Source organism: Ligilactobacillus cholophilus, assembly GCF_030389495.1.
GTDB classification, from domain to species: domain Bacteria; phylum Bacillota; class Bacilli; order Lactobacillales; family Lactobacillaceae; genus Ligilactobacillus; species Ligilactobacillus cholophilus.
The window spans coordinates 1,326,442-1,384,112 of sequence record NZ_CP127832.1 but is presented as its reverse complement, the minus strand read 5'-3'; the positions used below and the strand labels follow the sequence as shown (position 1 = coordinate 1,384,112).

At 32.3% G+C, this 57,671-nt stretch carries 54 protein-coding genes and 1 tRNA gene (2 of these 55 only partly in view); 34 read left to right on the top strand and 21 right to left on the bottom strand.

Features of this window, described 5'->3' with window-relative positions; genetic code table 11:
• Positions 1-65: the beginning of a 23S rRNA (pseudouridine(1915)-N(3))-methyltransferase RlmH gene (rlmH, locus tag QPK35_RS07155; protein ID WP_290033265.1), read on the bottom strand. It extends 415 nt beyond the left edge of the window; the window shows 65 of its 480 coding nt (coding positions 1-65); its start codon is at positions 63-65; the stop codon falls past the left edge of the window.
• Positions 66-459: 394 nt separating this feature from the next.
• On the opposite strand from rlmH, the gene QPK35_RS07150 reads away from it, so the two are divergent.
• The gene (locus QPK35_RS07150; RefSeq protein ID WP_290033264.1) at positions 460-648 is read left to right on the top strand and encodes a hypothetical protein; all 189 of its coding nucleotides are present in this window, start codon (positions 460-462) and stop codon (positions 646-648) included.
• 45 nt (positions 649-693) lie between these two features.
• Here the strand turns inward: QPK35_RS07150 and QPK35_RS07145 are convergent, their stop codons facing one another.
• The 7 genes from QPK35_RS07145 to yycF all read right to left on the bottom strand — a co-directional run bounded on the left by QPK35_RS07145 (position 694) and on the right by yycF (position 9,176).
• Positions 694-1,923 (bottom strand): MFS transporter, encoded by a 1,230-nt coding sequence (locus QPK35_RS07145; RefSeq protein WP_290033263.1) that lies wholly within the window; start codon positions 1,921-1,923, stop codon positions 694-696.
• 173 nt (positions 1,924-2,096) lie between these two features.
• Complete coding sequence (locus QPK35_RS07140) at positions 2,097-3,413, bottom strand: S1C family serine protease (protein WP_290033262.1); 1,317 nt, start codon at positions 3,411-3,413, stop codon at positions 2,097-2,099.
• 163 nt (positions 3,414-3,576) lie between these two features.
• Positions 3,577-4,365: an MBL fold metallo-hydrolase gene (locus tag QPK35_RS07135; protein WP_290034268.1), complete on the bottom strand. Its 789-nt coding sequence runs from the start codon at positions 4,363-4,365 to the stop codon at positions 3,577-3,579.
• Positions 4,366-4,403: 38 nt separating this feature from the next.
• Complete coding sequence (locus QPK35_RS07130) at positions 4,404-5,204, bottom strand: two-component system regulatory protein YycI (RefSeq protein WP_290033261.1); 801 nt, start codon at positions 5,202-5,204, stop codon at positions 4,404-4,406.
• Positions 5,205-5,216: 12 nt separating this feature from the next.
• Positions 5,217-6,551 carry a YycH family regulatory protein gene (locus QPK35_RS07125; protein WP_290033260.1) on the bottom strand — a complete coding sequence of 445 codons (1,335 nt, stop codon included), beginning with the start codon at positions 6,549-6,551 and terminating at the stop codon, positions 5,217-5,219.
• On the bottom strand, positions 6,541-8,436 hold the full coding sequence (gene walK, locus QPK35_RS07120) for a cell wall metabolism sensor histidine kinase WalK (RefSeq protein WP_290033259.1): 1,896 nt from the start codon (positions 8,434-8,436) through the stop codon (positions 6,541-6,543). The genes QPK35_RS07125 and walK overlap by 11 nt, the downstream gene beginning before the upstream one ends.
• Positions 8,437-8,456: 20 nt before the next feature.
• Entirely contained in the window at positions 8,457-9,176 is a 720-nt protein-coding gene (yycF, locus tag QPK35_RS07115) for a response regulator YycF (RefSeq protein ID WP_290033258.1), read from the bottom strand.
• A 713-nt stretch (positions 9,177-9,889) separates the two neighbouring features.
• Between yycF and QPK35_RS07110 the strand changes: the two genes are divergently transcribed.
• Positions 9,890-9,962, top strand: a tRNA-Lys gene (locus QPK35_RS07110).
• Between the two features lie 481 nt (positions 9,963-10,443).
• A complete protein-coding gene (locus QPK35_RS07105; protein WP_290033257.1) occupies positions 10,444-12,354 on the top strand; it encodes a M13 family metallopeptidase in 1,911 nt (636 codons plus the stop codon).
• A 39-nt stretch (positions 12,355-12,393) separates the two neighbouring features.
• On the opposite strand, the gene QPK35_RS07100 is transcribed toward QPK35_RS07105, so the two are convergent.
• The 4 genes from QPK35_RS07100 to QPK35_RS07085 form a co-directional block, all read right to left on the bottom strand.
• Entirely contained in the window at positions 12,394-12,864 is a 471-nt protein-coding gene (locus QPK35_RS07100; RefSeq protein WP_290033256.1) for a MarR family winged helix-turn-helix transcriptional regulator, read from the bottom strand.
• A gap of 221 nt (positions 12,865-13,085) precedes the next feature.
• The gene (mnmG, locus tag QPK35_RS07095) at positions 13,086-15,002 is read right to left on the bottom strand and encodes a tRNA uridine-5-carboxymethylaminomethyl(34) synthesis enzyme MnmG (protein ID WP_290033255.1); all 1,917 of its coding nucleotides are present in this window, start codon (positions 15,000-15,002) and stop codon (positions 13,086-13,088) included.
• A gap of 25 nt (positions 15,003-15,027) precedes the next feature.
• A complete protein-coding gene (mnmE, locus tag QPK35_RS07090; protein ID WP_290033254.1) occupies positions 15,028-16,419 on the bottom strand; it encodes a tRNA uridine-5-carboxymethylaminomethyl(34) synthesis GTPase MnmE in 1,392 nt (463 codons plus the stop codon).
• A gap of 386 nt (positions 16,420-16,805) precedes the next feature.
• On the bottom strand, positions 16,806-18,011 hold the full coding sequence (locus QPK35_RS07085; protein WP_290033253.1) for a coiled-coil domain-containing protein: 1,206 nt from the start codon (positions 18,009-18,011) through the stop codon (positions 16,806-16,808).
• A gap of 213 nt (positions 18,012-18,224) precedes the next feature.
• On the opposite strand from QPK35_RS07085, the gene QPK35_RS07080 reads away from it, so the two are divergent.
• Both QPK35_RS07080 and QPK35_RS07075 read left to right on the top strand, forming a co-directional pair.
• Positions 18,225-18,995, top strand: coding sequence for a CPBP family intramembrane glutamic endopeptidase (locus tag QPK35_RS07080; protein WP_290033252.1), 771 nt, complete (start codon positions 18,225-18,227; stop codon positions 18,993-18,995).
• A 64-nt stretch (positions 18,996-19,059) separates the two neighbouring features.
• Positions 19,060-19,326, top strand: a complete 267-nt coding sequence (locus QPK35_RS07075) for a hypothetical protein (RefSeq protein ID WP_290033251.1) — start codon at positions 19,060-19,062, stop codon at positions 19,324-19,326.
• A gap of 29 nt (positions 19,327-19,355) precedes the next feature.
• On the opposite strand, the gene QPK35_RS07070 is transcribed toward QPK35_RS07075, so the two are convergent.
• Positions 19,356-20,135 carry a hypothetical protein gene (locus QPK35_RS07070; RefSeq protein WP_290033250.1) on the bottom strand — a complete coding sequence of 260 codons (780 nt, stop codon included), beginning with the start codon at positions 20,133-20,135 and terminating at the stop codon, positions 19,356-19,358.
• Between the two features lie 123 nt (positions 20,136-20,258).
• Between QPK35_RS07070 and QPK35_RS07065 the strand changes: the two genes are divergently transcribed.
• Positions 20,259-20,642, top strand: a complete 384-nt coding sequence (locus QPK35_RS07065; RefSeq protein WP_290033249.1) for a DUF302 domain-containing protein — start codon at positions 20,259-20,261, stop codon at positions 20,640-20,642.
• 500 nt (positions 20,643-21,142) lie between these two features.
• Here QPK35_RS07065 and QPK35_RS07060 read toward each other — a convergent pair whose 3' ends face one another.
• From QPK35_RS07060 to rpmH, 5 genes are all read right to left on the bottom strand, one after another.
• Positions 21,143-23,512: a phosphoketolase family protein gene (locus QPK35_RS07060; protein ID WP_290033248.1), complete on the bottom strand. Its 2,370-nt coding sequence runs from the start codon at positions 23,510-23,512 to the stop codon at positions 21,143-21,145.
• A gap of 171 nt (positions 23,513-23,683) precedes the next feature.
• On the bottom strand, positions 23,684-24,871 hold the full coding sequence (locus tag QPK35_RS07055) for an acetate/propionate family kinase (protein WP_290033247.1): 1,188 nt from the start codon (positions 24,869-24,871) through the stop codon (positions 23,684-23,686).
• 305 nt (positions 24,872-25,176) lie between these two features.
• The gene (gene yidC / locus QPK35_RS07050; protein ID WP_290033246.1) at positions 25,177-26,022 is read right to left on the bottom strand and encodes a membrane protein insertase YidC; all 846 of its coding nucleotides are present in this window, start codon (positions 26,020-26,022) and stop codon (positions 25,177-25,179) included.
• A complete protein-coding gene (gene rnpA / locus QPK35_RS07045; protein ID WP_290033245.1) occupies positions 26,022-26,396 on the bottom strand; it encodes a ribonuclease P protein component in 375 nt (124 codons plus the stop codon). The genes yidC and rnpA overlap by 1 nt, the downstream gene beginning before the upstream one ends.
• 65 nt (positions 26,397-26,461) lie before the next feature.
• Entirely contained in the window at positions 26,462-26,596 is a 135-nt protein-coding gene (gene rpmH / locus QPK35_RS07040) for a 50S ribosomal protein L34 (protein WP_057827207.1), read from the bottom strand.
• A 540-nt stretch (positions 26,597-27,136) separates the two neighbouring features.
• On the opposite strand from rpmH, the gene dnaA reads away from it, so the two are divergent.
• The 12 genes from dnaA to rpsR (QPK35_RS06980) all read left to right on the top strand — a co-directional run bounded on the left by dnaA (position 27,137) and on the right by rpsR (QPK35_RS06980) (position 41,622).
• Positions 27,137-28,504, top strand: a complete 1,368-nt coding sequence (gene dnaA / locus QPK35_RS07035) for a chromosomal replication initiator protein DnaA (protein WP_290033244.1) — start codon at positions 27,137-27,139, stop codon at positions 28,502-28,504.
• A 164-nt stretch (positions 28,505-28,668) separates the two neighbouring features.
• Complete coding sequence (gene dnaN, locus QPK35_RS07030; RefSeq protein ID WP_290033243.1) at positions 28,669-29,808, top strand: DNA polymerase III subunit beta; 1,140 nt, start codon at positions 28,669-28,671, stop codon at positions 29,806-29,808.
• A gap of 159 nt (positions 29,809-29,967) precedes the next feature.
• The gene (locus tag QPK35_RS07025) at positions 29,968-31,335 is read left to right on the top strand and encodes a sugar porter family MFS transporter (RefSeq protein ID WP_290033242.1); all 1,368 of its coding nucleotides are present in this window, start codon (positions 29,968-29,970) and stop codon (positions 31,333-31,335) included.
• 227 nt (positions 31,336-31,562) lie between these two features.
• Positions 31,563-31,784: a S4 domain-containing protein YaaA gene (yaaA, locus tag QPK35_RS07020; RefSeq protein WP_290033241.1), complete on the top strand. Its 222-nt coding sequence runs from the start codon at positions 31,563-31,565 to the stop codon at positions 31,782-31,784.
• Complete coding sequence (recF, locus tag QPK35_RS07015; RefSeq protein ID WP_290033240.1) at positions 31,784-32,950, top strand: DNA replication/repair protein RecF; 1,167 nt, start codon at positions 31,784-31,786, stop codon at positions 32,948-32,950. The genes yaaA and recF overlap by 1 nt, the downstream gene beginning before the upstream one ends.
• A gap of 14 nt (positions 32,951-32,964) precedes the next feature.
• A complete protein-coding gene (gene gyrB / locus QPK35_RS07010) occupies positions 32,965-34,923 on the top strand; it encodes a DNA topoisomerase (ATP-hydrolyzing) subunit B (protein ID WP_290033239.1) in 1,959 nt (652 codons plus the stop codon).
• Positions 34,924-34,979: 56 nt separating this feature from the next.
• A complete protein-coding gene (gene gyrA / locus QPK35_RS07005) occupies positions 34,980-37,568 on the top strand; it encodes a DNA gyrase subunit A (RefSeq protein WP_290033238.1) in 2,589 nt (862 codons plus the stop codon).
• Positions 37,569-37,784: 216 nt separating this feature from the next.
• A complete protein-coding gene (gene rpsF / locus QPK35_RS07000) occupies positions 37,785-38,075 on the top strand; it encodes a 30S ribosomal protein S6 (RefSeq protein ID WP_290033237.1) in 291 nt (96 codons plus the stop codon).
• A gap of 23 nt (positions 38,076-38,098) precedes the next feature.
• On the top strand, positions 38,099-38,665 hold the full coding sequence (gene ssb, locus QPK35_RS06995) for a single-stranded DNA-binding protein (protein ID WP_290033236.1): 567 nt from the start codon (positions 38,099-38,101) through the stop codon (positions 38,663-38,665).
• 20 nt (positions 38,666-38,685) lie between these two features.
• The gene (gene rpsR / locus QPK35_RS06990; protein ID WP_003701427.1) at positions 38,686-38,922 is read left to right on the top strand and encodes a 30S ribosomal protein S18; all 237 of its coding nucleotides are present in this window, start codon (positions 38,686-38,688) and stop codon (positions 38,920-38,922) included.
• Between the two features lie 267 nt (positions 38,923-39,189).
• Positions 39,190-41,241 (top strand): copper-translocating P-type ATPase, encoded by a 2,052-nt coding sequence (locus QPK35_RS06985; protein ID WP_290034267.1) that lies wholly within the window; start codon positions 39,190-39,192, stop codon positions 41,239-41,241.
• Positions 41,242-41,385: 144 nt separating this feature from the next.
• Positions 41,386-41,622 (top strand): 30S ribosomal protein S18, encoded by a 237-nt coding sequence (rpsR, locus tag QPK35_RS06980; RefSeq protein WP_003701427.1) that lies wholly within the window; start codon positions 41,386-41,388, stop codon positions 41,620-41,622.
• A 50-nt stretch (positions 41,623-41,672) separates the two neighbouring features.
• Here the strand turns inward: rpsR (QPK35_RS06980) and QPK35_RS06975 are convergent, their stop codons facing one another.
• On the bottom strand, positions 41,673-42,185 hold the full coding sequence (locus QPK35_RS06975; RefSeq protein WP_290033233.1) for an AmiS/UreI family transporter: 513 nt from the start codon (positions 42,183-42,185) through the stop codon (positions 41,673-41,675).
• A complete protein-coding gene (locus QPK35_RS06970) occupies positions 42,186-43,424 on the bottom strand; it encodes an ammonium transporter (RefSeq protein WP_290033232.1) in 1,239 nt (412 codons plus the stop codon).
• 260 nt (positions 43,425-43,684) lie between these two features.
• On the opposite strand from QPK35_RS06970, the gene QPK35_RS06965 reads away from it, so the two are divergent.
• The 13 genes from QPK35_RS06965 to hdhA all read left to right on the top strand — a co-directional run bounded on the left by QPK35_RS06965 (position 43,685) and on the right by hdhA (position 53,939).
• Positions 43,685-43,987, top strand: coding sequence for an urease subunit gamma (locus QPK35_RS06965; protein ID WP_290034266.1), 303 nt, complete (start codon positions 43,685-43,687; stop codon positions 43,985-43,987).
• Between the two features lie 11 nt (positions 43,988-43,998).
• Positions 43,999-44,388, top strand: coding sequence for an urease subunit beta (ureB, locus tag QPK35_RS06960; RefSeq protein WP_290033231.1), 390 nt, complete (start codon positions 43,999-44,001; stop codon positions 44,386-44,388).
• A 19-nt stretch (positions 44,389-44,407) separates the two neighbouring features.
• Positions 44,408-46,129: an urease subunit alpha gene (ureC, locus tag QPK35_RS06955; protein WP_290033230.1), complete on the top strand. Its 1,722-nt coding sequence runs from the start codon at positions 44,408-44,410 to the stop codon at positions 46,127-46,129.
• A 108-nt stretch (positions 46,130-46,237) separates the two neighbouring features.
• Positions 46,238-46,696, top strand: a complete 459-nt coding sequence (locus QPK35_RS06950) for an urease accessory protein UreE (RefSeq protein ID WP_290033229.1) — start codon at positions 46,238-46,240, stop codon at positions 46,694-46,696.
• Positions 46,686-47,414 (top strand): urease accessory protein UreF, encoded by a 729-nt coding sequence (locus QPK35_RS06945; protein ID WP_290033228.1) that lies wholly within the window; start codon positions 46,686-46,688, stop codon positions 47,412-47,414. Before QPK35_RS06950 ends, QPK35_RS06945 begins: the two co-directional genes overlap by 11 nt.
• A gap of 17 nt (positions 47,415-47,431) precedes the next feature.
• Positions 47,432-48,049 (top strand): urease accessory protein UreG, encoded by a 618-nt coding sequence (gene ureG / locus QPK35_RS06940; protein WP_290033227.1) that lies wholly within the window; start codon positions 47,432-47,434, stop codon positions 48,047-48,049.
• 9 nt (positions 48,050-48,058) lie between these two features.
• Positions 48,059-48,898, top strand: coding sequence for an urease accessory protein UreD (locus QPK35_RS06935; protein ID WP_290033226.1), 840 nt, complete (start codon positions 48,059-48,061; stop codon positions 48,896-48,898).
• Between the two features lie 21 nt (positions 48,899-48,919).
• Complete coding sequence (gene cbiM / locus QPK35_RS06930; protein ID WP_290033225.1) at positions 48,920-49,957, top strand: cobalt transporter CbiM; 1,038 nt, start codon at positions 48,920-48,922, stop codon at positions 49,955-49,957.
• Positions 49,958-49,967: 10 nt separating this feature from the next.
• The gene (locus QPK35_RS06925; RefSeq protein ID WP_290033224.1) at positions 49,968-50,744 is read left to right on the top strand and encodes an energy-coupling factor transporter transmembrane component T family protein; all 777 of its coding nucleotides are present in this window, start codon (positions 49,968-49,970) and stop codon (positions 50,742-50,744) included.
• 21 nt (positions 50,745-50,765) lie between these two features.
• The gene (locus QPK35_RS06920) at positions 50,766-51,482 is read left to right on the top strand and encodes an energy-coupling factor ABC transporter ATP-binding protein (RefSeq protein ID WP_290033223.1); all 717 of its coding nucleotides are present in this window, start codon (positions 50,766-50,768) and stop codon (positions 51,480-51,482) included.
• A gap of 662 nt (positions 51,483-52,144) precedes the next feature.
• Positions 52,145-52,468, top strand: coding sequence for a heavy metal-binding domain-containing protein (locus QPK35_RS06915; RefSeq protein ID WP_435302708.1), 324 nt, complete (start codon positions 52,145-52,147; stop codon positions 52,466-52,468).
• Positions 52,461-53,108: an HD domain-containing protein gene (locus tag QPK35_RS06910; protein ID WP_290033222.1), complete on the top strand. Its 648-nt coding sequence runs from the start codon at positions 52,461-52,463 to the stop codon at positions 53,106-53,108. Before QPK35_RS06915 ends, QPK35_RS06910 begins: the two co-directional genes overlap by 8 nt.
• Before the next feature lie 21 nt (positions 53,109-53,129).
• On the top strand, positions 53,130-53,939 hold the full coding sequence (gene hdhA, locus QPK35_RS06905; protein ID WP_290033221.1) for a 7alpha-hydroxysteroid dehydrogenase: 810 nt from the start codon (positions 53,130-53,132) through the stop codon (positions 53,937-53,939).
• A 68-nt stretch (positions 53,940-54,007) separates the two neighbouring features.
• Here the strand turns inward: hdhA and QPK35_RS06900 are convergent, their stop codons facing one another.
• Positions 54,008-54,787 (bottom strand): response regulator transcription factor, encoded by a 780-nt coding sequence (locus QPK35_RS06900; RefSeq protein ID WP_290033220.1) that lies wholly within the window; start codon positions 54,785-54,787, stop codon positions 54,008-54,010.
• 205 nt (positions 54,788-54,992) lie between these two features.
• Between QPK35_RS06900 and QPK35_RS06895 the strand changes: the two genes are divergently transcribed.
• The 3 genes from QPK35_RS06895 to pstC form a co-directional block, all read left to right on the top strand.
• Complete coding sequence (locus QPK35_RS06895; protein ID WP_290033219.1) at positions 54,993-55,877, top strand: phosphate ABC transporter substrate-binding protein; 885 nt, start codon at positions 54,993-54,995, stop codon at positions 55,875-55,877.
• A 236-nt stretch (positions 55,878-56,113) separates the two neighbouring features.
• Positions 56,114-56,977: a phosphate ABC transporter substrate-binding protein gene (locus tag QPK35_RS06890; protein ID WP_290033218.1), complete on the top strand. Its 864-nt coding sequence runs from the start codon at positions 56,114-56,116 to the stop codon at positions 56,975-56,977.
• An 11-nt stretch (positions 56,978-56,988) separates the two neighbouring features.
• Positions 56,989-57,671 carry the 5' portion of a phosphate ABC transporter permease subunit PstC gene (pstC, locus tag QPK35_RS06885; RefSeq protein WP_290033217.1) on the top strand. The gene runs 223 nt beyond the window's last position, so the window shows 683 of its 906 coding nt (coding positions 1-683); its start codon is at positions 56,989-56,991; its stop codon lies off the right edge, out of view.

Genomic DNA, 57,671 nt, shown 5'->3' with positions numbered 1-57,671 from the left:
TCTGCAATCCCTTGTTTTAAATACTTTTCTTTAAGTTTTCCAACACAAACAATTTTTATATTCATTTTATTCACCTTTTCCACAAAGTTATACACATATCCACAGGGCATAAATCAATATATTGTCCGAACATAATTTCGATACTACATATATGTTTTCCGTTTTTTTATAATTCACAAGTAATTCGCTAATTAAAAAAAATATTTTTTCGTGAAACAAATACGCTTGTTTCTTTACTGCATATAGTTTCACGATATGTCTCTAAAAGTTATCCACACCTGTTCACAACTTTGTGGATAACTTTATCAATTGTCCTTGTGTTTTATTTTTAATCATTTTGGGGACAAGTTGGGGATAACTAATCTCTTTTAGATTATACTAACTTCTCATCGATTTCATCAAGTAACATTTTTATGGCTTTAGTGCGTTATAATAAGATCAATGAAAGAAGGAGTTACTATGGCAGAAATGCTTACTAAGACAATCGAAATTATCAAAATCCCATCCTTTAATCCAAAAGCATTAGGTTCTACACGTGATTATATCGTCCGTTGTACCAAATGTGGACATGAGCAATCTATCAATGCTGATTTTTGGGCAGACTATTTAAAACATCCATATTGTAAATACTGTGATAAAATACAGTAAAATAAAAAAGATGTCTATTAAGACATCTCTTTTTTATTTTATTAATTATTTATTTTTAATAACCTTTTGAGACATTTCTCTTAATCCAGGTAATAACAACATTACCATAAAACTTAATAGATACATTACTGAAAGAAATCCCATAACAATTCCCATTGAAAATTTAGTCATTAAAAATCCAATTACTAAAGTTGAAAAACTTCCTATTGCCTTACCCACATTCATAATAAAATTATTAGCCGTTGCAACAATTTCTGTTGGATAAAGGTAGTTCATAATTGCTCCATAACCACCATACATTCCGTTAGCAAAGAAACCAACAACAGCACCAAGAATAACAAGTTCTATCATATTTTTAGCCTGAATCAATGCATAAATAACAAGTGCTGCACCAATTAGAAAAATACCAAATGATTTTCGTGGCCCTAAACGATCTAAAATATTACCAAATACTAACATTCCTATACACATACCAATAATAGTTGAGATCATCCATAAAGAAGATCCTTGAACTGTAATTCCTAATTGTTTTTGTACAATCGTTGGTAACCAGTTCATTAAACCATAATAACCACCAGTTTGAACGATCAACATAAAAATTAATCCAAGTGTTTGCATTGCCATTTGACCATTTTCAAATAATCTTCCAAATGAAACTTTAGGCTTATCTTCTTTGGCTTGATTCTCTAAAAATGTATCGCTTTCTTTCAATCCACGACGAATAAAAAATGCTAAAATAACTGGAAATACACCAATTAAAAATAATACATGCCAACCAAATCGAGGCAAAATAATTGCTGATAAAATTGCGGCTAAGATTCCACCAAGTTGTCCGCCAATGCTTGCAATTGCTGTCATCCTACCATATTGCTTTTCAGAAAAGTGTTCTGCTATCAGTGCCATTCCGACACCATATTCTCCACCTTCACCTATACCAACAATAAATCTTAGAATATAAATCCAATATATATTATTAGCAAAATACATTAATGCTGTTGCACCAGCAAAGATAAAGATAGTATATGAAAAGATTTTTACACGTCCATATTTATCACTCAAAATACCAAATATTAAACCACCAAGCAGCATCCCTAAATTAGTAATGGTATTAATCAATCCTGCTTCAGTCGTTGAAATATTTAAACTTACAATGATTGAAGATAAAGCAAAAGACATGAAATTAAAATCCATGTTTTCAAAAGAAAAACCAGTCGCAGTAGAAGCAATTACACGTTTTTGCTGATTACTGAGACTGGTTTTAGTTGAATTGTTCATAACTATAATTCCTCCAAAATTAATGCTCACGGGCATCCTTTATTTTGACTTAAGTCTATAAACATTTTACATCAACATAAAATTAAAGCAAATTATAAGCGCTTTAAAATAATTTAAAAAACCACCTAAAAGTTAATAACTTAAAGGTGGTTAATTTCTATTTAATTTTAAGTTTAATTACCTTCATTTGAAGCTGATGTTGTATTAGAATCATTTGCTTCTAATGTTAGCTTAACATTGGCTTTCTTCAATTGCCCATCATGATAGTATTGAATCTCAACTGTATCGCCAACCTTATGATCATATAATGCTTCTTTTAAGCTAGCAATACCAGTAACTTTTTTACCGCCTAATTCAACGATAACATCGCCCTTTGTAATACCACTATTCTTCAATGGTGAATCACTATTTACTTTAGCAACAACGATTCCCTCAGTAACACTACTTGGTAGTTTCAATACATCTTTTTGTTGTTCTTCTGAAACATTTGCCAAATCAACAAGTGAAATGCCTAAAGCTGGACGAATAACTTTTCCATTTGTTACTAGTTGGTTAATAATTGAAACAACTTCATTACTTGGAATAGCAAAGCCCATTCCTTCAACTGAAGTAGAAGATCCTGAAGTCGATGAACCGGTATTAGACAATTTCATTGAATTAATTCCAATCACTTGTCCTGCTAAGTTAATTAATGGTCCACCTGAGTTACCAGGATTAATTGCTGCATCAGTTTGAATAACTGTTGCTTGCCCAGTTGTAACACCTTGACTGTTAGTTACATCAATTGTTCGTTTCTTAGCTGAAATAATTCCTTCTGTTAAAGAAGTTGCGTATTCTGATCCCATTGGTGATCCAATAGCTAATGCAGTTTGTCCTACTTGAATATCATTTGAATTACCAAATGACGCAACTTCAGTAACGTACTGTGCATTGATTTTTAAAACAGCTAAATCAGAAATAGAATCATGCCCAACAACAGTAGCTGAAAGTTTCTTACCATTATTCATTAAAACTTCTACTTTATCAGCACCTGAAATTACATGGTTATTCGTTACAATAAAAGCTGTATTTCCATCTTTCTTATAAATTACACCTGATCCTTCACTCTCAGAAGTTGCACTTTCTGAAGAATCACCGCCAGTAATGTTTCCAAATAAATCATCAATTGAATTACTATTTGTTGAATATGCTTCAACAGAAACAACTGCATCCTTAACCTTATCAAATGCTTTGGTTGCTTGATTTGTTTCTGTTACTTTAATATTACTTGTAACTGTTTTTCCTTTACGATTATCTTGTGTAACAGTATCGTTATTATAATGTTGGTAAATTGCGTATCCCCCTAAAATACCGCCACCACCTAAAACTCCACCAAGTAAAGCAATGATAAAAACTTTTACTAAACTCATTTTCTTTTCTTTTGGTGGTTGAGACTGCTTCTCAGTTTTATTTTGTGTGTAATCACCATTATATTGATTTTTGTTATCCAATTAACATGCTCCTCCTTTATAATTTTACTAACTACTTACTAAATTATTATAAATTATAGAGATAAAATATGAACTCTTTATGAAAAAAATTTATTCTAGATAAGAAAACATATTGTATATTTTTAATAAAAAACAGACTATTAAATAATAGTCTGCTTTATTATTATAATACAATTAATTCACTTGCATGATTAGGACTTGTATCCAACAAATGGAAATCATGTTCTACCGCAAAATCTTTATCTTTCATCATATTTTCAACTGTTAAGTGGGCCAATTCTTTAATATTATTTTCCTTACTCAAATGTCCTAAGAAAATCTGTTTTGTATGATTTCCTAAAACATCCATCATTACTCTTGCACCATCTTCATTAGATAAGTGACCAGTATCTGACATGATTCGTTGTTTTAATTGCCATGGATAAGGTCCCATGCGCAACATTTCAGTATCATGATTACATTCTAATAAGTAAGCTTCAGCATTTTTTATTACACCCTCAACTCGTTCTGAAACATATCCTGTATCAGTCACAATTGCAAATGAGTGTCCATTATGATGAAATTCATAAAATTGTGGATCTGCAGCATCATGTGAAACACTAAAACTCTCAATATCTAAGTCGCCTAATGATAAAACAGAATTTGCTTTAAAAATATGTTTTTGAGCAACATCAATCTTACCAATTTTAGAGCTCATAGCATTCCATGTGGCTTCATTAGCATAGATATCCATTCCATATCTTCGTGCTAATACGCCCACTCCTTTACTATGATCAGTATGCTCATGAGAAACAAATAAACTATCAACATCAGCTAATGTTTTCCCAATTGAATTCATTAATTCCTCAATTTTCTTACCTGACAATCCTGCGTCTATTAATACTTGATGATGTGGCGTTTCAATATAAGTCGCATTACCTGTACTTCCGCTTGCTAAAACGCTAACTTTCATCGTATCTTGCGTCAATTTAAATTTCCTTCCTAATCAAATTAATTATTTCCATCATCCATCACAGCTCCTGTAAAGGCATTAATCTTACGATAAATTGTACTTCCAGAAGCATTGTTTTTAATATAGAAAACCCATGTCGGAATATAAATTGTATTTCCGTTTACTGAAAGTAATTTAGAGTATGTTAAATTACTTGATTCAACTGTTGAATTACTTGGTAATTTATTATATTGATATAACCAAATTAAAGCACGCTTTTGGCTTATGATTTTACGTGATCCACGTAAAGTTTGAATATTTTCCAAATGTCCTTGGGTATATCCCTCAATATATCCATTTTTCACATGAAAACGAATTTGTCCAGAACTATCATATACTGGATCGCCATGAATATATTGCGCATAAACAATCACATTTTTAGTAGATAATTTTTTACAATATTTATAATCTTTTCCATCAATAATTTGACTTGGATCATTAACGATTGATTTCAATGATCGTTGTGGATTATCAGCATTCACTTTAATCATAGTAGCAAACGTTGAGTTAATTTGGTTATTATTGTAACTCCAATTTTGATAACGCAATGAGTTACCCTTTTCTTTCAAATGATTCCCATCTGAACTAGAAATATAATAACCATTATCTTTTTTATTAGAAACTTTTCCAACATTAATTTGATCATCACGCATACTTTTTAACACTGAAACAGTTGTATTCTCTGTTCCTTTGGAATTGGCATTAGGAATGGGACCTTGTCGAAAATATGAAGAAACAAGAAAAATATCAAGTATGATGAATGCAATAAAGAAAATCCATTCAATTCGTCTAAAATTCACTATGTTTCCTCCTTAATTTTCTTTTCCTAAATCTTTATAGTTAATCCAAATATCATTGTAATGAACGAAGTATGTTGGAATTAAATCTACTACCATTTGAGAATTATCATTTTGTTTCCATTCATAACCCACAACAATATCCTTAACTTTATTGATGTTATAATTATTATCCTTCAATGTTTGAATTACATCATTGGTTGATGGTAAATCAACTGTTTGAGCATTATTTGAAAGTGGAACTTGCAAATTATCTGTTGAAAATTGATACTGCATTGCTCCATTCTTTTGAATGCTAATTTCATAAGTTCCATTGTAATTATTGGAAATTATTGGATAACCATTTACATAACTTTGATATGTTACTTTTTTACTATTACTATCATATCCTTGATAACGAACATCATCCAAATTAGCACCTAATCGATTCAAATCATTGAAACTCTCTTTAAGAATATCATTAAATGAACTATCTGTACTATGTTTCTTTTGACGTGCATCACGAGAATAAGTAACCATCCCAGTTTTTCCATCGATCACCAATCGTTGCCCACTATTAGTAGTATATGTTGTGATTTCATCATGTTCTTTAGTTGAAATTGAATTTGAATTTGATGAACCTAATAAACGTGTCATAAATAAATTAGTGTTCTCTTTATTAATTAAATAACTATATTGTGAAACTTTAACCCCTTTAGTGTAATTCAAAATATAATTATTTTTACTAATTTCTTGGTATTGAACTAACGTTTGTTGCACGTTTTTATTGTCAACTACCTTATAAAGTGAATTTGGTAAATCATTTAACAACTCTACTTTATAAACTTTTAAATTACTATCATTAAATAAATAAATGGTTTTATGATCATCCAATGGAATGACAATATGTTTAAACGTTTTATTAGCATATTTTTTCAGTAATATATGCTGATCCATCATCTTTTCAAACAAGCCAATGGAAACTGGGCCTGAATATGACAACATTATGCTGTTATTCTTTAATAATTCTGAACGATATGCTGCAAAGTCCTCTTTAGTATCTCCAGTAATATCTTTTACATGAACTTTTTTAATACTATTTCGAATATCACCAACTAAATCTTCTTTATCACTTGTTAATTGCATTTGCTGTTTATCTTTGGTCAAAATCACTTTAGTTGGTAGATAAACATCTGACCATTTGTAATTATTATCTGACTTAGTAATATTATCCAAGTCATTTGTTGTCGTTGTTTGTGTTGTATTATGATGAAAAGTTACTGGATCAAGCCAAATAATTGCGGAAAAAACTAAACTAACTCCCACTGCAATTATTAATCCTATATGCAGCAAATATTTTTTAATCTTCACCCCATAGATCCTCCTCTTCATCGTATTCACGATATGGTAATGAAATATAGAAAGTTGAACCTTTACCTTCTACACTATCTGCCCAAATCTTACCATGGTGCATCTCAATAACTTCCTTAGAGATTGCCAAACCTAAACCTGTGCCACCTTGTGCTCGTGAACGTGCTTTATCAACACGGAAGAAACGATCAAAGACATGATTTAAGTCTTTCTTTGGAATTCCAAGACCTTGGTCTGAAATACTCAAAATTACGTGGTTATGCGTTTCTAGTAGTCGACATGTAATTACACCACCATTTGGTGAATACTTAATCGCATTATTCATTAAATTATCAATTACTTGAATAAATTTATCAGTATCAATTTCTACCCATAAATCCTTCTTTGTAAAATCACGTTTAATAGTATAATTTTTGGATTTGGTTGCATGAGTATCATTATTATCTTTTTCAAGCATCATTTCAAAACGATCCAAAATATAACTAAATAACTCATTTAGGTTAACCAATTCAAGATCTAATTTAACTCGGCCTGAATCCATTCGTGACAATTTCAATAAATCATTAATCATCCGAATCATCCGATCTGTTTCTTCTTGAGTGACCTTTAAAAATTCAGGGGCCACATTAGGATCCTTCCAAGCTCCATCATTTAAAGCTTCAATATAACTGCGCATACTTGTTAATGGCGTCCGCAATTCATGTGAAACATTTGAAACAAATTGCCGCAATTCACGGTCAATTTTTTCTTGTTCTGTTACGTCACGTAAAACACAAACAATTCCTGAAATAAAACCAGACTCACGTTGAATCAATGAGAAATAAGCATGTAAAATTTGATCATGGTCATCTTCTGACATATCAAGTGTAATTTCGTCTTGATTTTCAAGTAAATCATGCAAAGTATAGCGATCATGAATCTTTAAAACATCTAAAATTGATTTTCCAATTGTATCTTTTTCTTCGATGTCTAAATAATCACATGCAGCTTGATTAATAATATTAATCTTTCCACGACGATTAGTAGCAATAACTCCATCAGACATATGCGTTAATACTGAATCAAGTCGTCTTCGTTCTGATTCTGATTGTTCCTGTGCCTCTTCAACTCGAACTGATAAATTGTTAACCGCTTGGGCTAATTGACCAAGCTCATCTTTTCCATAAATATGAACTTGACCTGAATAATCTCCATTTGCAATTCTAGTTGTTTGTTTTTTCATTTCATCAATTGAACGTGTAATTGTACTTGATAAAATAATAGCTAAAAACAATCCAATCACAGTTGCAATCAATGCCGCTGTTGCAAAAATAACAGTAACATTATTGATTGAGGTATAAACACTTTCTAGACTAGCTCGAATATAAACCGCTCCGACAACGGTATTAGTATTTCCAGTTGCACTAAATAATGGTGTGATTGAAATATAATAACGTTTGTTATCATTTCGATCGTAAGTCATTTTAGAATAAGTACGACCATTATAAAGAACTTGCTTAATATCACTATCCGTTGTTCTTTGTCCCACTAAAGAACGATTATCTACGTCGTTATCACCACGAATAGTTCCCTTTGCATCGACAACCTCAACATCTGTAATATTACTATTATTAACGTCCTCTAAAATCGTTTTTATACGTTCATTTGCCCTTTGAGTATCACTAGACATCAAATTTTGTGCAAGAGAATTATCTACATAGGAAGATAGTTCTACCCTTTGTTTAAATGACTTTAAATTATCACTTTTCAATCGTTGAATAAAAACAGCCCCGACAATTTGAAACGCAATTAAAAGTAATAGCGCAAATACCAGGGCAATTTTAAAATGAATCGATTGAAAGAAGTGAAGTTTTTTTACATCTTTTGTTTGTTTTTGTTCACTCACTTTTATTCCAATCCTTTAAATTAAATTGTTTCTGAATTTCTTAAAAAGTAACCTACACCACGTCGAGTAACTAACCAAATTGGTCGACTTGGATCATCTTCAATTTTTTCACGTAATCTTCTAACAGTAACATCAACAGTTCTAACATCACCAAAATAGTCATATCCCCAAACTGTTTGTAATAAGTGTTCCCGTGTCATTACTTGACCCTTATGATTTGCTAAATAATACAATAATTCAAATTCACGGTGTGTAAGATCAATCTTTTCTCCATTTTTAGAAACAGAGTAAGAAGCAGGATGAATAACGATATTATCGCCAATTTCAATATCAGATTTCTTTCCATCATCTTCTTGTGCTTGAGCCTGTGCGATAGCTGTAGATTGACGACGCAGATTGGCCTTTACACGTGCAATTAATTCACGATTTGAAAATGGCTTTGTAACATAATCATCTGCACCCATTTCAAGCCCCAATACTTTATCAATTTCAGCATCTTTAGCTGTAACCATAATAATTGGCATGTTATGCGTCTTACGCACTTCACGTGCAACTTCGATTCCATCTACTTTTGGTAACATCAAATCTAATAATATTAAATCAGGATCGACTTCTTCTACCATTTTTAAGGCTTCTTCACCATCATATGCAGTGTAAACATCATAACCTTCTTTTTCCAAATTAAATTTAATAATATCTGAAATCGGTTTTTCATCATCTACTACTAAAATTTTTGTCATTCTAAATCCTCCCGGAACTAGTTGGTACCGCTTATCAATAAAATCTATTTCTATTCCTAGCGACGGTTTTTCCTATTGTTCATGTTTAATTATAAAACAACGCCAAATGTTTGCCAAACTTTGAAAATTATTGCAAAAATTGACGGTTTTTCATGAAAACAGCTAAACACTTTTAAAACTGTGATATAATACGTGTAGGTTCTAAATTTAATATCATGAATTACTTTGTCAAAATAATTATGCACTATCTGTATTTTTCATTTCATTGAATGAATGTTTTCTCGTTCTAATATACATTCTCCATTTTTTACATTCATTCAAAGTAATGATCTGATACATTCTCCCAATCTTGATAATGCATTTATTATTCATTTTGATGCATAAATTAATAATTAGCTCCGGAGTTTTTACTAATTTATTTTGAAGTTTTTTACTACATTCAAGTCAATCTTTGTTACCTCATTCTTGAATGGTTTTAATTAATTTCACATCAAATTGGACCACCTAATTCTATTTTCCAGAATAATCTCTTGATTTTACTTTTAGAAGCGATTTAAAATACAGAACAGAAAAGGATGCACCTGCACATGCATCCTTTTTAATATAAAAAACAATAAAAAACAGATTTTTCAAAAAAAATAAAAAAAAGACTTGCAATACTATTTTATTCTTGGTATTATATAAATCGTCGATAAGATATGTACTTATTTTTTGGGTGGTTAGCTCAGCTGGCAGAGCAACGGACTCTTAATCCGTGGGTCCAGGGTTCGATCCCCTGACCACCCATAACTTTAACAGACTAGTGATAGTCTGTTTTTTTTATTATTTATTTTACTCTGAGCTTTTTATTTGATATTATCGGCGAACTACATATAATAAGAATTGTAAGGAGTTAGAAGCCCTGTGTTAGATGGTAAACTAGTGACCATAAGGTGATGTGTTATGATTTAAGTCAGGGTCGAGGCTCCTTATTTTATTAAGCAAATTATTCTTAGCAAAGAAGGGTTCTATTATGACTGAAAAGCAATGCAAATGTGAATGCTCATGTGGCTGTTCAAACGGTAAAACTTGCACTTGCAAGTCGAACCCAAATGCAAAATGCTCATGTGCTCAAAATAAGTAATATGAGATAAACTCCTGCGTGACTGGGCCAAATTTTTATTAATTGTCAAATTTGCAGTGGGATTTGATAATTAATTGGAAAATTTGGTCTATTTTTTTGTCTTTTTTTAGATTAAGTTTAAAATATCTGTAAGGAGGTCTCAAAATGACTGAAAAAGATACTGTAAATAAAGACTTAATTAAAGACGATTTATATATGGCTGTTAATGGCAACTGGCTAAAAACAGCAAAAATACCTGATGATAAACCACAAACTGGGGGATTTCAAGATTTAGCTGATGATATTGAACAAACCTTAATGCATGATTTTGATACAATGCTTGATACTGAAGTTGATGATCAATACCTACGTGAATTCGTTAAGTATTATCGCCTTGCATTGAACTTTAATCAAAGGAATCATGATGGTTTTGCTCCTGCTAAAAAATATTTACAATCCATTTTAGCACTAAAAGATTGGCAAGATTGGCAAAACAAAGCTATTGAATTAACAATGCAAGGCTATGAAGCTCCTATTAATATGTATGTAAGTAGCGACATGAAAGATACTGAAAACTATGCACTTTATGCTTCTGTGCCTTCTTTGATTCTTCCAGATAAAACTTACTATACTGAAGAAAACGAAAATGGCAAAATGCTTTTACAAGTTTTTTCAACCATGGTAATGAAATTATTTAAGATGGCTGATTTTGATGATCAAAGCGCAAAAGAACATTTAAAACGTGCCTTAGCATTTGATGCTTCTCTTGCACCACATGAAAAAGACAGTACTGAACGAGCAAATTACCCTGAAATGTACAATAAGTACTCTTTTAATGACTTTAAGAAATTTAGTTCAATTCTTGATCTTGAAACTTATATCAAAGGCTTAATTGGAACTGTTCCTGATCAAGTTATTGTTGAAGAACCTAAGTACTATGAAGCACTTAACCAAATCGTTAATGAAGACACTTTTGAAAACTTTAAGAGTTGGCTATTAGTAAATACTTTAACCAGTGTCACCGGTTATCTAAGCAATGACATTCGTGTATGCGGTGGCGAATTTTCACGAGCACTTTCTGGTTCCAAAAAAGCAATGAGTCCACAAAAATCCGCATATTATCTTGCTACTAACCGCTTTAATCAAACAGTTGGTCTTTATTATGCACATAAATATTTTAGTGCTGAAGCTAAAAAAGATGTTGAACACATGGTTCATCAAATGGTCAATGTATATAAGAAGAGATTAGAACAAAATGATTGGCTAAGTGAATCAACACGTAAACAAGCAATTGTTAAATTGGATGCATTAGGAATTAATGTTGGGTATCCTAGTGAATTAGATCCTTTATACAAGAAATTTAAAGTTAATGAGGATTTATCTTTACTAGATAATGCATTAAACTTTACTGAAATCACTATTCGTAATCACTTTGCTAAGTTTGGTAAAAAAGTCGATCGTACACGTTGGCAAATGCCTGCTCATATGGTTAATGCATATTATGATCCTCAATTTAATGTTATTGTTTTCCCTGCAGCAATTTTGCAAGCACCATTTTATAGCATTAAACAATCATCCAGCCAAAATTATGGCGGGATTGGAGCCGTTATTGCTCATGAAATTTCACATGCATTTGATAATAACGGTGCTCAATTTGATGAAAAAGGAAACTTACATAACTGGTGGACAAAAGAAGACTTAGATTACTTCCAAAACTTAGCTCAAGACATGATCAATGAATTTGATGGTTTGGAAACACCAGCTGGTAAAGTAAACGGTAAGCTAGTCGTTTCGGAAAACATTGCTGATGCTGGTGGTTTAAGTTGTGCACTCGAAGCTGCTAAAGCAGAATCCGATGCCGATTTAACAGCTTTCTTTATTAACTGGGCACGAATTTGGCGTGTAAAAGCATCTATGGAAAGAATGCAACTTCTATTAAATATCGATGTTCATGCTCCAGCTGTTTTAAGAGCTAACGTCCAGCCACAAAATTTACCTGAATTCTATCAAACGTTTAATATTACAGAAAATGATGGAATGTATTTATCACCCGATAAGCGCGTAAGTATTTGGTAAAATAAAAAACCTAAGATCAATTTAGATCTTAGGTTTTTTTTACTTATCATTTTCAATTTTGTCCAAATATCCAATTAAATTATCTAAAGCCTTATTAATATCTTCTCTTTCCTTATCAGAAAGACCCTTTAAAAGAACATTGATGTATTCTGCATGTTCACGGTTATGCAATCTATAAAGCAATTTTCCCTTTTTAGTTAAAACGATATTAATAATACGACGATCAGTTGTATTTCTTTCACGTTCAACATATCCCAAACGTTCTAATTTATCAATACTTGTTGTTAAAGTTGCTTTAGATAATGACATTTGGTGTGCAATTTTTGTAATTGTTTGGTTCTTGTTCATTGCAATCGAATGAATTAAATGCAAATCCTTAACTGTTATGTCTTTAAATTGACTATGAGCTAATTCATTGCCTTCGTGTTGCATTGTTAAACTATATAAACTAAATAGTTTATCACTTAAAATTTGCATTTTTTTATTTTCTCGGCTCTTATTTTCACCCATATTGACCCCTCCGAAAGGATAGATTTTTCGTAGTCCAGTTTAGTCCATATAAGTAGTTACTAAACTGAATTATCTCTCTTTATTATATTTTATTTAATCTTAATGTAATTAGCAATTCAACTAATCTCAAAATACGAAAATTTTATATAAAAATAAAAAATGTGAAAGTTCCTTCAGCTATTTAATAAAGCCTTTAGTTAACTTTCACATCTAATCATTTATTATGCCTCTGTTTTAGCGATTCTTCCTTGTTGAATATAAACCGCTAAAATTGAAATATCTGCTGGGTTTACCCCACTAATTCGACTTGCTTGTGCTAAAGTTTCAGGTTGAATCTTACTTAATTTTTCAACCGCTTCAGTTGCTAACCCTTCAATGGCTGTATAGTCAATGTTTGCGGGTATCTTTTTAGCTTCCATTCGGTGTAGTTTTTCAACTTTTTCTTCAGCCTTTTTAATATAACCAGCATATTTATATTGAATTTCAATTTGTTCGATTACGCGTTTATCTAATTTATGATCTGGCGCAGGAATAAATTGAAGTAAATCATTATAACTCATGTATGGACGACGTAACATATCACTTGCTAATACGCCATCTTTTAATGCATGGTCACCATGAGCTTCAAGATAAGCATCAATTTCTTTATTAGGTTTAATCCGAATTGATTCTAATCTTTGTTTTTCGTTTTCAATATCTGCTTTCTTTTGTTCAAATTTAGCATAACGTTCATCTGAAATTAATCCAATTTCGTGACCAATTTCAGTTAATCGCAAATCTGCATTATCATGACGTAAAATCAAACGATATTCCGCACGTGATGTTAATAAACGATATGGTTCATTAGTTCCCTTTGTAACTAAATCATCAACTAAAACACCAATATATGCATCACTACGTTTTAATACAATTTCATCTTTTCCTAGAGCATGACGTCCTGCATTAATCCCTGCAATCAAACCTTGACCGGCAGCTTCTTCATAACCAGAAGTACCATTGATTTGTCCGGCTGTATAGAGACCATTAATTAATTTTGTTTCCAATGTTGGACGCAATTGATATGGTGAAACAACATCATATTCAATAGCATATCCTGGCCGCATCATTTCAGCATTTTCAAGTCCCTTAACATTATGCAACATTTCTAATTGTACTTCTTCTGGAAGAGAAGTTGAAAGTCCTTGAACATAATACTCATCAGTTGTCCGTCCTTCTGGTTCCAAGAATAATTGATGACGATCTTTATCTGCAAACCGAACAATTTTATCCTCAATTGAAGGACAATAACGTGGACCTACTCCTTCAATTACACCTGTAAACATTGGTGCACGATCTAAATTATCACGGATAATTTGATGAACTTTTTCATTAGTGTATGTTAACCAGCAAGACAACTGATCCTTCACTGGAATATATTCATCATCTGAAGATTCAAAACTAAAGTGGTTAACTTCTGCATCACCTGGTTGTTCTTCAGTTTCATCATAATTAATTGTATTTCCGTCAACTCGTGGTGGAGTTCCTGTCTTAAACCGTACAATATCAAAACCGTACTTTTCTTCAAGATTCTTAGTTAATTCGTTTGCTGGTTGTGAATTATTGGGACCTGAAGAATACATCAATTCACCAATGATAATTTTTCCACGTGCAGCTGTTCCTGTTGTCAATACAACTGATTTAGCACCATAATGTGCTCCAGTATTAGAAATAACTCCTGTTACTTTACCGTCTTCAATAATCAAATCATCAATCATACCTTGACGTAAAGTTAGATTTGGCTCTCTTTCTAATGTATGTTTCATTTCAATCGAATATTGACGTTTATCAGCTTGAGCACGTAATGCTCGCACAGCAGGACCTTTACTTGTATTTAACATCCGCATTTGGACATAAGTCTTATCAATATTCTTACCCATTTCACCACCAAGAGCATCGATTTCACGTACTACGGTCCCCTTAGCTGGTCCACCAACAGATGGATTACATGGCATAAATGCTACCATTTCAAGGTTAATTGTCATCAATAATGTTTTATTTCCCATTCTTGCTGCTGCTAAAGCGGCTTCACAGCCAGCATGCCCAGCACCAACAACAATGACGTCATAGTCTTTTGCTTTATAGGCCTTTCCCTCTTGCATTTTATCCTCCTTTAAATTGATTTAATTATTTTCCAAGACAGAATTTACTGAATAATTCATCCAATAATTCATCTTTATATGAATCACCTGTAATTTCACCTAAGTATTCCCATGCATCACGCATATCTGTTTGACACAAATCAACAGGCATTCCATTGTTAATTCCAGTTAAAACTGCATCTAATGAATTTGCTGCTTTATTTAACAACGCAATATGACGTGCATTATTAATAATAACTTCATTTTGTGAATTTTCAATTCCTTGCGCAAACATTTCTTTAATGCGGTTTTCTAATTCATCGACCCCAACATCATTTTTAATTGAAGTCTCAATTATATTTTCCCGACCGACTAATTTTTCAATCTCATCAACTTCAATTTGTTGTGGCAAATCAGTTTTATTTAAAATTACAATTCGTTGTTTGTCTTTAGTTAAATCAATTAATTGGCGGTCCTCATCTGTTAATGGCTCACTAGAATTTAATACTAAGATTACTAAATCACCTTGATTAATTGCTTTCCGTGAACGTTCAACCCCGATTTTTTCAACTTTATCTTCTGTATCACGAATTCCTGCTGTATCAATTAATTTCAATGGAATTCCTTTAATATTTACATATTCTTCAATAACATCCCGTGTAGTACCAGCAACATCAGTAACAATTGCTTTATCTTCATGTAATAAATAGTTTAATAAACTTGATTTTCCTACATTTGGACGGCCAACAATTGCAGTTGCTAAACCTTCACGTAAAATTTTTCCGCCTTGAGCAGTTTCTAAAAGACGTTGAATTTTTTCACGAACTTCAATGGTACGTTCTTTTAATAAGTTAGTTGTAATCATTTCTGTACCATCGTATTCTGGATAGTCAATGTTAACCTCAACTTTAGATAAAGTATCTAAAATATCTTCACGTAATCCACGAATTAATTTAGCAAGACTACCACCTAAATGATTTAATGCTAATTGAGCAGAGCGATCTGTTTTAGCCTCGATGATATCTAAAACTGATTCAGCTTGTGTTAAATCAATTCTTCCATGAAGAAATGCACGCTCTGTAAATTCTCCTGGATTAGCCATTCGAGCACCATAAGTTAACAATAATTGTAAAATTTTGTTAGTTGGTACAATCCCACCATGACAGTTGATTTCAACAATGTCTTCACGTGTATATGTCTTTGGTCCACGCATTACTGTTACCATTACTTCATCAACCATTTCATTATTTTTAGGGTCAATAATATGCCCGTAATGAATAGTGTGAGTTGGTACTTTAGTTAAATCCTTACCTTTATAAATTTTCATAGCGATTGACAAAGCATCATCGCCACTCAAACGTACAATTGAAATTGCACCTTCACCAGGAGGTGTTGAAATGGCTGCAATCGTATCATATTCTGTTGCTTCTTCTACCATGCTTAAAACCCTTTCTTTTTCATAATAAACATTTAACTAATAAAAAAAGTGCTACTCCACCCCTAGCTGCACAACTAAAGAGTGGGTAAAGCACTTTGACTACTTTATCTACTATCAAACTATTTCGCATACAATGTTACTTGGTTCTTTTTTAAAAGTCAAGATTTTTTGTTTGAATAATTCAAAAAGTATATAAGATTATTTTTAAGTAAAAAAAACTCTAATCTATGAAACCATAGATTAGAGAAAAAGGATTGTATATTTGGAGTATGTTAGGTAGCAAATAACTAGGGATGTTATTTACTATGCTTTATAGCATACTGACTAAATGTGAATTTTTCATGACTATTTTAAGCAAAAGCAACTAACTTTTATTGTTAATAAAATTAACGCTTTTTGTTTTTATTTGATCCAAAATCTAAATGCGTTAGAATTTCTGAAACAGTAAGTGCTGCTACTTTTAAAATAGGCATTCGTTTATTATTCAATGTTGAATGTACTTGAGCAGCATCTTTCACAAGTTCTGGAGTATTATTTACCTTTTCCTTCGATGGCAACATTTTAATTTCAGCTTGTAATGTTTCAATACGTTGTTGTTCATCTAATTCTTTACGCTTAGCACTTGTTAATTGATTAATACCTTCAGCTAATTTTTGTTGAATATCTTCACGTTGTTTCTGTAATTGCTTTAATTTTTCTTCTGCTTTATGAAGCTCTACGCGAACAGCTTGCATATTATTATTAGCATTTTGTAGTCTTGATAATTGATTTTGATAATTTTCAAGTAATTCTTTATCCTTAACCAATTTTTCCTTAGTTGCTCGTAGAACTTTATGTGTGTCTCCTTGCAACAAGTTAGTCTTATTTTCAACCTCTTCAAGACTTTCCTCTACATTTGCTAATTCTCGTTTTGCACCTCGTAAATTATAACGTGCTGTATTAAGATCAATCTGCTTATTTTGTAATGCTAAATGTGCATCCTTAATATCGTTATCGGCTACATTACTAATTTCAATTTTAGCTTGTTCTACTGCCTTTTTTTCAGTAGCAACCACTTGATTAGCACCATTTACAGATTTTTGAGCTTTAACTTGTTGCTGTTGCAACTGTTCTTTTTGTTCTATTAAACGTTCCATCATCATTTGTTCTTGTGAACTTAACTTTTTAGGCTGATCCTTAGTTTTTTCAAGATTGATGATACTTTGATTACCTTGAGCAATATCATTTTGTTTATTAGAAATTTTTTCACTTAATTGATTAATATTTTCAATAGTTGCACTTTGCAAGTCATGTTGTACTTGAATCTTTTGTTCTTGTGCTTTAGTTAGTTCTTCTTTAGCTACTTCTATTTCTTGTGCATTATCTTCGACATGCTTACGGCTCAGTTCGACCTCATTTTGAAGGTCATTGATTTTAGTAGTTGCTTGTCTTAAATTAGTTCGAGCATTCTCTAACTGTTTTTCAAAAGATGCCCGTTGTGAAGCAACTGTTAATTGCTCAGCTTGTTTGTTATCTTTTGATGCATCCTTTTGATGATTCATGATCTTTTTCAATGTATTAGAATGTGCATCAAAAATTGGTGATTTCTTCATACGGATACCTCTTTTTAATCGTCATGAAATTCTATTCCTTATATTACTTTGATTCGTGCGAATAAATACTTACTTTAATTTTAACATTTATCAACCATTCATGAAAAGAATATTCCAATCTTTAACATTCGTTTTATATTTTTATTGCACTACCTATTTATTTTCAGTCTCTTATTTTTTTGATATATTTAACCTATTAGGAGGAAAGTAACAATGAATTTTTCATTTTCTGATAAACACCCAAAAAAGCCTTGGTTAACTTGGATTTTTTGGATTATTAGTTTTATTGCTTTAAATATTGCTTTAATGATTGCTCAAAAGTTATTTCATTTACATACTTTTAGTGATTTTATTTTTATTCAATATATATGTGAAATTGGTATCATTATTTTTGCATTACTAATTAATCATTTATATACCAAAGAAACATTGATTTTTAAACAATGGAATATTTTTTCCCATTCATTTTTATTTGATGTATTCTTCATTTACTATATATTTGGAATTATAGTTTTACATCAACAAATGCATCATGTCATAGCATATGCATTCCTTGCACTTTTAATTGGAATTGCTGAAGAAGTCTCTTTTAGAGGAATTATCATGAGTAGTTTCATTAATAATTGGCGTGGTAAACACGCAATCATAATGGGGATTTTATTAAGTAGTTTTTTATTTGGAATAACCCATTCATTAAATGCATTCTCTCAACCACTAAAAAACACAATCATTCAGGTTGTTATTGCTTTTTCTCTTGGTATCATTTTAGCCTTTATGTATCTAAAAACTGCTAATTTAACCACACCAATCTTATTTCATGCATTAATTGATTTTACTTCGATTAGTATCTCTAATTCGGTAAAGAGTCAAGCTGGTTGGGAAACTGCTGGATTACTATTAACAATTGCGTTAATTACTTTTATTGTTGAATTAAGACCAAAATCTAGAAGAAAAATAGAAAATAATTTTTATAAAAATTGTTAATACGTGATTTTAACGTTTAAAATTGATACATTTAAATAGAAAATAATTTTGGAGATGAATTAAAATGCAATTAATTTCTCGTAATAATGCTGCCGTAATGATTCAAAAAAGAATGCGTACCGGTAAAAGATTACATGTAATTATCACAACTTGGAAACGTGATCGTAAAATTGAAATCACTCAAAATGGTAGTAATTTTAATTTAAATGAAAATGGATTTAAACATTATCAAGCACAAAAGTTAACTCAACAAAAATGTTTGCAAGTATTAAAAGAGCGTATGAATATTGAATTTCCACGTAGTCACCAAGTATATATTGCATTTAAATAAAAAATAGCCATGAATTCTCATGGCTATTTTTATTTTACTTTAAAATCATTTTTTATTTGTTCAACGGTTTTCGTGTTTAAAATCACTTTAAATATGACAGCCGCCAAAATAATAAAGAAAAGAATATTAATAATTCCATTCCCCCAGATTGGTGTAACATGCGTTAAAATCACAGCAAAAAAAGTTTCAATAAAGCTAAAAAAGATTGGAACCATAATATTAACACATCTTAGATAAAGTAAAGCACATATCAATCCTAGTGTAAAAAATGCCACTAATTGATAAACATTTTCGATAAAACCGCCATATAAGTTATTCAATAAGTAAACCTGAAATAAACTATATAAAATAGCACTCAATAATACACTTTTAGCAATTGCATGATCAGTTTTAAAATGATGCATCATACTTGGTAAAAGTACTCCAAAAAATGTTACTACAGAAATAGAAGAGGCTGATAAAATATAGCATAACCAAAAAACAGGATCTAATGAGATTCTTAATGATGTCTCTGAAGGAACTGTTTTAAATAATGCATTTATTCCTACTATATATAAAAACATGAATAGCCAAAGCCAACCAATTCTTTTAAAACCAAACCATTCAAAATAGATTTTTTCTTTTGTATAAAACCAATTAATTAGCAAAATTAATCCAATTACAATTAAATTACTAATTAGCATATCGAGTACTGTAATTTTAAATTGAAAAATTCGTGCAATTAAGTGCAAACCAAAAATTCCAACTAACCAAAATAATAATGTAAGCCAAACCTTTCTTAGATTATTATTCGTCTTTTTATTACTCATATTCGCTCCTCACTTTTCTTCATACCAAACATTTTAATATAAAAATAATCAAAATAAAACACTTTCAAGTTACCTGCTATATAATATGGTTATTAATAGAAATTAATAAAAAGAGGTCTTAATATGAATCATCAAATTATTAATAAAGAATTTTCAACAGTTGTAAATTTAGTTGTTACTTTTATTCAAAAAAAAGGATTCAAGATTTTTGATAATATTGACCAGTGCCAAGAAGCCACTAATGTTGGCCTAAACATTCCTAAAACACGTTTAATCATTTTCGGAAATCCTAAAATTGGAACGCTATTAATGCAAGAAAATGATGATATTACTTTTGAATTACCAATCAAATTGCTTTTAATTCAAAAAGGAAATCAAACTGAATTAATCTATCGCGATCCTCTCAATTTCGCTGGTCATGAAAAACTTACAGAAACTGGCAAAAAGATCTTACAAAAAATGCATAAAATGTATCTTGAAATGTATAATTTTGTATCATCAAAGTAGGTCTTAATAATATTCTACTTATTCTCAATTAACTTTTAATTGTGTTTCATGTGAAACATGATAATTTAAGCAATAAAAAAAGTGAGACTAATTGTCTCACCTGGGAGAGTTTTCGTTTACGCTATGTTCATTATTAAGGGGTCAAGAACAGCGCACAAATTACTTTTGAATAACGAAAACTAAATTATAAAATTATAATGCAGCAGATTTTTAATTTTTAAGTATCGGTTGGGAGAGGATACTATTTTTTATGATGATTTGATCATCGATTTATTTAAAGAAAGTAATAATACATAACAAGCATGCATCTATTAGCTTAATAATTTGTACAATATAAGTTACTGAGTAAATGAAATTAAAAATCATTATAATTTTATAACAAAGCATTTATTCGCATAGGGATTAACCTCTCTATGTTCACTTAGATTCTAACATTATCTCAAAATGTTTAATCTAAAATTTCCTGAATCAACACTTTTACTTCCCGAATTAATAATTTATTATTTAATTGGTTTCCATTGCCATTCATTCACTTCTGGAAGATCTCGTCCTGTATCACGGATATATTGATTATGTTTAGCAATTTCAGCATCCATTTCAGCTACAATCGAACCATATTGAGCAGGATTGTCTAAACTTGACACTGCTGCCTTGACCAAATCAAAACGATCTAATTGATTTACAACGCGCATATCAAATGGCGTTGTAATATCACCATTTTCACGATATCCATGAAAATCTACATTATGATTATGACGATCAAAGAAAATATCGCGCAACAAACCTTCAAATCCATGGAATGCAAAGATTATAGGTTTGTCTTTTGTAAAGTACATATCAAATTCTTCATCTGAAAGTCCACGTGAATTTCGTGATGGACTTTCAAGTTTTAATAAATCAATTACATTAATAAAACGAATTTTCAATTCAGGTAACTTTTCATGTAAAATTGAAATTGCTGCTAAACTTTCTAAGTTTGGTTCTGTTCCAGCTGCAGCAAAAACAATATCTGGTTCACCATCATTATCTGTTGAAGCCCAATCAATTATCTTCAATCCTTTATCAACTAATTCCTTAGCCTCTGCTGGAGAGTAGAATTGTTGCCGTGGGTGCTTAGATGAAACTACATAATTAATCTTGTCACGATCATTCAATATCTTATCAAAAACAGCTAATAAACAGTTAGCATCTGCAGGTAAATATTCTCGAATGTATTCTGGCTTTTTATCTGCTAATAGTCCTAAAATACCAGGATCTTGATGCGTATATCCATTATGATCTTGTTGGAATACAGTCGAAGTTGCCATAATATTTAAAGATGGTATTGATGTTCTCCACGGTTGTTCTTTAGCCTTTCTAATCCACTTAAAGTGTTGTGTAAGCATTGAATCAACTACACGCAAGAAAGCTTCATAACTTTGGAAAAATCCATGACGTCCAGTTAAAACATAACCTTCTAAAAATCCTTCTGCTTGATGTTCAGATAACTGAGAATCAATTACTCGACCAGATGGAGCTACAAACTCATCATATGGTTTATTAATTGGTTCTATCCATTGTCGCTCAGTGGCTTCAAAAATAGGAGCAAACCGATCAGACATAACTTCATCTGGTCCAAACATTCTAAAATTATGATTTTTTTCATTCATTTCAATAACATCTTTTAAATATGTCCCTAAAATGCGATTATCTTGAGCCATTATGCCGCCATGTTTACTTGTATCAACTGCATAGTTTCTAAAATCAGGTAAAATCAAATCATGAATTAATTTACCTGGATTTGTATTCTCATTTACTGCCATTCGTTGATTTCCCTTAGGCACAATTTCAGCAATTTCAGCTCTTAATTTACCATTTTCATCAAATAATTCTTCTGGTTTATAGCTTTTAAGCCATTGCGTTAATGCATCTGCATGTTCCATATGATCAGCATCAACTGGTAATGGAACCTGGTGTGCTCTGAATGAACCTTCAATTGGCTTTCCATCCCATTCTTTAGGACCTGTCCAACCCTTTGGCGTCCGTAAAATAATCATTGGCCATTGTGGTAATGATGAATCATTATTTTCACGTGCATTCTTTTGAATTTTCTTAATATCTTCAATGGCTTCATCCATTACCTTACTCATTTGCTTATGCAATTTTTTAGGATCGTTACCTTCAACAAAATATGGTTTCCAATCCATTCCTTCAAAGTATTTTTTCAAGTTTTCATCACTTTCACGTGATAATATTGTTGGATTAGAGATTTTATAACCATTTAAGTTTAAAATTGGTAAAACAGCACCATCTTTAATTGGATTAATAAACTTATTTGATTGCCATGAAGTTGCAAGTGGTCCTGTTTCAGCTTCGCCATCTCCCACTACTACTGCAGCAATGAGGTCTGGATTATCTAATATTGCACCTGTTGCATGTGAAATAGAGTAGCCTAATTCTCCACCTTCATGAATTGATCCAGGCGTTTCAGGAGCAGCATGTGAAGCAACTCCTCCAGGAAATGAAAACTTTTTAAATAATTTCTTCATTCCCCTTTCATCCTGACTAACTTCAGGATAAATTTCTGAATAGCTTCCATCTAAATATGAATTTGAAACCATTACCTGACCACCATGTCCAGGACCTTCAACATAAAACATATTTAAATCATACTTTGTAATTGCACGATTTAAATGTGCATAAATAAAGTTTTGTCCTGGAATTGTTCCCCAGTGACCAATTGGTCGAGCTTTTACATCACTTGCTTTCAATTCCCTTCTTAAAAGCGGATTATCTTTTAAATATAATTGTCCAATTGATATGTAATTCGCTGCACGCCAATATGCATCCAATTTATCTAAATATTCTGTTGATGAGTAATCTTGTTTCATTACTAATTCCTCCCTAAAGTTTGAAAACATTTTCATCTCACTATGCTATAAGCATACCTTCATTCGATTTGTGGGTCAACCTTTATTTTTTATGGTACGAACCAATTAAAAAAGCAAAAATAAAGGCTATGATAAAACCATAGTCTTTACTTACCAAAAATTACTATTTAATTATTTTAAACGTTCAACATCACGAGCAATAACTAATTCTTCATCAGTTGGAATCCGAAGGACTTTGATTTTTGAATCTTCAGTAGAAATAATGCCATCTACATTTGCATTATTCTTTTCATCATCAATTGCCATTCCCATAAATGATAAGCGATCAATAATTCGTTTGCGAATTGCACCTTCGTTTTCACCGATTCCTGCAGTAAAGACGATACCGTCTAAACCACCCATTTCAGCATAATATTGACCAACATAACGGACAATATTCTTTACGAATAATTTTATTGCTAAATGAGAACGTTGATCGCCATCTTTTTCAGCTGCTTGCAAATCACGCATATCTAATGAACGACCTGAAACGCCTAAAAGACCTGATTTTTTATTTAATGTATCTAAAATTGAATCAATATCTGTTGTTCCCATTTTCTTCATGACATAAGCTACTAATGAAAAATCAACATCTCCAGAACGTGTTCCCATTGTAATTCCTGTCAATGGTGTGAATCCCATTGATGTATCAAATGATTTTCCATCCTTAATTGCACACATTGAAGAACCGGCTCCTAAGTGACAAGTAATTAATTTTAAATCTTCTAAAGGTTTCCCCATATACTTAGCAGCTTGTAAAGCAACATATTGATGACTTGTACAATGATAACCATAACGTCTTACACCATAATCTTCATACCATTCATATGGTGTACTGTACATGTAATTTTCTTCTGGTAAAGTTTGATGAAAAGCAGTATCAAACACAGCTACAGAAGTTGCATTTGGTAACAGTTTCTTAAACTCCTTGATCCCAATTAAATTATTAGGATTGTGTAATGGAGCAAAATCAGCTAATTCGTCAATTTTTTGAATTACATCATCATCAACTACAACTGATTGATTAAAATATTCTCCTCCAGCAACTACACGGTGTCCAACACCTGTAATTTCATTAAAGTCGCTGACAATATTTAATTTCTTTAGTAATTTCAACATTTCCTGAATTGCTTCACCATGATTATTCAATGGCTTTTCTTCAGTATATGTTTCGCCATTACCATACTTGATCTTGATCTTTGAACCATCAAAACCAATACGTTCCAATAAACCTTTTGCAATTTCTTTTTCTTCAGGCATTTCATATAATTTAAATTTTAATGTAGAACTACCTGAATTAATAACTAATGTTTTTTCCAATAGACTTTCTCCCTTATAAAAAAATCTATAATGAAAATACCACTTTTAATGGCAAAAAAGCAAGTAAAATCAAGCTTTTTTAACAAAAAATATTCGATTTACGAATTAATTCAAAATATTAATTTATTAAAATAAAGTATAATTTTTTATATAATATATCTAAATTATTGTTTAATAAACATTAGGTAATTTTTTTACTTTGACGTTAAATTAATTTATCGTTTTTTGAATTTAGTTTTTTCTTATAATTACTATAAAAAAACAGCAACACCGCACTTACGATGTTGCTGTTATAAGCTTTGCAACTATTTTCTCTTGCTCTTATATGCTTTACGCTTAGCTTTTTCTAAACGTTTTTGGTGAGCTTTTTCAGCTGCTGCTTTTTCTTCACGTTCGCGACGAATCTTAAATGGATTTTGTAACAATAATGTTTGCCCTACTGAAAAGGCATTTGTTACCACCCAATAAAGTGCTAAGGCAGATGGTAAGTTGATTGCAATAAATCCTGTCATAATTGGCATGAAATAAAGCATCATATTACTCATCATATTATTAGTACCTTCAGGCTGACTCATCATTGTTAACTTAGATGTTGCAAATGTAAATAATGCAGCCAAGATTGGCATAATGTAATATGGATCTTTATCACCTAAGTGCATCCATAAGAAATCACCATTCTTCAAAATTGGTGAACGCCAGATTGCTTGATACAAAGCAATCAAAATTGGCATTTGAATTAACATAGGTAAACATCCGGCAATTGGATTAATTCCAGCTTCAGCATAAAGTTTTTGTTGCTCTTCGCTTAACTTTTGCATTGATTCTGGATCCTTGCCTGGATATTTCTTTTGTAATTCCATCAATTTTGGTTGAATTTCCTGTGTCTTACGGGTACTCTTCATTTGATAGAACATCAAAGGCAAGATAATAATTCTAATAATAATTGTAAAGACCACGATTCCCCAGCCATAATTATGACCGAATACATTACTTAGCCATTGAATGGCACGCACAAAATTCCAAATAATGTAATGATCCCAAATACCTGTACTATGAGAAGTAATTGGTGCATTACTTGTACATCCTGCAAGTAATACGGCCAAAGATAATGTTCCAAGAATCGCAAAATTTCTTTTTTTACGTCGTTTCATTAGTTATGCAATTCCTCACTTTTCGATTCAGTTTTTACCGGCAATACTTTCGCTAACCGTAACGCATGACTTAAATGTTTTTTTACATCATGTGTTGACATCCATGCTACTGTAGGTCGAGCTATCACTAAGAAATCACAATCTTGTTTTAACTGTGGTTTCAAATCAGTTAAAGTTTGGCGAATTCTACGCTTGACCCAATTTCGAGCAACCGCGTTCCCAACTTTCTTACCTACTGAAATCCCTACTCTGAAATGAACCTGATTTGGTTTTTCAAGCATATAGACTACAAATTGGCGATTAGCTACCGATTTCCCTTGAGTAAAAACTTTTTGGAATTCTGCTTCTTTTTTGACGCGGTATGATTTTCTCATTGTCAATCTCCTAATGTCTTATCAATTTTCTAGATAAGAAAAAAGACCACTGACGGTCCAGTGATCTATGCAGACAATACTTTTCTACCTTTACGGCGTCTACGTGCTAACACATTGCGACCGTTCTTTGTACTCATACGCTTACGGAATCCGTGTACGCGTTGACGGTGACGTTTCTTAGGTTGGTAAGTTCTTTTCATGAATTACACCTCCTTATAGATCAGCGATTCAAAAACTTAAATTAAGTGTTTTTTCATCTTTTTATCAAGTCAAAACAGACTTACTTTAGTAAGTTTAACATAGAACAACTCATATGAAAAGAAATTTTTTATTTTTAAAGCAACAAAAAACTTAGGATTTTATTACGTTTATCATTATTTTTATCCACATTTTTAAGAAATTTATCTGCAATTTAAAAATTTCTTTGTGAATAAAGTTTAAAGCTAATCACAGCTTTTTTTACATAGATATCCACAAATAACATGGTGTTAATTCTAAAACTGTGATTTTTTGTTAAATCTGTGGAAAACATATATAAACATTGATATAGCAATAAGGATTTTTTACATCGAATTGTGGATAAACAGATAATCAAAGTGAGATATCCACACTTTTTATTACCCTGTGGATATCTAAAATAACATGTGTGATTCCTCTAAAAATGTTTTTGCACAGTTGTGGAAAACTTGCTTTTTTAATGCTACAATGTACGTATAATTTTTATAAAGGAGGACTATTTAGTGCAGGATCCAGAACTTGAATCATTATGGAAAATAATCTCAGATGGTTTGCAACAATCCTATGCGCCAATTTCATATAATACATGGATTAAGCCTGCTAAACCTATCAAATTTTCAAATGATACTTTAATTATTAATGTTCCATTCAAGTTAATTAAAGATTATTGGAATCGCTATATCTGTAATGAAATTATTGATTTACTTGAACCTGCTATCGGCAAAAGAATCAAAATTACCGTTCATTCAGATGATGAAACCACTCCTTCAGAAGTTCAACAACCATTAGCTAATGATCTAGAAAAAGAACTTTCATCATCTGTCAAGCAAGATACAAATTTTATTCACAATAATCAATTGAATCCCGACTATACGTTCGAAAAATTCGTCGTTGGTAATGGAAATAAAATGGCGCATGCTGCTGCTTTAGCAGTTTCAGAAAATCCAGGGAAAATTTATAATCCTTTATTTATTTACGGAGGCGCTGGATTAGGGAAAACTCACCTAATGCAAGCAATTGGGAATGAAATTCTAACACGTAATCAAGCTAATAAAATTAAATACGTATCTAGTGAAGCTTTTATGAATGACTATATCAATTCAATTCGTTCAAATAATCAAATTGAATTTAGAGATGAGTATCGTAATGTTGATTTGCTTTTAGTTGATGATATTCAATTTTTGGCAGATAAATTAGGAACACAAGAGGAATTTTTTAATACATTCGAAACACTTTTTCAAAATAACAAACAAATCGTTTTAACTGCTGATCGTTTGCCGAATGAAATTAAAAATTTACAAGAACGTTTAGTTACTCGCTTTAAGATGGGTTTGGCTGTTGATATTACACCACCTGATTTTGAAACTCGAATTGCAATTTTACGTGAAAAATCTCAATCACTTGGCTTAGATTTACCAAATGAAGCTTTAAATTACATTTCAGGTCATTTTGATAGTAGTGTACGTGATTTGGAAGGTGCTTTAAAACGAATTCAAATTGTTACTTCGATGACGAATGGTCCAATCACCACAAGTATGGTAGCTGATGCTTTACAAGGATTGATTGATCAAAAGGGTAATAAAGAAGTTACAATTTCGTTAATTCAAAATAAAGTTGCAAAATACTTTAATGTAACTGTAACTGAACTAAAAGGTAAAAAACGAGTAAAAGAAATTGTTCATCCACGTCAAATTGCAATGTATTTAAGTCGTGAACTAACGAATGCCTCATTACCTGCTATTGGTAAAGAATTCGGTGGCAAAGATCATACTACTGTTATTCATGCTCATGAAAAAATAGAAACTGATCTCTTAAAAAATAAAGATTTACAAAGAGAAATAAAAGAATTAAAAGATGAACTTCAAGTCTAGCTTGTGAATAAAAGTGGACAGTTGTTGAAAATTATCCACAAGTTATACACAGACTAAATCTTACATACTCAAGCTTTTTAAAAGTTTTCCACAGAATCAACAGCACCTAATACTACTAATATAATAAATTACTTATATATATTAATTAAGGAGCAACTTATATTATGAAATTTACCATTAAACGTAATCCATTCATTAAAAAATTAAATGATGTACAACGAGCAATTTCTTCAAAAACAGCAATCGAAATTTTAACAGGTATTAAAATTGATTTAACAGATAAAGTTTTAACTTTAACTGGTAGTGATTCTGATATTTCAATTGAAAATGAAATTAAAGTTGACGATGTTGACTATAATCTAATCATTGATGAACCAGGTGCAATTGTTTTACCTGCACGATTCTTTAGTGAAATTGTAAAAAAATTACCAGAAGATACATTTACATTAGAAGTAAATGATCGTTTCCAAGCAACAATTACTTCAGGTCAAACTGAATATCAAGTTAATGGAGTTGATTCAAATAACTATCCTCATTTACCTGAAATTGACTCTAATGAACATTTAAAAATTTCAGCTGACTTATTTAAACAAATTATTAATCAAACTGTAATCGCTGTTTCAAATCAAGAAAGTCGTCCTTTATTAACAGGGGTTCATTTAGTTATTAGTAACGGAGAATTACATGCAGTTGCTACTGATTCTCATCGTTTAAGTCAACGTAAAGTAAAATTAACTGGTGCTGAAGAAATTAATTACGATATTATTGTTCCTGGAAAATCATTAATTGAATTATCAAGAATGATTGGTGATGAAACTGATGATTTAGAAATTCAAATTGCAGAAAATCAAATTCTATTTACATTCAATGGCACAGCTTTCTATTCAAGACTATTAGAAGGAATGTATCCAGATACAGATCGACTCATTCCTCAAAGCTCAGAAACAACAATTGAATTTAATGCTGTAACATTTTTACGTGCAATTGAACGTGCTTCATTACTTTCACATGAAGGTCACAACAATGTAGTTAAATTAAGTTTGAATGTTGAAACACAAAATGCAACTTTATCAAGTAATTCTCCTGAAGTTGGGAATATTGAAGAAGAACTTCAATTTGATAAATTAAGTGGAAATGACATTGAAATTTCATTTAATCCAGATTATATGAAAGCAGCACTACAAGCTCTTGGACAAGCTGAAGTAAAGATGGATCTAACATTACCACTAAGACCATTTACATTAATGCCAACCGAAGATAGTGAAGAATTTATCCAATTAATTACACCAGTTAGAACATTTTAATAAATATTAATAAAAAGACTGCATACTAGATGCAGTCTTTTTTAGTGATAAATAAATGACAAAAAATACCAGATAATTTAAAATTAGACTAGCGTTTTTAAAATTTTTTATGATAATATATTGTGTAAAATATATTTATTAAAGGGTAGGGATGTTTTAGTGAAAGAAGTAAAAAAAGTATCTAAAAAGTACATTTATTTTTTTGGATCATTTGGTGGAATTCTTTTTGGTTATGATATTGGAGTAATGACTGGTGCATTACCATTTTTGCAAATTGATTGGAATATGCATTCAGCCTTTTGGGAAGGTTGTATTACTTCCTCACTAATGTTTGGTGCAATTTTTGGTGGAATGATGGCTGGTCATTTATCAGATAAAATTGGGCGGAAGAGGATGTTGTCATTATCTGCATTAATTTTTATTATCGGTTCATTATTATCGGCTATTGCACCAAATAATGGATATATATATTTAACGCTTGTTCGTGTATTTCTAGGGTTATCGGTTGGTGCAATTTCTGCTACAGTTCCAAACTATATGTCAGAAATGACTCCTGCTAAATCACGAGGCAGATTATCTGGAATTAATTTTACAATGATTGCCTTAGGGACACTATTATCTTATGTTGTTGATTATTTCTTGCAATATCTACCAGCATCATTTGCTTGGAGAACGATGCTAGGAGTTGCTGCAGTTCCTGCTTTAATTCTTTTCATAGGAAGTTTAAGATTACCAGGATCACCACGTTTCTTGATCAACCATAATCGAATTGACGAAGCACGTGAAGTAATTTCTTTGGTTCAACCTAAAGATCAAATTGAAAATGAAATCAAAGCAATTCAAAATATTAAAAAAGCTGAAGACCAAACTACAAATCAAACTAAGTTAATTAAAATGTTTACAGGAAAATATCGTTATTTAGTAATTGCCGGAGTTGGCGTAGCCGCATTCCAACAATTTATGGGAGTAAATGCAATTTTCTACTATATCCCATTAATTGTTGCTAAAGCTACAGGACATGCAGCATCATCAAATTTGATGTGGCCAGTAATTGAAGGTGCTATTTTATTATTAGCATCTTTCCTATTCTTAGCAATTGCAGATAAATTTAAGCGTCGCACCTTATTAATTTTAGGTGGGACTGGAATGGGATTATCTTTCATCTTGCCTGCAGTGATTAATACATTGTTTACTCATGTTAATCCATTGATTACTATCTTCTTCTTATGTATTTATGTTGGTTTCTATGGGTTTACATGGGCTCCATTAACATGGGTTATTGTTGGTGAAATTTTCCCACTTGCTATTCGTGGTAAGGCTAGTGGAACTGCTTCTTCATTTAACTGGGTAGGTGCCTTCTTAGTTGGATTATTGTTCCCAATTATGACTGCATCAATGTCACAAGAAACAGTTTTTGCTATTTTTGGAGTAATTTGTTTGATGGCAGTAGCCTTTATTATTTTTAAAGTACCAGAAACAAAGGGCAGAACGCTTGAAGAAATTGAAAAGAAATATGTAAAAGAATAAAAACTAAAAAAGTGCATCTTTTAATTTTAGGTGCACTTTTTTTAGTTAATATGTTTTAGTGTTATTCAAATTTTCTATTTTAAGCGAATTTAAGCATAATTAAGCTAAACACATTAGAATATATTAAATTAGCTTAAAACGCGAAATATCCGCCCTAAAATTGTTTTTATCTAAAAAAAAGGGTATAATTGTATAGTAAAAAGTCTGATTTTAAGGAGGTTTGCCAAATGCAAGAAGTAGTTTTGAAAACACCTTACATTACTTTAGGACAATTATTGAAAATTGTTGACGTAGTTTCATCTGGTGGCGAAGCTAAATGGTATTTAAGTGAGCATGAAATTTACGTTAATGATGAATTAGATAATCGTCGAGGACGTAAGTTATATCCAGACGACAAGGTGAAGTTGCCAAATGGTAAGACCTACGTCATGAGAAGTAGTGAAAACTAATGTATTTAAAGAATTTACAACTGCATCATTTTCGTAATTACGATAATCAATCAATTGATTTTTCACCATCAACAAATGTTTTGATTGGCGAAAATGCTCAAGGTAAAACTAACTTATTAGAATCAATTTATGTTTTAGCAATGACTCGAAGTCATCGTACAAGTAATGATAAAGAATTGATTGAATTTTCAAAGGATGCAGCCCAAGTTTCAGGAACTATTCAACGCAATTTAGGCCCCTTGAAATTAGAACTTGATATTGGAAAAAACGGAAAAAAAGCTAAAGCTAACCATATAGAAAAAGCCCGGTTATCAGAATATTTAGGACAAATGAATGTGATTTTATTTGCTCCTGAAGATTTAGCTTTAGTGAAGGGTTCACCAACTGTAAGGCGTAGATTTATTGATATGGAATTTGGCCAAATTTCGCCTAAATATTTACATGATTTAACGCAATATCGAAGTATTTTAAAACAGCGAAATCGATATCTTAAACAACTTCAAGTTAAAGAAGCTAGTGATAAGTTATATTTAGAAGTTTTATCTGAACAACTTGCAGCAGTAGGCGGTTCAATTATTAGTCAACGAATAAATTTTTTAACAGAGCTTGAGAAGTATGCACAAAAATTACATGCAGGAATTACTCAAGGTAATGAAAATTTAACGTTTAAGTATGAATGTGTTGTTAAAAATGTTGTCTCATTAACTGAATTGGAAATTAGTCAGAGTTTAATGAATCTGTATGAAAAAAATCAACAAAAAGAAATTTTTCAAGGAACTACTCTTTATGGTCCACATCGAGATGATGTAAAGTTTCTTGTAAACGATAAGAATGTTCAAGTATATGGATCACAAGGGCAACAGCGAACTACGGCTCTTTCAGTAAAGTTAGCTGAAATTGATTTAATGAAAAGTCAGACTAATGAATATCCAATTTTATTATTAGATGATGTTTTATCTGAATTAGATGGAGCTAGACAGACTCATTTATTAAAGACAATTCAAGATAAAGTGCAAACATTTTTAACAACTCCAGCGTTAAGCGATGTAGCACGTAATTTAATTAAGGAACCCAAGATTTTTTATATTAGTAAAGGTAAAGTAACAACTGATTCATCATTGAGAACACAGGTATTTTACCCAACGAAACAAAAGAAAACTCACTAGTTAGGAGTGGAATAATGGCAGACGATAAGCAATTGCAAGAAGAAAAAGAAGAAAAAGCCAAAGAGTATGATGCTAGTCAAATTCAAGTTTTAGAAGGACTTGAAGCTGTTCGTAAACGTCCCGGAATGTATATTGGTTCTACCAGCGAACAAGGTCTACACCACTTAGTATGGGAAATTATCGATAATGGGATTGACGAAGCTCTAGCAGGATTTGCAACTGAAATTAATGTTACTGTCGAAAAGGATAATAGTATTACAGTTAAAGATAATGGACGGGGAATCCCTGTTGATATTCAAAAAAAGACTGGTCGTCCAGCCTTAGAAACGGTATTTACTGTTCTTCATGCTGGTGGTAAATTCGGCGGTGGCGGATATAAGGTTTCTGGTGGACTTCATGGGGTAGGTGCATCAGTTGTTAATGCTTTATCTACTTCATTAGATGTTCGGGTAACGCGTGAAGGTGATCCTAATATTTATGGAATGGACTTTAAATTAGGTAAAGTTAATACTTCAATGCATGTAGTGGGACAAACTGGAATCCATGAACATGGGACAACAGTTCACTTTGTGCCAGATCCCGATGTATTTACTGAAACGACAGTATATAATATTAAGACTTTGACTACACGTATTCGTGAATTAGCATTCTTAAACAAAGGATTGAAAATTACAATCGATGATTTGCGTCCTGAAGAACCAACACATGAAGAGTTCCACTATATTGGCGGAATTAAACACTATGTTGAGTATCTTAATAAGGGGAAAGAAGTTATTTTCCCAGATCCAATTTATGTAGAAGGCGTTCAAAAAGGAATTACAGTTGAAGTCGCTTTACAATATACAAACGATTTCCACTCTAACTTATTAACTTTTACTAATAATATTCATACTTATGAAGGTGGAACTCACGAATCAGGATTTAAGACAGCTTTGACTCGTGTAATCAATGATTATGCACGTAAGACAAACTTATTAAAAGATAATGATCCTAATTTATCAGGTGAGGATGTACGTGAAGGACTAACAGCAGTTATTTCAGTTAAGCACCCTAACCCACAATTTGAAGGACAAACAAAAACAAAATTAGGAAATTCTGATGCTCGAGCAGCAACTGATAAGATTTTTAGTGAAGTTTTCAGTAAATTTATGATGGAAAACCCAACAGTTGCTAAAGAAATTGTTAATAAGGGAATTTTAGCATCTAAAGCACGTGTAGCAGCTAAACGTGCACGTGAAGTTACACGGAAGAAAAATGGACTAGAAATTTCTAATTTACCAGGAAAATTAGCAGATAATACAAGTAAAGATCCTGAAATTTCAGAATTGTTTATTGTCGAGGGGGATTCAGCTGGTGGTTCAGCAAAACAAGGTCGTTCTCGATTAACTCAAGCTATTTTGCCAATTCGTGGGAAAATTTTGAATGTTGAAAAAGCTAGTTTAGATCGAATTTTAGCCAATGAAGAAATTCGTTCATTGTTTACAGCATTAGGTACAGGATTTGGTGATGATTTTAACGTTGAAAAAGCAAATTATCATAAATTAATCATTATGACTGATGCGGATGTCGATGGGGCTCATATTCGAACATTGCTATTAACACTCTTTTATCGTTTCATGCGTCCAATGATTGAAAAGGGCTATGTTTACATTGCACAGCCACCTTTGTATCAAGTGCGTCAAGGTAAAATGATGCGTTATATCGATTCAGATGAAGAATTAGACGAAGTATTATCACAATTACCAGCATCACCTAAGCCAGTTATTCAACGATACAAAGGGCTTGGTGAAATGGATGCAGAACAACTCTGGGAAACAACTATGGATCCAGAAAAGAGACGTTTATTGCGTGTTAAATTATCAGACGCAGAAGAAGCTAATAACGTTTTTGAAATGTTAATGGGTAACCAAGTAGGCCCAAGACGTCAATTTATTGAAGAAAATGCAACATTTGTTGATAACTTAGATGTTTAATTAAAAAGTATTGCATATTTATATTGTTCGGGAAATTTTAGAAGGAGGTTCCTACAGTGGTAGATTTACCAAATCGAATTAAAGATGTGGATCTTTCAAACGTCATGCAAACATCATTCTTAGATTATGCAATGAGTGTTTTGGTAGCACGTGCTTTGCCTGACGTACGGGATGGTTTAAAACCAGTTCACCGACGGATTTTATATGGAATGAGCGAATTAGGAGTCACTCCAGAAAAGCCATATAAGAAATCAGCCAGAATTGTTGGGGAAGTAATGGGGAAGTTTCACCCTCATGGTGACTCAGCAATTTATGAATCAATGGTACGAATGGCTCAAGATTTTAGTTATCGTTACTTATTAGTTGATGGTCACGGAAACTTTGGTTCTGTTGATGGTGACGGAGCTGCTGCTATGCGTTATACCGAAGCAAGAATGTCAAAAATTGCAACGGAAATGCTACGTGATATTAATAAAGACACTATTGATTTTCAACCTAACTATGATGGTACAGAACGTGAACCTAAAGTATTACCAGCACGTTTCCCTAATTTATTAGTTAATGGAGCAACAGGAATTGCAGTCGGAATGACAACTAATATTCCACCTCATAACTTATCAGAAGTAATTTCAGCTATTCATATCTTAATGGATAATCCTGATGCTACAACAGCTGAATTAATGGAAGCAATTCCAGGACCAGATTTCCCTACTGGTGGAATTGTAATAGGAAAATCAGGAATTAGAAAAGCATATGAAACTGGAAAAGGAATAGTGATTTTACGTGCAAAAGTTGATATTGAAGAACAAAAGAATGGTAGACAACAAATTATTGTCCATGAATTGCCATACATGGTTAATAAGGCACGTTTAATTGAACGAATTTCTGAATTAGCACGAGAAAAGGAAATTGATGGAATCACTGCAATTCATGATGAATCTGACCGTGATGGAATGAGAATTACAATTGATATTCGACGCGATGTTAGTGCATCTGTGGTATTGAATAATTTATACAAGATGACATTGATGCAAACATCATTTGGATTCAATATGCTAGCAATTGTTGATGGTACTCCTAAAATTTTAAGTCTTAAGCAAATTCTACAATATTATTTAAAACACCAAGTAGAAGTAATTCGTAGAAGAACAGCATTTGACTTAAAGAAAGCTAAAGCACGTGCTCATATTTTAGCGGGATTAAGAATTGCGCTAGATCATATTCAAGCAATTATTGATATTATCCGTAATTCTGAAAGTGGAGATGTTGCTAAAGATCGCTTAATGAATGAATTTGATTTAAGTGACAAACAAGCACAAGCAATTTTAGATATGCGGTTAGTAAGATTAACCGGTTTGGAACGAAGTAAAGTTGAAGCCGATTATGAAAAGACAATGAAAGCAATTGCTGATTATGAAGATATTCTTGCTAGTCGTGAACGTATCAATGAAATTATTTATCAAGAATTACTTGATATTCAATCAAAATATGGTGATGAACGTCGCACAGAATTAATGGTTGGAGAAGTTACAAGTATTGAGGATGAAGATTTAATTGAAGAAGAATCTGTTGTAATCACTTTAACTCATAATGGATATATTAAACGACTACCAACTAGTGACTTTAAAGCACAACGCCGTGGTGGTCGTGGAGTTCAAGGAATGGGTGTCCATGATGATGACTTTATTGAACAATTAATTACAACTTCAACTCATGATGAGTTATTATTCTTCACTAATTTAGGTAAAGTGTACAGTATGAAGGGATATGAAATTCCTGAATACGGACGCTCTGCCAAGGGAATTCCGGTAATTAATTTGCTAAATATTGATGCAGGAGAAAAAATTGCTACGGTAGTCAATATTCCACATGATGACGATGAAGAACAAACAGCACAATATTTGTTCTTTACTACAAAAATGGGAACTGTTAAGCGGACCCCAGTGGAAGATTTTAGTAATATCCGTAAAAATGGTTTAAAGGCTATTAATCTTCATGATAATGATGAATTAATTAATGTTTCATTAACAGATGGACAACAAAATATAATCATTGGAACTCATTTAGGATATGCGGTTTCTTTCAAGGAAGAAAGCGTTCGTTCTATGGGACGTTCAGCAGCGGGTGTACGTGGAATTAGATTACGTGAAAATGACTATGTAATTGGATCAGATATTTTGGATAAAGACAGCGATGTTTTTGTAATTTCTGAAAAAGGTTATGGTAAACGGACTCCTGCAACAGAATATCCAATTAAGGGACGTGGTGGTAAAGGAATTAAAACATCAAATATTACTGCTAAGAATGGTCCATTAGCTGGATTAACAATTGTTCATGGCGAAGAAGATATTATGGTAATTACCAATAAAGGTGTCTTAATTCGATTTAATGTTGCAGATGTTTCTGAAACAGGCCGTGCAACATTAGGGGTTCATTTAATTAACCTAGAAGATGACGCAACTGTTTCAACAATTGCTAAAGTAGATCCTGAAGATGATCCTAAAGAACAAGAGCTCGAAAATGATGAAGAAAATGTAGATCAAGCAGCAGAAATAACAACTGATGATAATGATTTATTGAAAAAGGGCGTTCAAGATTTAGCAGATTGTGAAATAAATTACAATGAAGAACATCCTGAAAAATAGGCGTTGATACAGTTAACATTCCAGTTAAATGCTGGAATGTTTTTTTTATTGAAAATTTTTTTAAAAAAAAGGAATAAATTGCGAATATATAAAGTGTAGGGTAAATCAGGATCCTTATTGCAAAATAAAAATATAAATGCTATAATTTTACCTTGTAATACCTTGTTCTTTTAGATAATTAAAAGAACCAAAAGTCCATAAGGAGGTGCAAACACTATGACACATTATGAAATCACATACATCATCAACCCTTCACTTGATGAAGCAGCTAAGAATGAATTAGTTGAAAAATTCGATAACATTTTGAAGAATGATGGTGCTAAGATTATTGATTCAAAAGACTGGTCAAAGCGTCGTTTTGCATATGAAATTAACGGTTACACAGAAGGTATGTACCACATTGTAAACGTTGAAGCAGAAAATGCTGATGCAATTAACGAATTTGATCGTCTTTCAAAGATCAATGATGGTATTTTACGCCACATGATCGTAAAACGTGAAGACTAAAATAATAGAAGGAGGGCTTGACCTTGATTAATAGAGTAGTTCTTGTAGGTCGCTTAACTAAGGATCCTGATTTACGATACACTCAATCTGGCGTTGCAGTTGCAACTTTTACCCTTGCAATTGAACGGCAGTTTACAAATCAAAATGGTGAACGTGAAGCAGATTTCATCAATTGCGTTATTTGGCGTAAAGCTGCTGAAAACTTTGCTAACTTCACTCATAAAGGTTCAATGGTTGCTGTTGAAGGACGGTTACAAACACGTTCTTATGAAAATCAACAGGGAATCCGTGTATACGTAACAGAAGTTATTGTAGATAACTTTTCATTATTGGAAACTAAGGCACAATCAGAACAATACCGCCGTGAACATCCTAATCAAGGCGGCTCTTCAATGAATAACAATAATTCATCATTTGATAGCAATCCATACGGTAATCCAAATGGTGGTAACCAGGGTAATACATTTAATGGAAATGTTCAGACTGGTAACCTTGGAAGTAACAATTCAAATACTTCTGACAATAATGATGACCCATTTGCAGATAATGGACAACAAATTGATATTTCAGATGATGATTTGCCATTCTAATAATTGAGGAGGGAAATCACATGGCACAACAACGTCGTGGTGGTCGCCGCCGTCGTAAGGTAGACTACATCGCAGCTAACCATATCGAATACATCGACTACAAAGATACAGATTTATTACGTCGTTTTATTTCAGAACGTGGTAAAATCTTACCTCGTCGTGTAACAGGTACAAGTGCTAAGAACCAACGTAAGCTTACAGTAGCTATTAAGCGTGCTCGTATCATGGGCTTGTTACCATTCGTTGCTGAAGACTAATAATTAGCTTAAAAGCTGGAAAAGACCCCTATCGGTTCTCCGACAGGGGTCTTTTGTTGAATTTGATGGTTATTTTCCCTCTTAGTTGACTAGCTGAAAATTCAATACTAATTTCATGATCACTTCTTTCGTGGCTAATGATAAACTATGGACCTAATTTTAAGTCAAATAAAATCGCAATTATTTTTCGTTTACAATTGTAAACATTAAACATATACTTAGGTTAAATATGAGATTGAGGAGTTTTTTTTAATGGATAAAAAACAAATGAAACATGATGAAATGCAGCATATGCATCATGAGATGAATCATGACATGCACATGGGCCATCATGAGATTATGGATCATTGCAATATGAATAACATGGACATGGGAAACGGCCGCATGATGCATATGGGGAATATGAAACGCAAATTCTGGGTATCATTGATTTTAACGATTCCGATTATTTTAATGACCCCATTTATGGGAATGCACTTACCATTTGAAATCACTTTTCCTGGTTCAGCATGGGTAGTATCCATTTTAGGAACCATCATCTTTTTCTATGGTGGCTCACCATTTTTCAGTGGAGCTAAAAGCGAATTAGCTAATCGTAAGCCGGCAATGATGACGTTAATTACGATGGGGATTACGGTAGCATATGTTTATAGTATTTATTCAGTGATTCAACAGCAGCTTTTTGGTAACGATCATGTGATGAGTTTTTTCTGGGAGCTTTCAAGTTTGGTAGTAATTATGTTACTGGGTCACCGAATTGAAATGAGTGTGGAAATGAAAGCGAGTTCTTCACTTGATTCTTTGGTAAAATTACTGCCTAAAAAAGCCCACAAGCTCGTTAATGGTGAGGTTCATGATTTATCTTTAAAAAAGATCAAAGAAGGTGACTTATTACAAGTATTGGCCGGAGAAAAGATGCCTGCTGATGGGATTGTTATTGACGGAAATTCAACTGCTAATGAATCAATGGTTACTGGTGAAGCCCGTGCAGTTGCTAAAAAGAAAGGGGATAAAGTCGTTGGTGGCTCAACTAATGGCAATGGAACCTTAACAATTAAAGTTACTGGAACAGGCGAAAGCGGTTATTTGGCACAGGTAATGAAGTTAATTAGCGATGCGAAGGCAACTAAGTCAGAGCAAGAAAATATGGCGGATAAAGTGGCTGGAACATTATTCTACGCCGCAGTAACGATTGCATTAATTGCCTTTGTAGTTTGGTTGCATTTACGTGGCTTATCATATGCATTGTCTGTTGCCGTAGCTACATTAGTTGTTGCATGTCCGCACGCATTAGGATTAGCGATTCCATTGGTTGTTGCACGCAGTACCGCAATTGCTGCTCGGCAAGGATTATTAGTTCACAATCGAAATGCAATGGAACAGGTAAAAGAACTTAAGTATGCTTTGATGGACAAGACAGGAACATTAACAGAAGGTAATTTTAAAGTACAACAAGTAAAATCTTTAGATAATACTGTAAGTGATGATCAAGTGTTGCAAATGATGGCTGATTTGGAAATGAATTCTAGTCATCCATTGGCAGTTGGGATTATGGATGCTACTAAGGCTAGTCAACTTGAAGTTAAAGCAGCTGTTGATGTTGAGCAAATAACTGGAATTGGATTGCAAGGAAAAATTAATGGCCAGGAATACAGTTTGGTTTCAGCTAATGGATTGAAAAAAGAAGGTTTAGCAGTTCCTGCACTTTCAGATTTACCTGTCGCAAGCACAGTTAGTTACTTGGTTGGTAATGGCAAAGTATTAGGGTATGTAGCTCAAGCAGACACAGTAAAATCTGATTCTAAACAATTTGTGGCTGAATTGAAACGTCAAGGAATTACACCAGTAATGCTTACAGGTGATAATGAAAAAGCCGCTCAAGCAGTTGCCCATGAATTAGGAATTACGGAAGTACGGGCAGAATTAATGCCTGAAGACAAGGAAAAAATTGTTCGTGAATACCAACAAAAAGGAAAAGTGATGATGATTGGTGATGGAATCAATGATGCTCCAAGTTTGACACGTGCAGATATAGGTGTGGCAATCGGTTCAGGAACAGATGTGGCAATTAATTCAGCTGATATCGTTTTAGTTAAGAGTCATCCAACTGATGTATTGAAATTTTTGAAAATTGCTCGTAAGACAACTTTGAAAATGACTGAAAATCTTTGGTGGGGAGCAGGATATAACATTATTGTATTACCATTAGCCGCAGGAATTTTGGCGCCATTTGGATTTATTTTAAGTCCAGTGGTTGGGGCAATTGTAATGTCATGTTCAACAATTATTGTGGCTTTGAATGCAATGACCTTGAAATAATTTATGAAAACTCGTTCTTAATATAATCTTAATAAGAAATACGTTTTTCGAAAGCTAAAATTCACAATTTAATTGTAAATATGGACAACAAATTGATATTTCAGATGATGATTTGCCATTCTAATAATTGAGGAGGGAAATCACATGGCACAACAACGTCGTGGTGGTCGCCGCCGTCGTAAGGTAGACTACATCGCAGCTAACCATATCGAATACATCGACTACAAAGATACAGATTTATTACGTCGTTTTATTTCAGAACGTGGTAAAATCTTACCTCGTCGTGTAACAGGTACAAGTGCTAAGAACCAACGTAAGCTTACAGTAGCTATTAAGCGTGCTCGTATTATGGGCTTGTTACCATTCGTTGCTGAAGATTAATAAACAAAAAAAGACTATGGATTTAATCCATAGTCTTTTTTATTATTCATTTACCATAATCCTACTAACATGAGAAAACCAGGAATCCAAGCAGTGAAAATTCCTTCAAGGACTCCTAAGTATCCGACAAATTTTCCGAGATTTTTATGAAGGTTATTTTCAATAAATCCAGTTAACCATAAAATTCCCCAAGCCCACCAGATTATGCCATATAGTGGATTACCACCATAATTATGGAAACAGAGAATGCCAGCTGGAATTGTGTTAATAGCAACAAAGAGTGAGTACCAACCATAAAGTCTTTGGTCTAAATGAAAAATTGAATTAATAGCTATGTAAAGATATGTAAAAGCAAAAAGCAATCCCGTTGCACAAGCGTAAAACCATTCAGGATTTTTACCTACACAAGCACCATATCCAATAGCAATAATATTAAGGATTAATCCTAGACTTCCTGTAAAAATATTCATTACTGCAATTGATTTATCCTTAATACCTTCAAGTCGATAAAAACCATTACTCATTAAAACCATACCAACATATAATAATATAACGCCAAGCATTTAGTCGTCCTCCTTACCATCGTATGTTTGATTTAATAAGGTCTGATCTAAACCTTTGATTTGTTGTTCTCTAGTTGTTCGAATATTAGTAATATGGTCAAGGATGTATAAGATAATGAAAGTGATTACCATATCATAAATAGCAACTAAAAGTACACCAAATAATTGAATCCAAAATTGGTGCCAACCAGCTTGAATGCCATTAATTAAAGGACTTGCAAAACAACCAATTGCGATTGTTCCAAGTAAACCGCCCATTCCATGGACTCCCCAAACATCAAGAGCATCATCCCAGCCCATTTTATTTGCAAATTGAACAAAGAAGAAGCAAACAATTGCTGCTAGAAATCCAATAATTAAAGCACCTAATGGTTTAACATAACCAGAAGCAGGTGTAATAGTAGCTAAGCCGGCAACTGCACCGACTAAAGGTTCTGTAAATGAGAATTTGTGACCATCGTGAAAATAAGCAATAATCGTCCATAAAATCATTGCAGCAATTGAAGCGACTGCAGTATTAGTAATGATAATTGCTGCTTTGTCACTTGCATTTAAAGTTCCGCCGGCATTGAAACCAAACCAACCAAAAAGAAGTAATGCAGCACCAATACCTACAAGTCCCATATTTGATGGTTTTTGTTTTGCTTTATTGTGTTCGATTCGTTTGCCAAGATATAAGATTGCAGCAAGACCACTGAAAGCTGCTGCGACGTGAATAACAGTTCCACCAGCAAAATCAACAAATCCCATCTTTTCAAGGAAACCGCCGCCCCAAATCCAATGAGCAACTGGGAAGTAAGCAAGAATCATCCAACAAATTAAAAATTTAATCCAACCGCCAATTGTTAGACGATCTGCAGCAGCCCCTGTCATTAAAGGTAATGTAATAATAGCAAACATTAATTGATACATGAAAAATAGAATGAATGGAATATAAGCTCCATAGTTATGATTGATATCAAATAATAGATTATGAAATGCAAAAAATTGAGCAGGATTACCAATAAAACCACCAATATCTTTACCAAAGACAAGGCTAAAACCACCAAAGATCCAAAGTAAACCGACAACTCCGATGGCAATAAAGGTTTGAAGCATCATTGTAAGTGAATTCTTTTTTTGAACAAGTCCACCATAAAAGAATGCAAGACCTGGTGTCATAACAAAAACAAGAATTGTAGATAGGAACATATAAGTTACATTTCCCATACTACTACCAATATTTAAAATATGTGTCATAAAAAAATCCTCCTAAATTGATTTGCAAATATAATGCAAACAAATTTCAATTACTACATATTAAGTAATAAAAAGTTTAAATACCTAATAACAACACCTATCATTTTTGAGAATCTGCCATGTAAAATCAAATAATTATACATAAAAGCTAATTATCTTTGCGTTAAACAGTTAGTTATTTAAACTTTATGACGGATATGATAAAAAAATAAATGTCATGAGGTTAAGTGTTTGATAAAAAATTCAAAGAAGGTGTAAAAATGCAATTAACTACTCGTGAACTTGAAAAAATGACAATTACAATTGCAGGAATGGTTGCACAACAACGTAAAGATCGAGGCGTGAAACTTAATCATCCTGAAAGTGTAGCTTTAATCACGAATACTGTAATTGAAGCTGCTAGAGATGGTAAATCGATGAAAGAAGTTGTCGATTTAGGTAGTAAAGTTCTAACACGTGAAGATGTAATGGAGGGTGTTCCTGAAATGATTCCAATGATTCAAGTGGAAGCTACATTTACTGATGGGACAAAATTAATTACTCTTCATAATCCAATTCAATAGGGGTGAAAAAAATGATTCCAGGAGAATTTATTCTAAAGAAAGAAAAAATTAAATGTAATGCAGGTTACCCCGCAATTACTTTAAAAGTAAAAAATACAGGTGATAGAGCTGTTCAAGTTGGATCACATTTTCATTTTTATGAAGCTAATTCAGCTTTAGATTTTGATAGAGATAAAGCTTGGGGAAAAAGACTAGATATCCCAGCAGGAACAGCTGTCCGTTTTGAAGCGGGCGATGTAAAAGAAGTAAATTTAGTTGATTTTGGTGGCAAACGTCGCATCTTTGGATTCAATGATAAAGTCGACGGTTTCTTGGATGGTGCTAAAGCTCCAGCAGGAGACCCTGAAACAATTACAGCAGAACGTGAACAAAACCAAGAATTAGCAAAAGAAAATAAATAAGTAGAAGGAGGTTAATATAATGAGTTTTGAAATGGACCGAAAAACATACTCACAAATGTTTGGACCAACAACTGGCGATAGTATTCGTTTAGGTGATACAGATCTATATGCCAAAATTGAAAAAGACTATACAGTATATGGTCAAGAAAGTAAATTTGGCGGTGGTAAAGTTTTACGTGATGGTATGGGAGTTAGTGGAACTGCCTTACGTAAAACAGATTTAGAAGTTGCTGACATGATTTTAAGTAATGTAGTAATCATTGATTACACTGGCATTTATAAAGCTGATATCGGAATGCGTGATGGAAAAATCATCGCAATTGGAAAGGGTGGTAATCCTGATACAATGGATGATATCGACTTTATTGTAGGTGCAAGTACAGAAGCCTATAACGGTGACGGGATGATCGTAACTGCTGGTGGGATTGATACACACTGTCACTACATTACACCAGAAATTGCCGAAATGGCATTAGATAATGGAATCACTACTTTATTTGGCGGTGGAACTGGTCCAGCAAATGGAACTTGTTCAGCAACATGTGCACCTGGTGCATATAACCTGGGAAATATGTTACAAGCATTTGAAACTCTTCCAGTTAATGTTGGTTGCTACGCTAAGGGAAGTGGAGTAACACCTGAAACGACAGCAGAGCAAATCCAAGCAGGTGCTTGTGGAATTAAAGTTCATGAAGACTGGGGAGCAACAGCTTCAACAATTGACCATGCATTAAGCGCAGCAGACGAATATGATGTTCAATTGGCCGTTCATACTGACTCATTAAACGAAGGTGGCTTCGTTGAAAATACATTAAATGCTATTAAAGGAAGAACAATCCATTCATACCATACAGAAGGTGCTGGTGGTGGCCACGCTCCTGATATCATGGTTGTCTGTGGTCAAAAGAACGTTCTTCCTTCATCTACAACACCAACTAATCCATATACAAAGAATGAAGTAGCAGAACTATTTGATATGACAATGGTTTGCCACAGTCTAGATCCAAATGTTCCAGAAGATGTTGCATTTGCTGAATCACGTGTACGTAAACAAACAATTGCTGCTGAAGATGTTTTACAAGATATGGGAGCAATTAGTATGATGTCAGCCGATGCAATGGCAATGGGACGTGTTGGTGAAGTTGCAATGCGTTCATGGCAAGTTGCAGATAAAATGAAACGACAAAGAGGACCACTAGATGGCGATTCAGAATATGATGATAATAACCGTATTAAGCGCTATGTAGCTAAATATACAATTAATCCAGCTATTACAAATGGGGTTGCAGATTATATTGGATCAATTGAAGTTGGTAAATATGCCGACTTAGTACTATGGGATCCTAAATTCTTTGGTACAAAGCCACAAGCTATTTTCAAGAATGGAGTTGTTAGCTATGGCAATATGGGTGATGGTGGTTCAAGTCTACCAACACCAGAACCAAAGAAGATGACTAAGTTATTTGGTGCAACAGGAAAATCATTAAGTTCAACTCATATGACATTTGTTTCAACATATGCATATGAACATGGCATTAAGAAAGATTTAGGTTTAGACAGAATTGTTTTACCAGTTCATAATACACGTGATTTAACAAAACGTGATATGAAACTTAATGCTTACACACCAAAGACAATTGCAATCGATCCACAAAAATTTACCGTTACAATTGATGGAAAAGAAATAACATGTGAACCTAATGATCATATTTCATTAGCACAACGTTACTATCTCTACTAAAAAATGTCGAAACTATGTCGTCTTATCAGTCGACATAGTTTTGTTTCAGGACTTGAGTTTTATGAATTCGAGTCTTGAAACAAAACTCAAATAAAGGGGGGCAATTTCATGGAAATTTTTGACGATGTTCAAGGAAACATTCATGACTTGCATAATATTGAAAATTATCATATTGAAACGATAATTTTAAAACCAGAAGCTTTAAAAAAAGCAATTCAGCGGGTGAAATCTGATCATGGAAATGAATATGGAATTCGTGTGAATCGAGATATTCTACCTTTACATGATGGGGATATTTTAAAAAACGACGGGCATAATATTGTTATGATTCATACTATGTCTCAAGAAATGATTGTAATTACTCCAGATGGAATTGATCAAATGGGAAGAATTGCACATTTATTAGGTAATACACATAAACCAGTAAAAATTGAAAATGGACAAATTATATTAGAACGAGATCCCGTTGTAGAGAAAATATTAGTACACAATCATATTAATTATGACATAAAGGAAATGACACTCAATGAACCATTGAGTTATGCGGATTTAAGTTATGAAGAATAAAGAAATATACCAACATATACGCAAAATGTTAGAAGTTTTTCAGATTTGTGATTCAACGTTTCCAATTGGAACTTTTAATCACTCATATGGAATGGAAACATATTTACGTGAGAATAAAATAAAAGACAACGATAGTTTTAAAAAATGGATGGAGACCTTCTTGAAAACTCAATTTAAATGGGGTGAAGGGCTTCTTGTTAGATTAACTATGGAAGCATTAAAACAAAACGATATTGAAAAAATTTGGCAATACGATCAAAAAATTACTAAATCAAGTGCAGCTATTGAAACACGTAAAGGTGCCAGATTAATTGCTGAGCAAATGATTATTTTAATTTTAAAAATATACGGGAAAGATGATTCCCCAATGATTAAATTAATTCGAGAATATCAAGAAAGAATAAAAAAAGAAGAATCATTTGGTAATCCAGCAATTGTTTTTGCCATGTTTATGACATATGAAGATTTAGATGAAATCGAAAGTGTCAGTTACTATGGCTACAGTATTGTTACAACAATGATTCAAAATGCAGTGCGGGCAATTCCATTAGGACAAAAAGCAGGTCAAAAAATTATGCATGATATTTTTTCAGATGTTTTGACTGTATGTCAGGAAATTTTCACAATGGATGAAAATCTGTTAGGAGCAAATGTTCCTGGAATTGAACTAGCACAGATCAATCATGAAACAACGATTTTCAGACTATTTATGTCTTAATTCAGAAAGGAAGAAATATGATGACAAAACCAGTTATTATTGGTGTTGGAGGTCCAGTAGGGTCAGGTAAAACAACATTATTAGAAGACATTACAAAGGATTTATCAAAAAAATATCAAATCGCAGTAATTACAAATGATATCTATACTAAAGTTGATGAGGAATATATGAAGGAACATTCTGTATTACCAGACGATATGATTATGGGGATTGAAACAGGTGGCTGTCCTCATACTGCAATTCGAGAAGATGCATCAATGAATTTAGCCGCAATTGATGAACTAGAAAAAAGAAATCCTAACTTGGATTTGATTTTTGTTGAAAGTGGTGGTGATAACTTAGCTGCAACCTTTAGTCCAGATTTAGTTGATTTTTCAATTTATATCATTGGAGTTCCAGAAGGCGAAAAAATTCCACGAAAAGCAGGACAAGGAATGATCAAGAGTGATTTGTTTATCATTAATAAAACAGATTTAGCACCATATGTTGGCGCTGATTTAAAACGAATGAAGTCAGATACTGAAAAGTTTCGTGATGATGATAGTTTTATTTTTACAGATCTTAGAAAAGGCGAAAATGTTAAGCAAGTCGAAAATTGGATTGAACGTAATTGCTTATTAGTTGATGTAAAATAGGTGATTTTAATGGAAAAATATGATGGTTATACTGAATTTTCAGTTAAAAATTTAAATCAGCGCTCAATTGTTGATAAATATATTTTTAGTGGGCAATCAAAAATTTCAGCGCGTATGAATTTAAATAATGAAGATACCTTATGTTATTTTTTAATAACGATGGGTGGGGGAATAACCCAAGGAGAACGTTATTTAACTAAAATTCATTTAGGAGAAAATAGTCGTGCAATTTTGTCAACACAAGCTCCTACATATATTTTTAAATGCGAAGATGGGAGAATCAGTAAACAATTTTTTGAAATTCAATTAGATCAGGATAGTATTTTAGAATACTTACCAGATAATGTAATCCCATATAAACATTCAAACTATGAGCAAGTTAGTTCAATTAAAGTAGCTAAAGGAGCAAGTTTAATTTACACTGATGGAATTACTGCAGGATGGTCTCCTGATGGTGCTGATTTTCGTTATGATTATGTTCATATGGATACTCAATTATACTATGATGGAAAACTAATGTATGGCGATAATATGATTTTAGATCCGAGTGCATTTGATTTGTCAGATTTAGGATTATATGATAAATATCGAAATTATAGTAGCTTGATTGCAGTAAATGAACAAATCGATGAGGCTTTTGTAAATGAAATGCAAAAACAAATCGTTAAGGATAAAAAGTGTAATTTAGGGATTTCAAAATTGGAAGGACCTGGATTAGTGATGCGAATTTTAGGTGAGAATATTGATGTTAATCGCCAAAAAATTTTTGAAGCCACAAATTATTTACGTCAAAAACTTTTCAATTCACCAGAATTGAAATTACGTAAAGATGCAGCAATTCGAGCATAATTCTTAGAAAGGAGAAAACTAATGCATATTCCTGAGAATTATCTTAGTCCCGCAACGTGTGCAACAATGATCGCAGCAATGGCACCAGTATGGTATGTTTCAGCTAAAAAAGTGAAAGTTCAAATTGAAGAGAAAAAAGAAAATCTAGTACAGCTAGGAATTGGAGCTTCATTAGTATTTTTAATAATGATGTTTAATATTCCTGTTCCAGGTGGAACAACCGCTCATGGAGTAGGGGCAGTTTTATTAGCTATTTTATTAGGGCCGTATAGTGCGTGTCTGGCAGTAACGTTAGCATTAGTTGTACAAGCGTTTTTATTTGGAGACGGTGGTATTTTATGTATTGGGGCAAATGCCTTTAATATGGCTTTTATCATGCCTTTTGTAGGTTATGGCATTTTCCTAATTTGTAAGAAGATATTTAGAAAATTTGGAGATAAGATAGGAGCATTTGCTGGAGGATATTTGGGGATAATTGCTGCCTCCTTAACATGTGCGATTGAATTAGGAATACAACCAATATTATTTAAAAACTCTGTTGGACAACCACTTTATTGTCCTTATCCATTAAAAATTACAATTCCCGCAATGGTAGGAGTTCACTTAATTATTGGATTGGTTGAAGGCGGAATTACCCTTGCTGTTTATGCTTATATAAAGAAGGTTGCTCCGCAAACGATTTATCATTCTGAAGATTATGTTAAAGCAAGTAACGTAAAGAGTGAGAGAAAATGGAGTAAAGCACTTTTGCCAATAATTATAGTTGCATTATTATTGTGTCCATTAGGATTGATTGCATCAGAACCTGCATGGGGAGAATGGGATGGCACAGATATTATGACTCAATTAAGAAAGTATAATTTACCAGCTGTTATGCCAAAAGCCTTTACACATAATAATGGATATCATGCTATTTTTGACGGTTATGCGATTCCAGGAATGTCACATGGGGTAAGCCTTGCTTTGGGATATATATTATGCGCAGCAAGTGCAATAATTATATTTCTATTAATTGCCAAAATAATCCAAGCAATTATTCATAAAGATATCAGAGAATAAGGTGAGTAAATTGCGATTATCAGATTGGATGATGGAAAAGACAGACTATCAACCTAATATAAAAAAAGAAAGCCTGTTTAAAAATAATCAGATTATTTCAAATTTGTTAGCTAAGCTTCAAGTAGAGAGCAAAGTTATTCAAGCACATCGGTTTCATCCGATAGTATATTTGACTAATGTGATCTTAGTTTCTTTTATTCTATGTTACAGCTATAATCCATTAGTTATTTGGCTAGTAGGCTTGTATGAAGGTGTTCTTTTACTAAGACAATCTAGTGTGGTTATTTTAAAAATTATAAAACGATGTTCTGCTTTATTACTTTTAAATTTAGTTTTATATATTCCTGCATTTATTATGGGAAATGGTAGTTGGTTTTTTATTTTAAAAATGTTTTTAGTATTTGTTACATTGATTACATATGCAACTACAACTCCAATATATGATTTTTTAACAGCATTGAAGCAGTTACATGTACCAGACTTTATTATTTTTCAAGTAGATATTTTTATAAAACATCTGCATGTTTTAGGAAATTTTTTATTGCAAATGTTGAGGGCTATTGAAGCACGTTCAGTTGGATCAAATAAAAATCAGCATAAAATTTTAGGGGTTATATTTGGTAATTTATATTTAGAGATGGTAAAGTTTGGTAAAGAGCTTTACAATGCCTTAGAGGCACGTGCATTTACTGGAAAGTATGAATATATGGTGCACAAATTAAATATAAACGATTATTTACTAATGGGATGTGAATTAGTAATTTTGATAATCGTTATTGTAATGTAAAAAAGTAAAGGATAAAGATATATGTTTGAAATCAAAGACTTAGGGTTTAATTATGGTAAAAAAGTAGTTTTTCATGATATTTCGTTTACCATTAATGAAGGCGATTTTTTGTGTTTAATGGGACCGAATGGAAGCGGAAAGACAACTTTTTTACAAATGTTAGAGGGCTTTTTAGTGCCTCAACATGGAGAAATCAGTTATAAGGGAATGAATCTTAGAAAATGGCTAGATAAGCCTATAACAAAGAAAAAATATCATCAACAAGTTGGGATTTTATTTCAGAATGTAGATATTCAGTTATTTAACTCAACGGTATATGATGAAATTGCGTTTGGCCCTAAGCAAATGAATTTATCACAAGAAGAAGTTGATGAAAGAGTAAATGATTGTTTACGTCTTTTTAATTTAGAACATTTAAAAGATAATGTTCCTTATCATTTATCAGGAGGCGAAAAAAGGATGGTTGCTTTAGCAAGTGTCCTTGCTTTGAATCCTCAAGTGATTCTTCTTGATGAACCATTAATTGGTTTAACTAATGATAATCGGCAAAAAATGCTTCATATCTTTAAGCAATTAAATCAGATTGGCAAAACGATTATTTTGATCACGCATTATTATCAACAAATTAAAGAGTTAGCATCTGATTATTTAATTTTTAAAGATGGTACAGCACAACATAAAACGCAAGATGAATTACAGGAAAGTCCTGATTTAATTGAACAAGTTGAAAAATATTAAATATAGAACCATGAATAATTTCATGGTTCTTTTACTATATTGAAATTTTTGAAAATAATGATTAAATTGGGAAATGAAAATATTTGAAAATCAATCATAAAAATACTAATAATAATAAATTGATATACCCAAATAATTGGTTAAATCGCAATCTTAACACTTTTTTAAACAAATAAGCGCTTTTTTAGCATCAAAATTCACAGAAAATTCACAATTTAATTGTAAATTATGAATATAGCCTGATAGAAAAGGCCGAAACATTTTCATTACTTTTTCTCCCCTGAAAAGTAGTTGATTACAAATCATGAAACTCAAGCTTCCCCTTTGAGATTTCATAAAATATACTCCTTTTTTCTTCGCAGTTTTCTGCGGAGTTTTTTTTATCTAAAAATTAAATTATAAGAGGATGATTTTTGATATTTAACTAGTGTAAAATAATAAATGCACCAATTTTTAATACGATTCAATTAAAAATTAGTTAGTTTTTCATACTTTCACTTCTTGGTTAATGAGGTTATTATGAAATAGGAGTTTTTAATTTGGTATACCCATTGCAAATAAATTAACATTGTCAATGTTATATTAAATTTAGCAAGTTAAAAAGTTTGCATTTTAAACTAACTATGAACTATAATCGAAAAATATTTAAGGAGGAATATATTATGAAAGATATTATTGTAGTAACAACGGAAAATATTCCAGGACATCAATATGAAGTGATTGGAGAAGTTTTTGGGGTAACAACGCAATCAAAAAATCTTTTTAAAAATATAGGGGCAAGTTTAAAAAATGTTGTTGGTGGCGAAATCAAAGCTTATACTGAAATGATTCATGAAGCTCGAAATAAAGCTATTACTAGATTAAAAAATGAAGCACGAGAACAAGGTGCTGATGCTGTAGTAATGATGCGTTTCGATTCAGGATCTATTGGGGGAGATATGCAATCAGTCGTTGCATATGGAACGGCGGTGAAATTTATTGACTAATGATATAGATGATATTATTACATTGGCCAAGAATTATTTAGCAGATGATCCAACAGGGCATGATTTTTTGCATTTACAGCGAGTTGATAAATTAGCGGTAATGATGTATCGAAAAGAACATCCAACAGATTATCATGGAATTAAACTGATTCATATAATGTGTTATTTACATGATTTAATTGATGAAAAACTTACTTCTCAAGTTGAAGAACGTTTAAATGAGATAAAGCAGTTAAAAACAATTGAATTATTATCAAAAGAAGATCGCGAAAATGTATTTGATACGATTGAGAACATGTCTTATTCTAAAAATATAGAACAAGCGCATTTGTTATCAATTGAGGGAAAATATGTACAGGATGCAGATAGATTGGATGCATTAGGTGCGATTGGTATCGCTAGGGCATTTGCGTATGGAGGCTACCATCATAGGTTGATTTATAGTGATGAGAAGCCACACGATTTTAAGTCAGCTAATGAATATCATCAGTATCAAGGAACAACTATTAATCATTTTTACGAAAAGCTATTAAAACTTGAAAATAAAATGAATACTGAAATTGGTTTAAAGATTGCTCATGAACGAACAGAATTTATGAAACAATTTTTAACTGAATTTTTTACAGAAGTTCAAGAATAATGATTATTGGAGGTAAAAATAGTGACAGAAGAATTAAATGGAAAAGTTGCACTTGTAACGGCAGCTAGTCGAGGAATTGGTTTAGCTATTACTAAAGAATTAGTTGAAAATGGTGCAATTGTTTATATGGCAGTACGTGATAGCGAAAAAAATCGTAATTTGACAGCAGAACTACATGCTGAGAACGATAAATTCCGCAGTGTAATTTATAATGCTTTTGATTTTGATACATATGAACCAATGATTGAAAAGGTCGTTGAAGAAGCTGGTCATTTAGATATTTTAGTAAATAATTTTGGAACAACTGATATTCAAAAGGATACAACATTAGCTGATGGAGATAGCGAAGTCTTTTTTGATATTGTAAATAAAAATATTGCAAGTGTATACTACACTTCTAAATATGCAGTTAAAGCAATGAGAACACAAGAAAATGGGGGAAATATTATTAATATTTCTTCTATTGCAGGAACAACTCCTGATATTAGTCGTTTAGCTTATGGGGTTTCTAAAGCAGCAATTAACTCACTAACACAACAAACAGCAGTTGAATATGCGCGTAATAAAATTAGAGCTAATGCGATTTTACCAGGTTTTGTTGGAACTGATGGTGCATTACAAAACATGTCAAAGAGCTTTTTAGATGGATTCTTAAAGAATGTACCATTAAATGAAATTGTTAAACCAGAAGATATTGCTAATTTAGTTGTATTTTTAGCAAGTGATAAATCTCGGTACATTACAGGAGAATTGATTCCAGTTGCTGGAGGATTTGGATTACCAACACCAATTTATGGTGATGTAGTTAATAATAACATTCAAGAAAGCTAATGATTAAGGAGACTATATTTATAGTCTCCTTTTTTTATAAAAAAAGAGGCTAAAATTATTGAGCCTCTTTATTTATGTTCAAAAACATAACCAAACCCACGTACTGTTTTAATGTACTTAGGATGGTCAGGATTAGGTTCGATTTTATCTCGAAGATGACTAACATGAATATCTACAATTCTAGAGGTACCAACTTCATCATAATGCCAAACTCCTTGAAGTAATTGATCACGAGAAAGAACTTGACCTTCATGTTTAATCAAAAATTGTAAGAGTTTAAATTCCTTAGGAGTAAGTCCTAAATCAACATCATCTTTTAGAACACGATAATGATCAATATCAATTAAAAGATCGTCAAATTTAAAGTGCTTATGATGTGTTATATGATGAGCTGCTGTTTCTTCTTTAGATTCAGATTCCAAATCTGTAAAATCCAAATCTTCATGTTCTACCAACTCAGGAATTGCTTTAGATGTGGCTAAAGTACGACTCCAAAGTAATTGTTGCATACGTACGATAATTTCTTCATATTCATATGGTTCAACAATGTAGTCATCAATATGAAGTGCAAAAAGTTTCATTTCATAATCAAGTTCTTTTTTGGAGGTTAACGTAATTATAGGTTTGTCAAAGTTGAGACGAATTTTTTGGATTAGCTTTAAAGTTTCATTTTTATTAGAAATATTGAGATCCCAAATTATCCCAGCGACATGTTTATGTTGAGTAAAGTCTAATACTTCATTTGGATCGGTAGTATTATAAACCATCCAACCATGATCATTACAGTATGTATTAAGTTTCATAAATAATGAAATATCTTTTGTAACTAAGATTAAACGATCCTCCATAACCGTTCTTCCTCCAAAAATCTAATATCATATACATTATACATTATAAATGAAATAACGAACTAGTTTCGGAAATATACAAAAATGATAAGAAATTTATCTATATTTTACATAAAAATATAATTTTACATAGGATTTACAGCTAATTAAATGGAACTTTACGTAACATTTGTATTCTAGAAATATAAAGAAAGAGGGTTTAAATATGAAAAAGAAAAAGCTATTTACACTTGTTACGTTGTTTGGTGTCGCTGCAGGCTTACTGGTAGGATGTGGTAATCAGAAAAGTCAAAGTAATGCTAAACAGGGAGAGAAAATTACGATTGTAGGTTCAACAGCACTACAACCTTTAGTTGAAAAGGCTGCTACCCAATATACTAGTGAAAAAGGTGGCGACATTACTGTTCAAGGTGGTGGATCAGGAACAGGATTAAGCCAAGTACAAGAAGGTGCGGTTCAAATTGGTGATTCAGATGTATTTGCTAGCCAACAGAAGGGGATAGATAGTAGTAAATTAGTTGATCATAAAGTTGCAGTTGTTGGAATGGCTCCAATCGTTAATAAAAATGTTGCAGTTAACAATCTAACAATGGATCAATTACGCGATATCTTTACAGGAAAAATTACAAACTGGAAACAGGTTGGAGGAAAAGATCAAAAGATTGTTGTGGTTAACCGTGCAAAAGGAAGCGGAACGAGAACAACCTTTGAGGAGGCAGTTTTAAATGGACAAAAGGCAATGAGTGCTCAAGAACAAGACTCAAATGGAACAGTACAAAAAATTGTTACTAAAACACCGGGAGCAATTAGCTATATTGCATTTTCATATTTAAATGAAGATGGAATTAAAGCATTAAGTATTGACGGTGTAAAGCCAACTGATGAAAATGTAGAAACTAATAAGTGGAAAATCTGGTCATATGAACACATGTATACAAAAGGACAACCAACTGGTGAAACAAAGGCCTTCTTGAAATATATGACAAGTAAGTCTGTACAGAATAAACTTGTTAAGCAAATGAAGTACATTAGTATTCATGATATGAAGGTTCAAAAAGAAAAAGATGGAACGGTAATTTCTAAAAATTAATTAAGAAATGACTGAAATAAGGTTGTGACGTAAGTCCAGCCTTTCTTGTTATATGCAAGAAATTCGGCATTAATCGGAAGTTTATGGCGACTGCAATTAAAAATCCTTTTACTTATCTTTACATAAAATTTACAATAGCTAATTTTTTTACACTCGCTTTACAATTAACAAACTAGAAATTTACATGTTTTTAGTAATCTGTTATTTGTAAAGAATAGTGTAGAAGGAGATTCGCTATGAAAAAGAAGATGATTGCAGTAGTTACAATGTTAAGTTTAGCTGCTGGTCTTATTAGTGGATGCGGAAATCAAAATAATGATAAAAAAATAACAATTGTGGGTTCAACAGCATTACAACCATTAGTTGAAAAAGCTGCTGATGAATTTGACAGCAAACATGAGGGAAATATCACAGTTCAAGGTGGCGGATCAGGAACTGGATTAAGTCAAGTTCAAGAAGGCGCAGTTCAAATTGGTGATTCAGATGTATTTGCAAGTCAGCAAAGTGGGATTAAAGCAAATCAATTAGTTGACCATAAAGTTGCAGTTGCAGGGATTGCACCAATTGTAAACCAAGGAGTAACTGTAAAAAATATTTCAATGGAACAATTACGTGATATTTTTACAGGAAAAATTACAAACTGGAAACAACTTGGTGGCAAAAATCAACCAATTGTTGTAATTAATCGTTCTAAGGGTAGTGGGACACGATTAACGTTTGAAAATGATGTAATGAAGGGTGCAGAACCAATGAGTGCCCAAGAACAAGAATCTAATGGAACAGTTCAACAAATTGTATCAAATACCCCTGGTGCAATCAGCTATATTTCTTTTTCATATTTAAGAAGTCAGGGAATTAAATCATTAAGTATTGATGGTGTAAAACCAACTAGTGAAAATGTAGAAACTAACAAATGGAAAATTTGGTCATATGAACATATGTATACTAAAGGAAAACCAACAGGTGAAACTAAGAAGTTCTTAGAATTTATGTTATCTGATAAGGTTCAAAATAGTTTAGTTAAAGAAATGAAGTACATTAGTATTCACGATATGCAAGTTGAAAAGACCCCAGAAGGGCAAGTAATTTCTAAGAAGTAAGGAGTAGAGTTATGGATGAAATAAAGAATAAACTTTTATCTAAGTCACGACAAACGGCAGAAGATCGCCGTGGGAAAATTTTATGTTACGCTTGTTTAAGTTTAATTGTTGTATTGATTGCTTCAATTTTATACTTCATTACAAGCAAAGGGATTGCAACATTTACAGAAAATCATTTGAGTATTGCGCAATTCTTTACTGGAACTAAGTGGGATCCAGGCCATAAGTTAATTGGTGCTTTACCAATGATTACTACTTCTTTTTTAGTAACGATTTTAGCTGCGGTATTAGCAACACCTTTTGCAATCGGAGTAGCAATCTTTATGACAGAATATGCTCCTAAAAAAGGAACTAAAGCATTACGTGCTGTTATTGAATTACTTGTAGGGATTCCTTCTGTTGTATATGGATACATCGGATTAATGGTTGTAGTTCCTCTCGTTAGAAAATTAATTGGTGGAACTGGTTTTGGGATTTTAGCCGGAACATTAGTACTATTTGTCATGATTTTACCAACAGTAATTTCTTTAACTGCAGATAGTTTAAAAGCAATTCCCGTTAGTTATCGTCAAGCTGCTTTAGCTTTAGGTGCAACTAAATGGCAATCAATTTACAAGATTGTCTTACGAGCAGCAATGCCAGGAATTTTAACAGCGATTATTTTTGGAATGACACGTGCCTTTGGTGAAGCCTT

Coding starts and splice junctions, on each gene's coding strand:
- QPK35_RS07150 (WP_290033264.1), top strand. CDS start 460: ATGGCAGAAATGCTTACTAAGACAATCGAAATTATCAAAATCCCATCC.
- yidC (WP_290033246.1), bottom strand. CDS start 26,022: ATGAAACGACGTAAAAAAAGAAATTTTGCGATTCTTGGAACATTATCT.
- QPK35_RS07145 (WP_290033263.1), bottom strand. CDS start 1,923: ATGAACAATTCAACTAAAACCAGTCTCAGTAATCAGCAAAAACGTGTA.
- mnmG (WP_290033255.1), bottom strand. CDS start 15,002: ATGCAAGAGGGAAAGGCCTATAAAGCAAAAGACTATGACGTCATTGTT.
- QPK35_RS06935 (WP_290033226.1), top strand. CDS start 48,059: ATGGAAAAATATGATGGTTATACTGAATTTTCAGTTAAAAATTTAAAT.
- QPK35_RS07060 (WP_290033248.1), bottom strand. CDS start 23,512: ATGAAACAAGATTACTCATCAACAGAATATTTAGATAAATTGGATGCA.
- cbiM (WP_290033225.1), top strand. CDS start 48,920: ATGCATATTCCTGAGAATTATCTTAGTCCCGCAACGTGTGCAACAATG.
- QPK35_RS06895 (WP_290033219.1), top strand. CDS start 54,993: ATGAAAAAGAAAAAGCTATTTACACTTGTTACGTTGTTTGGTGTCGCT.
- QPK35_RS06920 (WP_290033223.1), top strand. CDS start 50,766: ATGTTTGAAATCAAAGACTTAGGGTTTAATTATGGTAAAAAAGTAGTT.
- QPK35_RS06985 (WP_290034267.1), top strand. CDS start 39,190: ATGAAACATGATGAAATGCAGCATATGCATCATGAGATGAATCATGAC.
- QPK35_RS06965 (WP_290034266.1), top strand. CDS start 43,685: ATGCAATTAACTACTCGTGAACTTGAAAAAATGACAATTACAATTGCA.
- QPK35_RS06975 (WP_290033233.1), bottom strand. CDS start 42,185: ATGCTTGGCGTTATATTATTATATGTTGGTATGGTTTTAATGAGTAAT.
- rpsF (WP_290033237.1), top strand. CDS start 37,785: ATGACACATTATGAAATCACATACATCATCAACCCTTCACTTGATGAA.
- QPK35_RS06970 (WP_290033232.1), bottom strand. CDS start 43,424: ATGACACATATTTTAAATATTGGTAGTAGTATGGGAAATGTAACTTAT.
- QPK35_RS07075 (WP_290033251.1), top strand. CDS start 19,060: ATGCAATTAATTTCTCGTAATAATGCTGCCGTAATGATTCAAAAAAGA.
- rnpA (WP_290033245.1), bottom strand. CDS start 26,396: ATGAGAAAATCATACCGCGTCAAAAAAGAAGCAGAATTCCAAAAAGTT.
- ureC (WP_290033230.1), top strand. CDS start 44,408: ATGAGTTTTGAAATGGACCGAAAAACATACTCACAAATGTTTGGACCA.
- mnmE (WP_290033254.1), bottom strand. CDS start 16,419: ATGGTAGAAGAAGCAACAGAATATGATACGATTGCAGCCATTTCAACA.
- dnaN (WP_290033243.1), top strand. CDS start 28,669: ATGAAATTTACCATTAAACGTAATCCATTCATTAAAAAATTAAATGAT.
- rpmH (WP_057827207.1), bottom strand. CDS start 26,596: ATGAAAAGAACTTACCAACCTAAGAAACGTCACCGTCAACGCGTACAC.
- QPK35_RS06915 (WP_435302708.1), top strand. CDS start 52,145: ATGAAAGATATTATTGTAGTAACAACGGAAAATATTCCAGGACATCAA.
- ureG (WP_290033227.1), top strand. CDS start 47,432: ATGATGACAAAACCAGTTATTATTGGTGTTGGAGGTCCAGTAGGGTCA.
- QPK35_RS06950 (WP_290033229.1), top strand. CDS start 46,238: ATGGAAATTTTTGACGATGTTCAAGGAAACATTCATGACTTGCATAAT.
- QPK35_RS07085 (WP_290033253.1), bottom strand. CDS start 18,011: ATGAAGAAATCACCAATTTTTGATGCACATTCTAATACATTGAAAAAG.
- QPK35_RS07105 (WP_290033257.1), top strand. CDS start 10,444: ATGACTGAAAAAGATACTGTAAATAAAGACTTAATTAAAGACGATTTA.
- QPK35_RS06900 (WP_290033220.1), bottom strand. CDS start 54,787: ATGGAGGATCGTTTAATCTTAGTTACAAAAGATATTTCATTATTTATG.
- yaaA (WP_290033241.1), top strand. CDS start 31,563: ATGCAAGAAGTAGTTTTGAAAACACCTTACATTACTTTAGGACAATTA.
- QPK35_RS07135 (WP_290034268.1), bottom strand. CDS start 4,365: ATGAAAGTTAGCGTTTTAGCAAGCGGAAGTACAGGTAATGCGACTTAT.
- QPK35_RS06890 (WP_290033218.1), top strand. CDS start 56,114: ATGAAAAAGAAGATGATTGCAGTAGTTACAATGTTAAGTTTAGCTGCT.
- QPK35_RS07100 (WP_290033256.1), bottom strand. CDS start 12,864: ATGGGTGAAAATAAGAGCCGAGAAAATAAAAAAATGCAAATTTTAAGT.
- rpsR (WP_003701427.1), top strand. CDS start 41,386: ATGGCACAACAACGTCGTGGTGGTCGCCGCCGTCGTAAGGTAGACTAC.
- ureB (WP_290033231.1), top strand. CDS start 43,999: ATGATTCCAGGAGAATTTATTCTAAAGAAAGAAAAAATTAAATGTAAT.
- QPK35_RS06945 (WP_290033228.1), top strand. CDS start 46,686: ATGAAGAATAAAGAAATATACCAACATATACGCAAAATGTTAGAAGTT.
- rpsR (WP_003701427.1), top strand. CDS start 38,686: ATGGCACAACAACGTCGTGGTGGTCGCCGCCGTCGTAAGGTAGACTAC.
- recF (WP_290033240.1), top strand. CDS start 31,784: ATGTATTTAAAGAATTTACAACTGCATCATTTTCGTAATTACGATAAT.
- gyrB (WP_290033239.1), top strand. CDS start 32,965: ATGGCAGACGATAAGCAATTGCAAGAAGAAAAAGAAGAAAAAGCCAAA.
- QPK35_RS07065 (WP_290033249.1), top strand. CDS start 20,259: ATGAATCATCAAATTATTAATAAAGAATTTTCAACAGTTGTAAATTTA.
- QPK35_RS07070 (WP_290033250.1), bottom strand. CDS start 20,135: ATGAGTAATAAAAAGACGAATAATAATCTAAGAAAGGTTTGGCTTACA.
- yycF (WP_290033258.1), bottom strand. CDS start 9,176: ATGACAAAAATTTTAGTAGTAGATGATGAAAAACCGATTTCAGATATT.
- QPK35_RS07080 (WP_290033252.1), top strand. CDS start 18,225: ATGAATTTTTCATTTTCTGATAAACACCCAAAAAAGCCTTGGTTAACT.